At 67.3% G+C, this 55,664-nt stretch carries 57 protein-coding genes (1 of these 57 running past the window's edge); 38 read left to right on the top strand and 19 right to left on the bottom strand.

The window, feature by feature from the left end; translation table 11 throughout:
- The 7 genes from WKW77_RS32125 to WKW77_RS32095 form a co-directional block, all read right to left on the bottom strand.
- Positions 1-5, bottom strand: partial view of an O-antigen ligase family protein gene (locus WKW77_RS32125; RefSeq protein ID WP_340360947.1) — the 5' portion only. The gene continues 1,228 nt to the left of window position 1, outside the view; only the first 5 of its 1,233 coding nucleotides appear in the window; its start codon is at positions 3-5; the stop codon falls past the left edge of the window.
- Positions 6-65: 60 nt separating this feature from the next.
- A complete protein-coding gene (locus tag WKW77_RS32120; protein ID WP_340360946.1) occupies positions 66-1,253 on the bottom strand; it encodes an ATP-binding protein in 1,188 nt (395 codons plus the stop codon).
- 9 nt (positions 1,254-1,262) lie between these two features.
- Positions 1,263-1,976 carry a response regulator gene (locus tag WKW77_RS32115; protein WP_340360945.1) on the bottom strand — a complete coding sequence of 238 codons (714 nt, stop codon included), beginning with the start codon at positions 1,974-1,976 and terminating at the stop codon, positions 1,263-1,265.
- A 103-nt stretch (positions 1,977-2,079) separates the two neighbouring features.
- On the bottom strand, positions 2,080-3,705 hold the full coding sequence (locus WKW77_RS32110) for an NAD(P)/FAD-dependent oxidoreductase (protein ID WP_340360944.1): 1,626 nt from the start codon (positions 3,703-3,705) through the stop codon (positions 2,080-2,082).
- A 7-nt stretch (positions 3,706-3,712) separates the two neighbouring features.
- Positions 3,713-4,582: a beta-ketoacyl synthase chain length factor gene (locus WKW77_RS32105; RefSeq protein WP_340360943.1), complete on the bottom strand. Its 870-nt coding sequence runs from the start codon at positions 4,580-4,582 to the stop codon at positions 3,713-3,715.
- Positions 4,579-5,772, bottom strand: a complete 1,194-nt coding sequence (locus WKW77_RS32100; RefSeq protein ID WP_340360942.1) for a beta-ketoacyl-[acyl-carrier-protein] synthase family protein — start codon at positions 5,770-5,772, stop codon at positions 4,579-4,581. The genes WKW77_RS32105 and WKW77_RS32100 overlap by 4 nt, the downstream gene beginning before the upstream one ends.
- 101 nt (positions 5,773-5,873) lie before the next feature.
- Positions 5,874-7,244, bottom strand: a complete 1,371-nt coding sequence (locus WKW77_RS32095) for an AmpG family muropeptide MFS transporter (RefSeq protein ID WP_340360941.1) — start codon at positions 7,242-7,244, stop codon at positions 5,874-5,876.
- A gap of 123 nt (positions 7,245-7,367) precedes the next feature.
- Here WKW77_RS32095 and atzF point away from each other — a divergent pair, with 123 nt between their 5' ends.
- From atzF to WKW77_RS32025, 14 genes are all read left to right on the top strand, one after another.
- Entirely contained in the window at positions 7,368-9,071 is a 1,704-nt protein-coding gene (gene atzF, locus WKW77_RS32090; protein ID WP_340360940.1) for an allophanate hydrolase, read from the top strand.
- A 38-nt stretch (positions 9,072-9,109) separates the two neighbouring features.
- A complete protein-coding gene (locus WKW77_RS32085) occupies positions 9,110-10,123 on the top strand; it encodes an ABC transporter substrate-binding protein (protein WP_340360939.1) in 1,014 nt (337 codons plus the stop codon).
- A 4-nt stretch (positions 10,124-10,127) separates the two neighbouring features.
- Positions 10,128-10,940: an ABC transporter permease gene (locus tag WKW77_RS32080; RefSeq protein WP_340360938.1), complete on the top strand. Its 813-nt coding sequence runs from the start codon at positions 10,128-10,130 to the stop codon at positions 10,938-10,940.
- Positions 10,937-11,767, top strand: a complete 831-nt coding sequence (locus tag WKW77_RS32075; protein WP_340360937.1) for an ABC transporter ATP-binding protein — start codon at positions 10,937-10,939, stop codon at positions 11,765-11,767. The genes WKW77_RS32080 and WKW77_RS32075 overlap by 4 nt, the downstream gene beginning before the upstream one ends.
- A 120-nt stretch (positions 11,768-11,887) precedes the next feature.
- Entirely contained in the window at positions 11,888-12,094 is a 207-nt protein-coding gene (locus WKW77_RS32070; RefSeq protein ID WP_340360936.1) for a DUF4089 domain-containing protein, read from the top strand.
- Positions 12,091-13,515 carry an AtzE family amidohydrolase gene (locus WKW77_RS32065; protein WP_340360935.1) on the top strand — a complete coding sequence of 475 codons (1,425 nt, stop codon included), beginning with the start codon at positions 12,091-12,093 and terminating at the stop codon, positions 13,513-13,515. The genes WKW77_RS32070 and WKW77_RS32065 overlap by 4 nt, the downstream gene beginning before the upstream one ends.
- A gap of 11 nt (positions 13,516-13,526) precedes the next feature.
- A complete protein-coding gene (gene hpxZ / locus WKW77_RS32060) occupies positions 13,527-13,907 on the top strand; it encodes an oxalurate catabolism protein HpxZ (RefSeq protein WP_340360934.1) in 381 nt (126 codons plus the stop codon).
- A gap of 109 nt (positions 13,908-14,016) precedes the next feature.
- Positions 14,017-15,132, top strand: coding sequence for a BMP family ABC transporter substrate-binding protein (locus tag WKW77_RS32055; RefSeq protein WP_340360933.1), 1,116 nt, complete (start codon positions 14,017-14,019; stop codon positions 15,130-15,132).
- Between the two features lie 31 nt (positions 15,133-15,163).
- On the top strand, positions 15,164-16,249 hold the full coding sequence (locus tag WKW77_RS32050; protein ID WP_340360932.1) for an ABC transporter permease: 1,086 nt from the start codon (positions 15,164-15,166) through the stop codon (positions 16,247-16,249).
- Positions 16,246-17,166 (top strand): ABC transporter permease, encoded by a 921-nt coding sequence (locus tag WKW77_RS32045; RefSeq protein ID WP_340360931.1) that lies wholly within the window; start codon positions 16,246-16,248, stop codon positions 17,164-17,166. The genes WKW77_RS32050 and WKW77_RS32045 overlap by 4 nt, the downstream gene beginning before the upstream one ends.
- A gap of 5 nt (positions 17,167-17,171) precedes the next feature.
- Positions 17,172-17,870, top strand: coding sequence for a biuret amidohydrolase (gene biuH / locus WKW77_RS32040; RefSeq protein WP_340360930.1), 699 nt, complete (start codon positions 17,172-17,174; stop codon positions 17,868-17,870).
- Between the two features lie 40 nt (positions 17,871-17,910).
- A complete protein-coding gene (locus tag WKW77_RS32035; RefSeq protein ID WP_340360929.1) occupies positions 17,911-19,524 on the top strand; it encodes an ABC transporter ATP-binding protein in 1,614 nt (537 codons plus the stop codon).
- 15 nt (positions 19,525-19,539) lie between these two features.
- Positions 19,540-20,205 (top strand): cysteine hydrolase family protein, encoded by a 666-nt coding sequence (locus tag WKW77_RS32030; protein WP_340360928.1) that lies wholly within the window; start codon positions 19,540-19,542, stop codon positions 20,203-20,205.
- Between the two features lie 10 nt (positions 20,206-20,215).
- A complete protein-coding gene (locus WKW77_RS32025; RefSeq protein ID WP_340360927.1) occupies positions 20,216-20,962 on the top strand; it encodes a GntR family transcriptional regulator in 747 nt (248 codons plus the stop codon).
- A gap of 161 nt (positions 20,963-21,123) precedes the next feature.
- Here the strand turns inward: WKW77_RS32025 and WKW77_RS32020 are convergent, their stop codons facing one another.
- Positions 21,124-21,927 carry an exodeoxyribonuclease III gene (locus WKW77_RS32020; RefSeq protein ID WP_340360926.1) on the bottom strand — a complete coding sequence of 268 codons (804 nt, stop codon included), beginning with the start codon at positions 21,925-21,927 and terminating at the stop codon, positions 21,124-21,126.
- Positions 21,928-21,940: 13 nt separating this feature from the next.
- Between WKW77_RS32020 and pyrE the strand changes: the two genes are divergently transcribed.
- The gene (pyrE, locus tag WKW77_RS32015; protein WP_340360925.1) at positions 21,941-22,624 is read left to right on the top strand and encodes an orotate phosphoribosyltransferase; all 684 of its coding nucleotides are present in this window, start codon (positions 21,941-21,943) and stop codon (positions 22,622-22,624) included.
- 23 nt (positions 22,625-22,647) lie between these two features.
- Complete coding sequence (locus WKW77_RS32010) at positions 22,648-23,328, top strand: DUF4124 domain-containing protein (protein ID WP_340360924.1); 681 nt, start codon at positions 22,648-22,650, stop codon at positions 23,326-23,328.
- A 125-nt stretch (positions 23,329-23,453) separates the two neighbouring features.
- Here the strand turns inward: WKW77_RS32010 and gatB are convergent, their stop codons facing one another.
- From gatB to gatC, 3 genes are all read right to left on the bottom strand, one after another.
- Entirely contained in the window at positions 23,454-24,938 is a 1,485-nt protein-coding gene (gene gatB, locus WKW77_RS32005; RefSeq protein ID WP_340360923.1) for an Asp-tRNA(Asn)/Glu-tRNA(Gln) amidotransferase subunit GatB, read from the bottom strand.
- A gap of 15 nt (positions 24,939-24,953) precedes the next feature.
- On the bottom strand, positions 24,954-26,441 hold the full coding sequence (gatA, locus tag WKW77_RS32000; protein WP_340360922.1) for an Asp-tRNA(Asn)/Glu-tRNA(Gln) amidotransferase subunit GatA: 1,488 nt from the start codon (positions 26,439-26,441) through the stop codon (positions 24,954-24,956).
- Between the two features lie 82 nt (positions 26,442-26,523).
- Positions 26,524-26,823: an Asp-tRNA(Asn)/Glu-tRNA(Gln) amidotransferase subunit GatC gene (gene gatC / locus WKW77_RS31995; protein WP_340360921.1), complete on the bottom strand. Its 300-nt coding sequence runs from the start codon at positions 26,821-26,823 to the stop codon at positions 26,524-26,526.
- A 225-nt stretch (positions 26,824-27,048) separates the two neighbouring features.
- Here gatC and WKW77_RS31990 point away from each other — a divergent pair, with 225 nt between their 5' ends.
- The 4 genes from WKW77_RS31990 (at position 27,049) to mrdA (ending at position 31,859) form a co-directional block, all read left to right on the top strand.
- A complete protein-coding gene (locus WKW77_RS31990; RefSeq protein ID WP_028249609.1) occupies positions 27,049-28,092 on the top strand; it encodes a rod shape-determining protein in 1,044 nt (347 codons plus the stop codon).
- Between the two features lie 71 nt (positions 28,093-28,163).
- Positions 28,164-29,183 carry a rod shape-determining protein MreC gene (gene mreC / locus WKW77_RS31985; protein WP_340360920.1) on the top strand — a complete coding sequence of 340 codons (1,020 nt, stop codon included), beginning with the start codon at positions 28,164-28,166 and terminating at the stop codon, positions 29,181-29,183.
- Positions 29,180-29,701, top strand: coding sequence for a rod shape-determining protein MreD (mreD, locus tag WKW77_RS31980; protein WP_340360919.1), 522 nt, complete (start codon positions 29,180-29,182; stop codon positions 29,699-29,701). The genes mreC and mreD overlap by 4 nt, the downstream gene beginning before the upstream one ends.
- A gap of 178 nt (positions 29,702-29,879) precedes the next feature.
- Positions 29,880-31,859, top strand: a complete 1,980-nt coding sequence (mrdA, locus tag WKW77_RS31975) for a penicillin-binding protein 2 (protein WP_340360918.1) — start codon at positions 29,880-29,882, stop codon at positions 31,857-31,859.
- 9 nt (positions 31,860-31,868) lie between these two features.
- Here the strand turns inward: mrdA and WKW77_RS31970 are convergent, their stop codons facing one another.
- From WKW77_RS31970 to WKW77_RS31960, 3 genes are all read right to left on the bottom strand, one after another.
- Entirely contained in the window at positions 31,869-32,627 is a 759-nt protein-coding gene (locus WKW77_RS31970; protein ID WP_340360917.1) for a sulfite exporter TauE/SafE family protein, read from the bottom strand.
- 321 nt (positions 32,628-32,948) lie between these two features.
- On the bottom strand, positions 32,949-34,586 hold the full coding sequence (locus WKW77_RS31965) for a GMC family oxidoreductase (RefSeq protein ID WP_340360916.1): 1,638 nt from the start codon (positions 34,584-34,586) through the stop codon (positions 32,949-32,951).
- 121 nt (positions 34,587-34,707) lie between these two features.
- Entirely contained in the window at positions 34,708-36,219 is a 1,512-nt protein-coding gene (locus tag WKW77_RS31960; protein ID WP_340360970.1) for a CoA-acylating methylmalonate-semialdehyde dehydrogenase, read from the bottom strand.
- Positions 36,220-36,410: 191 nt separating this feature from the next.
- Here WKW77_RS31960 and WKW77_RS31955 point away from each other — a divergent pair, with 191 nt between their 5' ends.
- From WKW77_RS31955 to WKW77_RS31935, 5 genes are read left to right on the top strand one after another with little or no spacing between them, the layout of a single operon-like run.
- Positions 36,411-37,574 carry an MlaE family ABC transporter permease gene (locus WKW77_RS31955; RefSeq protein ID WP_340360915.1) on the top strand — a complete coding sequence of 388 codons (1,164 nt, stop codon included), beginning with the start codon at positions 36,411-36,413 and terminating at the stop codon, positions 37,572-37,574.
- Positions 37,575-37,576: 2 nt separating this feature from the next.
- Positions 37,577-38,431 carry an ABC transporter ATP-binding protein gene (locus WKW77_RS31950; RefSeq protein WP_340360914.1) on the top strand — a complete coding sequence of 285 codons (855 nt, stop codon included), beginning with the start codon at positions 37,577-37,579 and terminating at the stop codon, positions 38,429-38,431.
- 5 nt (positions 38,432-38,436) lie between these two features.
- The gene (locus WKW77_RS31945) at positions 38,437-39,417 is read left to right on the top strand and encodes an MlaD family protein (protein ID WP_340360913.1); all 981 of its coding nucleotides are present in this window, start codon (positions 38,437-38,439) and stop codon (positions 39,415-39,417) included.
- Positions 39,418-39,427: 10 nt separating this feature from the next.
- On the top strand, positions 39,428-40,081 hold the full coding sequence (locus WKW77_RS31940; protein WP_422823306.1) for an ABC-type transport auxiliary lipoprotein family protein: 654 nt from the start codon (positions 39,428-39,430) through the stop codon (positions 40,079-40,081).
- 25 nt (positions 40,082-40,106) lie between these two features.
- Positions 40,107-40,571: a metallophosphoesterase family protein gene (locus tag WKW77_RS31935; protein WP_340360912.1), complete on the top strand. Its 465-nt coding sequence runs from the start codon at positions 40,107-40,109 to the stop codon at positions 40,569-40,571.
- 9 nt (positions 40,572-40,580) lie between these two features.
- Here the strand turns inward: WKW77_RS31935 and WKW77_RS31930 are convergent, their stop codons facing one another.
- Together WKW77_RS31930 and WKW77_RS31925 are read right to left on the bottom strand one after the other, a co-directional pair.
- A complete protein-coding gene (locus tag WKW77_RS31930) occupies positions 40,581-41,222 on the bottom strand; it encodes a MarC family protein (RefSeq protein ID WP_340360968.1) in 642 nt (213 codons plus the stop codon).
- 14 nt (positions 41,223-41,236) lie between these two features.
- The gene (locus tag WKW77_RS31925) at positions 41,237-41,983 is read right to left on the bottom strand and encodes an SDR family oxidoreductase (protein WP_340360911.1); all 747 of its coding nucleotides are present in this window, start codon (positions 41,981-41,983) and stop codon (positions 41,237-41,239) included.
- A 73-nt stretch (positions 41,984-42,056) separates the two neighbouring features.
- Between WKW77_RS31925 and WKW77_RS31920 the strand changes: the two genes are divergently transcribed.
- The gene (locus tag WKW77_RS31920; RefSeq protein WP_340360910.1) at positions 42,057-42,656 is read left to right on the top strand and encodes a 2-hydroxychromene-2-carboxylate isomerase; all 600 of its coding nucleotides are present in this window, start codon (positions 42,057-42,059) and stop codon (positions 42,654-42,656) included.
- Positions 42,657-42,678: 22 nt separating this feature from the next.
- A complete protein-coding gene (locus tag WKW77_RS31915) occupies positions 42,679-43,362 on the top strand; it encodes a dienelactone hydrolase family protein (protein WP_340360909.1) in 684 nt (227 codons plus the stop codon).
- 5 nt (positions 43,363-43,367) lie between these two features.
- Here the strand turns inward: WKW77_RS31915 and WKW77_RS31910 are convergent, their stop codons facing one another.
- A complete protein-coding gene (locus tag WKW77_RS31910) occupies positions 43,368-44,318 on the bottom strand; it encodes a LysR family transcriptional regulator (protein ID WP_340360908.1) in 951 nt (316 codons plus the stop codon).
- A gap of 179 nt (positions 44,319-44,497) precedes the next feature.
- Here WKW77_RS31910 and WKW77_RS31905 point away from each other — a divergent pair, with 179 nt between their 5' ends.
- Both WKW77_RS31905 and WKW77_RS31900 read left to right on the top strand, forming a co-directional pair.
- On the top strand, positions 44,498-44,842 hold the full coding sequence (locus tag WKW77_RS31905) for an alpha/beta hydrolase (RefSeq protein WP_340360907.1): 345 nt from the start codon (positions 44,498-44,500) through the stop codon (positions 44,840-44,842).
- Positions 44,843-45,056: 214 nt separating this feature from the next.
- The gene (locus WKW77_RS31900) at positions 45,057-45,425 is read left to right on the top strand and encodes a DUF4148 domain-containing protein (RefSeq protein WP_340360906.1); all 369 of its coding nucleotides are present in this window, start codon (positions 45,057-45,059) and stop codon (positions 45,423-45,425) included.
- Positions 45,426-45,498: 73 nt separating this feature from the next.
- Here WKW77_RS31900 and WKW77_RS31895 read toward each other — a convergent pair whose 3' ends face one another.
- Both WKW77_RS31895 and hemB read right to left on the bottom strand, forming a co-directional pair.
- Positions 45,499-46,635 carry a magnesium transporter CorA family protein gene (locus WKW77_RS31895; protein WP_340360905.1) on the bottom strand — a complete coding sequence of 379 codons (1,137 nt, stop codon included), beginning with the start codon at positions 46,633-46,635 and terminating at the stop codon, positions 45,499-45,501.
- 64 nt (positions 46,636-46,699) lie between these two features.
- The gene (gene hemB, locus WKW77_RS31890) at positions 46,700-47,704 is read right to left on the bottom strand and encodes a porphobilinogen synthase (RefSeq protein ID WP_340360904.1); all 1,005 of its coding nucleotides are present in this window, start codon (positions 47,702-47,704) and stop codon (positions 46,700-46,702) included.
- Positions 47,705-48,043: 339 nt separating this feature from the next.
- On the opposite strand from hemB, the gene WKW77_RS31885 reads away from it, so the two are divergent.
- The 9 genes from WKW77_RS31885 to WKW77_RS31845 form a co-directional block, all read left to right on the top strand.
- Positions 48,044-48,472, top strand: coding sequence for a CopD family protein (locus tag WKW77_RS31885; protein WP_340360903.1), 429 nt, complete (start codon positions 48,044-48,046; stop codon positions 48,470-48,472).
- Between the two features lie 5 nt (positions 48,473-48,477).
- Positions 48,478-49,590 (top strand): VanZ family protein, encoded by a 1,113-nt coding sequence (locus tag WKW77_RS31880; RefSeq protein ID WP_340360902.1) that lies wholly within the window; start codon positions 48,478-48,480, stop codon positions 49,588-49,590.
- A 52-nt stretch (positions 49,591-49,642) separates the two neighbouring features.
- On the top strand, positions 49,643-49,996 hold the full coding sequence (locus tag WKW77_RS31875) for a (2Fe-2S) ferredoxin domain-containing protein (RefSeq protein ID WP_340360901.1): 354 nt from the start codon (positions 49,643-49,645) through the stop codon (positions 49,994-49,996).
- 13 nt (positions 49,997-50,009) lie between these two features.
- On the top strand, positions 50,010-50,642 hold the full coding sequence (locus tag WKW77_RS31870; RefSeq protein ID WP_340360900.1) for an alpha/beta hydrolase: 633 nt from the start codon (positions 50,010-50,012) through the stop codon (positions 50,640-50,642).
- Between the two features lie 18 nt (positions 50,643-50,660).
- Positions 50,661-51,830 carry a D-alanyl-D-alanine carboxypeptidase family protein gene (locus WKW77_RS31865; protein WP_340360899.1) on the top strand — a complete coding sequence of 390 codons (1,170 nt, stop codon included), beginning with the start codon at positions 50,661-50,663 and terminating at the stop codon, positions 51,828-51,830.
- A gap of 395 nt (positions 51,831-52,225) precedes the next feature.
- The gene (gene rpsL, locus WKW77_RS31860; protein WP_017759704.1) at positions 52,226-52,603 is read left to right on the top strand and encodes a 30S ribosomal protein S12; all 378 of its coding nucleotides are present in this window, start codon (positions 52,226-52,228) and stop codon (positions 52,601-52,603) included.
- Between the two features lie 141 nt (positions 52,604-52,744).
- The gene (gene rpsG, locus WKW77_RS31855; protein WP_088954967.1) at positions 52,745-53,218 is read left to right on the top strand and encodes a 30S ribosomal protein S7; all 474 of its coding nucleotides are present in this window, start codon (positions 52,745-52,747) and stop codon (positions 53,216-53,218) included.
- Between the two features lie 83 nt (positions 53,219-53,301).
- On the top strand, positions 53,302-55,404 hold the full coding sequence (gene fusA / locus WKW77_RS31850; RefSeq protein ID WP_340360898.1) for an elongation factor G: 2,103 nt from the start codon (positions 53,302-53,304) through the stop codon (positions 55,402-55,404).
- Positions 55,405-55,556: 152 nt separating this feature from the next.
- Positions 55,557-55,664 (top strand): GTP-binding protein (locus tag WKW77_RS31845; protein ID WP_295178652.1); only part of this gene is annotated, 108 nt, incomplete at its 3' end.

Raw genomic sequence — 55,664 nt, 5'->3', positions numbered from 1 at the left:
TTCATCAAGGAATTATCTCGCCCCCAGCTTCGCTCACTTGCTGGCAGCTGACTCGCTGCCCTTGGTCAGTGGGGGAGCGTCATCACGAAACTCGCACCGCCGCCGGGGCGATCTTCGCAGCGGACGCTGCCGCCGTGGCGTTCGGTGATGGACTTGACCAGCGCGAGCCCGAGGCCGACACCGCCATTGCGTTCGCTGGCGCCGGGCAGGCGGTAGAAGGGTTCGAAGATGCGTTCGCGCAAGGCAGCGGGCACGCCGGGGCCGCGGTCGTTGACACGGATCTCGGCGGCACCGGCGCGGCTCGCGAGTTCGACGGTGGTGTCGCCGGCACCATAGCGGCGCGCGTTTTCGAGCAGGTTGCGGATCGCGCGGCGCAGCAGGCGCGGCACGCCGCGCACCGTGAGCGCATCGCTGTGGGTGCCTTCGCTCACTGCAAGGTCGGCATCGACTCGCGCGCATTCCTCGGCGGCGAGGCCGGTGAGGTCGACCGTCTCGACCGTGCCCATGTCCGCTTCCTTCGCGTCGAGCCGGCTGGCCAGCAGGATCTCGTCGATCAGTTGGTCGAGCTCGGCGATGTTGCGCGAGATCTCCTCGCGCGCGGCCCCGCTGGGCCGTTCGCCGCCCATCAGTTCGAGCCCCATGCGGATGCGCGCGAGCGGCGAGCGAAGTTCGTGCGAGGCATTGGCGAGCAGCGACTTGTGCGAGCGCACGAGTTCCTCGATGCGGGCCGCGGCCAGGTTGAAGCGCTTCGACAGGTCGGCCACCTCGTCCTGCCCGTCCTGCGCGACGCGCATCGAGAGGTCGCCTTCGCCCCAGCGCTGCACGCCGCGCTGCAGTTCTTCGAGCCGCTTGGTGAGCCGGCGCACGATCGGGTAGACGCCGAGCGCCACCGCCACGCCGATCAGCGCCACCATCCAGCCCAGGCCGAACGGCGAGCGCCAGGGTGCGATGCCGGGCCCCCCCGGGGGGGCGGGGCGCGGGCCGACGCGCAACGTGACATTGCGTCCGTCGCCGAGATCGACGTCGAACTCGAGCCCCTGGCCGGGCACGCGCAAGGCGGTGCCGCCGCCGATGACCTTGTCCTTCTCGTCCAGCACCACGACATGGCGCGGGACGGGGGCGAGGCGCTCACGCTCGTACTCGGCGGCCTCGCGCACGATCCAGTTGGCGGTGAGCGTGAGGATGAACACACCCGCCACGACCGCAAGCCAGATGCGGACGTAGAGATGGCGCCGGTAGAGGTTCAGCAGCATTGCCGCACCCTAGTCTTGCTGTTTTGCGAACACGTAGCCCACGCCGCGCACCGTGAGGATGCGCTTGGGGTTCTTGGCATCGACCTCGATCGCGGCGCGGATGCGGCCCATGTGCACATCGATCGAGCGGTCGAAGGCTTCGAGCTCGCGGCCGCGCACGGCTTCCATGATCTGGTCGCGCGTGAGCACCCGGCCGGCGCGCTCGGCCATCGCGGTGAGCAGGTCGAACTGGTAGGAGGTGAGATCCGCCGGCTCTCCGCCGACGGTGACGGTGCGCGCGTTGCGGTCGATCTCGAGCGAGCCGAAGCGCATCACCGAAGGCGCGGTCGCATCGGCCCGGCTCTCGCTGCGGCGGCGCAGCACCGCGCGGATGCGGGCGAGCAGTTCGCGCGGCTCGAAGGGCTTGGGCAGGTAGTCGTCGGCGCCGATCTCCAGGCCGATGATGCGGTCCATCGGGTCGCCCTTGGCGGTCAGCATCAGCACCGACACCTTGGCGAGCCCATTGGGCAGCGCGCGGATGCGGCGGCAGATCTCCAGGCCGTCGGTGTCCGGCAGCATGAGGTCGAGGATGACGAGGTCGGGCGTGCGCTGCTGCAGCAGTTCGAGGCCGGTGGCGCCGTCCGCGGCGTGGCTGAAGCCGAAACCGGACTGCGTCAGATATTCACCCACCATCTGCGCGAGGCGGGTGTCGTCTTCGATCATCAGGAGTTGGGGCGTGCTCATCGTGTTTCCCTCCGCGGGGGCGGCATGTTGCAAGGTTCGTCGCCCGCCGCCAAGCCGGCTTGAACGCAACGTAAAGTTCGGTAAACGTCTTTGCCCGGATATTTCAGGCCGGCGCGAAAAGCATCGATTCGCGGGGGCCGTCCCCGAGCGTGGCAGCGGGCAGTTCTTGCAGCACCGCGCGCAGCCTGCCTGCCTCCAGTGCGGGATGGTCGTGCGTCGCGCGTTCGAGAATCTCGGTCGCCAGCAGGTCCAGCCGGGTCGCCGAATCCCGCAGGCGTTTCACGAAGGCCCGGTCGTCCAGCCGGTCGGTGAGGCTGCGGTTGAGCTCCGCGAACCACGGCAGCGCGGCATGGTCGAGCAGCACCGGCGGATTGCGCCGGCCGCTCACCGCGGACCACGCGCGCAGGAAGTCCTGCATCGCGAAGTTCAGCTGCTGGCAATGCTGGAGCTCGTTGCGCAACTGGCCGAGCAGCGCGACGTCGGTCAGGCGCTGCTGGAAGAAGATCTGGGAGAGCACGCCCCAGTAGTAGGTGTAGTCCCAGATCACCTTGACCGGCAGTACCTCCGGGTCGCCGAACAGCGCGTACTGGTCGGTGTAGAGGGCCAGCGTGCTCTCGTAGAACGAGTGGTAGATCTGGTCGTAGAGCTGCGCGCGGGCCTCCAGCGCCAGCCCTTCGCGGTCGCGCGCGATCAGGTCGGCGATGTAGGTGTTGCCGATCGCGATGAAGTCGCTGCCCGGCGAATAGAACGGGTCGAGAAAGAGCCCGGCCTCGCCGGTGAGCGCCCAGCGGTCGGCCGAGAACACCTGCTTGCAGCCGTACGAGAAGCGGCGGAAGAAGGCGAAGTCCTGCAGCAGATGGCGCTTGCCGTCGAGCTCGTCGAAAAGGCGCGGCTGCCAGGTGCGGAACCAGTCCATCGCCTTGTCGAAGCTGTCCATCTTCTCGATCGGATGCAGCCGCGGATCGGCCACGATGCCCACCGAGTGCGACCCCGAGGCCAGCGGAATCAGCCACACCCAGTAGCCCGCGCCGACCAGGTGGTTGGTCGACAGCCATCGCGCCTGCGGCTCGCAGCGCGTGCGCCAGGCCGGGTCGTCGGACCATTCGTCGATGGTGATGCGCTCGCCGATGCGGAACCACACCGCGTTGCATTCGTGCGCGTTCGGCTGCGCGAGGCCGAGCTTGCGCTTGAGCAGGCCCGCGCGGCCGCAGGCATCGACCAGCCAGCGGGCATGCAGCGCGTGCGTCTCGCCGCCGCGCGTCCATTCGATGCGATGCGGCGATCGCGGGTCGTCGGCCAGGTCGATGCGGCGCACCGTGGCGCCGTCGATGAAGCGCACGCCCCGGCGCTCGGCTTCCTCGGCGAGGTAGTTCTCGAAGATGCCGCGGTCGATCTGGTAGCTCGGCACCGAGAGATAGCGGCTGGCGCCGATCTCGGTCACTGCATCGATGTCGCGCCGCCCTTCGCTGAAGAAGAAGCGGAAGCCGAACTTGCGAAGTTGCGCGCCCCGCATGTGCAGTCCGAGGCCGAGCACCGTGTCGAAGTAGTGCGCGCCGATCTCCACCGACGACTCGCCCACCTTGTGCGCGGCATGCGGCACGGGATGACTGCGGCGCTCGAGCACCACCACGTCGATGTCCGAAAACTGCTGCTTGAGCTGCAGCGCGAGCGTGAGCCCGGCCAGCCCGCCGCCCGTGATCACGACGTCGTGTTGGGCGGCGGCGGTCATGGCGATCTCAGCAGGGTTGCAGCGCGAGCTGCAGGGAGAGCTTGTCCGACAGCGGCAGGCGCAGCGATTCGGCATCGCCACGCGCCAGCGCTTCGAACACGGGCAGTGCATCGGCCATCGCGTTGTCGGCGAGCGAGCGCGCGGCATCGGTGCGCAGCGGCGCCGCTCGGGCCGGGCCGCTGGCAAGCGACCAGTCGATCGACGCCATCGAGCGGTCCGTGCGCTCGGGCGAGATGACCATGGCGACGGCCAGCAGGCCGCGGCTCGTCGTCACGGAAGCGAGCGCGCCCACGGCGGGCATGTCGTAGCCGACGAGCAGCACCGCACGCTGGTCTGCAGCGCACTGCGCCGCCGCTTCGAGCAGGGCGGACGCGAAGGTGCTTTCATAGGCCGTCAGCGAATTGCTCGCCGCCATGCAGCCGGTGCCGATGGTCCAGTAGCCCACGGCCGCGTTGTGCACCGAGTTGTGGAACTTGATCGGCGACAGCAGCTTCGGGTCGGCCGCGAGCGTGCTGCACATGTAGTCGTTGATGCCGAGGTCGCCGTGCGCCGATGCGAACACGCACGGCAGGTCTGCCGCATTGCGGTGCGCGGCTGCGACTGCGGCGGCCGCGACTTCGAGCGACAGCGCCACGGTGTCGGGCGCACGGCGGCGTTCGGCCGGCGCGAGCACCTGTGGCGACGGGCGCTTGGCTGGCGGGTCGACGGGCTGCCCCTCGCCACGGAAGACCGCGCGTGCGACCTCCCAGCCGGGCAGCGTGGGTGCCCAGAACGCCGGTCCCTCGATGTAGACGGTCGGTGTCTTCGCGCTCACCTGGGGAACCTCCGTGCCTTGCACTGCGGTGCGAGCGCCTTCGGGCGGCCGGGCGGCGCTCATGCCGCCGCTCCCTTGCCGAAGATCAGCGCGCAGTTGTTGCCCCCGAAGCCGAAGGAGTTGCTCAGCGCATGGCGCACTTCGCCGCGGGCCGGCTGCAGCTTGATCTGCGGGCCGCACTCGTCGTCGAGCGTGGTGGTGTTGACGGTGCCGGGCTTGAGGCCCGTCTCGATCGCGAGCAGGCTGATCACCGCCTCGACGATGCCCGCCGCGCCCAGCGTGTGGCCGGTGAAGCCCTTGGTCGAGCTGGCGTGGGTGGTCTGCGGGAAGCGCCGCGCCACCAGCGCGCCTTCCACTTCGTCATTCTTGGTGCTGGCCGTGCCGTGCATGTTGATGTAGTCGATGTCCTTGGGCTGGAGGCCGGCGCGCGCGAGCGCATCGTCGAGCGCACGTTCGGCGCCCAGGCCTTCCGGGTGCGGGGTCGACATGTGGTGCGCGTCGCTGGCTTCGCCGTAGCCCAGCAGTTCGAGCGGGCCCTCGCCGCGTTCGAGCAGCGCGAAGCCCGCGGCCTCGCCCAGGCTGATGCCATTGCGTCCGGCATCGAAGGGCCGGCACGGTTCGGGCGACACCAGTTCGAGGGAATTGAAGCCGAAGAGCACGCTGCCGCACAGCGTGTCGACGCCGCCGACCACGGCCGCGTCGACCAGCCCGAGGCGGATCAGCCGCTCGGCCGAGGCGAACACCTTGCCGCTCGACGAGCAGGCGGTGGAGATGGTCTCCGCCGGTCCTTCGAGGCCGAGCGCCTCCTGCACGAACAGGGTGAGCGAATGCGGCGTGTGCACCTCGGGTCGGCGCTGGTGGGCCGGAAAGGCGCCGTTGTCGAGCTCGGTGTAGGCCGCTTCGGTCTCGCCGATGCTGGAGGTCGAGGTGCCGAGGATCAGCGCGATCCGGTCCGCGCCATAGCGCTGGCGGGCGGCGGCGACCGCTTCGATGAAGCCGTCCGCCTTCAGGCCCAGCCATGCGAGGCGGTTGTTGCGGCAGTCCCAGCTTGCGAGTTCGTCCGGCAGCCTGAGTTCTTCGAGGCCGTCGACGCGGCCGATCCAGGTCGGCAGCGGCGTCGGGCCGAAATCGTTGGCGCGAAGGCCGCTCTTGGATTGTTCGAGCGCCGCCAGCAGCGGGCCCTTGCCGACGCCGACCGCCGAGGTGGCGGTGAAGGCGCTGACGCGCAGGGGAGGAATACGTGTAGGTGACACAGCAAAAGAAGTGTGCAAAAGCGCTTCGGCGCGAAACCTTTAAGCCTAACAGCTACCGGCGGTCTGGATGCAATCGCCCGCTCTGCCGCAGGGCGTCCCGATCAGGTGGCGGCCGGGTCGGGCGCCTTCTTGTTGTCCTTCGCGGCGCCGTTGGTGTAGCCGCGCGACGCCAATGCCACCAGGAACAGCACCGGCACGCCCAGCGCGGCCGTGCCGATGAAGAAGGCGTGGTAGCCGAAGGCATCCACGAAAGCCCCCGAATACCCGGCGATGAACTTGGGCAGCAGGAGCATCAGCGAGCTGAACAAGGCGTACTGGGTGGCCGAGTAGCTCACGTTCGTCAGGCTCGACAAATAGGCGATGAACGCCGCCGAGGCGATGCCGCCGGCAAGGTTGTCGGCCGACACCACCAGCACCAGCGCCGTGAGGTCGTGCCCACGCGTGGCGAGCCCGGCAAAGAGCAGGTTGCTTGCGGCGCTCAGCACCGCCCCCAGCATCAGCACGCGCATCACGCCGAGCCGCATCGACAGGACGCCGCCGACGAATGCGCCGACCAGGGTCATGATCACGCCGTAGATCTTGCTGACCGTGGCGACTTCGTCCTTGGTGAAGCCCATGTCGACATAGAACGGGTTGGCCATGATGCCCATCACCACGTCGCTGATGCGGTAGACCGCGATCAGGGAGAGGATCAGCACCGCCTGCCACCGGTAGCGGCGGATGAAGTCGGCGAAGGGTTCGATCAGCACGCTTTCGAGCCACTCGCCCGCGCTCTTCGGCCTGGGCGGTGCCGCACGCACCGGCTCGGGCGACAGCAGCACCGTGATCACGCCCACCGCCATCGAGCCGGCCATCACGAGATAGGCGAATTTCCATGCGCTGTTCTGGTAGCCGGCGAGGCCCGGCAGTTCGGCCCATGCAGCGATCCACAGCACGCCGGCGCCCGCCCAGATCATGGCGAGGCGGTAGCCCGTCTGGTAGGCCGCGGCCAGCGCCGCCTGCTTGCGTGCGGCGGCGGATTCGATGCGGAAGGCGTCGAGCGCGATGTCCTGCGTCGCCGAGCCGAAGGCCACCAGCACTGCGCACCACACAAGCGGCGGCAGGCCGTCGCGCGGATCGTTGAAGGCCATGCCGCACAGGCCCGCGATCACCGTGAACTGCGCGATCAACAGCCAGCCGCGCCGCCGGCCCAGGAGGGTGGTGAACGGCGGCACCGGCACGCGGTCCACCAGCGGCGCCCAGGCCCACTTGAAGCCGTAGGCCAGGCCGACCCAGCTCAGGAAGCCGATGGTGGTGCGGTCGATGCCCGCTTCGCGCAGCCGGAAGCTCAGCGTGCCCAGCACCAGCAGCAGCGGCAGCCCCGCCGAGAAGCCGAGCGCGAGCATGCGCAGCGTGGCGGGTTCGAGATAGACCTTCAGCGCGTCGCGCCAGGGCAGGGAAGAGGGGGCTTCGGCAGCCGGTGGTGCGGACATGGAAGGGCGTTATTCAGGGTTCTCCCATTATTCCCCCTCGCGCCCGGTCTCCTCGCCGTCGGTGCTCGTCCTGCCGCTGGCATACCGCTTGCAAGGCATCTTGTACACAAGACGGGATGCTTAATGATGGTGCATCAGCAAACGGATGACGCAGCCGGGCCGGCGTGGATCACGCGGCTCGCCTCGCCGCTCACGACGGCCGCGAGCGGCCCGCTGGCCGGGCTGCGCTTCGCGGCCAAGGACAACATCGATGTGGCCGGCGTGCCGACCACGGCGGCATGCCCCACCTTCGCCGAGTTCTCGCGCACACCCTTGGCGCACGCAACCGTGGTGCAGCGTCTGCTCGACGCCGGTGCGCAATTGCTGGGCAAGACCAATCTGGACCAGTTCGCCTGCGGCCTCAACGGCACCCGCTCGCCCTATGGCCCGGTGCCGAACAGCTTCGATGCGCGCTACGTTTCGGGCGGCTCCAGCTCGGGCTCCGCGGTCGTGGTCGCCCGGGGCGAGGCCGACTTCTCGCTGGGCACCGACACCGCGGGTTCGGGCCGCGTGCCCGCCGGGCTCAACAACATCGTCGGCATCAAGCCCTCGCGAGGCCTGGTGAGCGCGCGCGGCGTGGTGCCGGCAGCGCAGAGCGTGGATTGCGTGTCGATCTTCGCCCGCACCGTCGATGTCGCCGCGCGCGTACTGCAGGCCGCGATGGGCTTCGATGCGGGCGATCCGTATTCGCGCAGGCTGGCGCTCGCCACGCAGCCGTTTCCGGCCAGCTTCCGCTTCGGCGTGCCGTCGGTGCTGCGCTTCTTCGGCGACGCGCAGGCGCAGCAGGCCTTCGCGAAGGCGATCGGGCAGATGCGCGCGCTGGGCGGCGCGCCGGTCGAGATCGACTACGCGCCGCTCGCCGAAGCGGCCGCACTGCTCTACGAAAGCGCACTGGTGGCCGAACGCTATGCCGCGGTGCGCGAGTTCTTCGATGCGCACGAGGCCGAAGTGATCGAGCCGGTGCGCGGCATCCTGGCGCAGGGCCGGGGCTACAGCGCTGCCGACTTTGTCGATGCTCGCGTGAAGCTCCAGGCGCTGGCCCAGCGCGCGGCAGCGCTGTGGGACGGCATCGACGTGTTGCTGGTGCCGACCGCGCCGACGCATTACACGATCGAGGCCATGCGGGCCGATCCGGTCGCCCTCAACCGCAATCTCGGCGAGTACACGAACTTCGTGAACCTGCTCGACTACGCGGCGATCTCCGTGCCCGCGAGCCTGCGCGAAGACGGCCTGCCCTTCGGCATCACGATCATCGGCCCCTGCGGCAGCGACTTCCAATTGGCCGAGTTGGGCCAGCGCTTTCACCACGCCACCGGCCTGCCGCTCGGCGCGACGGGTGAGCCGATGCCCGCGATGCAGGCGTTGCCGATCATCGGGCCGGCTCCGACGGTGCGCGTCGCCCTCGTCGGCGCACATCTGTCGGGCATGCCGCTCAACGGCCAGTTGGTCGAACGCGGTGCACGGCTGCTGCAGGCGACGCACACCGCTGCGCAATACCGACTCTTCGCGCTGTCCGGCACGGTGCCGCCCAAGCCCGGGCTGCTGCGCGTGCCTGGGGCCGAAGGCGCGGCGATCGCGGTCGAAGTCTGGGAGATGCCGCTCGCGCACTACGGCAGCTTCGTCGCGCTCATCCCGGCGCCGCTCGGCATCGGAAGCCTGACGCTCGCCGACGGCAGCAGCGTGCAGGGCTTTCTCTGCGAAGCCCTGGCCGTGCAGGGCGCGGAGGACATCACGCACCACGGCGGGTGGCGTGCCTACATCGCATCGCGCACCGCGCAGCCCGCCTGAACCCCTCGTATCCAACCTCGAACTCTCTGGAGTCCTCCATGGCCCGTTCCGACACTCATCCGACTCTTCCAGCGCCGGCCGCGCGCCGACGCGTGCTCCAGGCCGGCGCGGCCGGACTCGCGGTGCTCGCCGCACCGGCGCTGGTGCGCGCGCAGGCATCGCTCAAGATCCGCATCGGCTACTGGCCCATCGCGGCGGGGCTGCCTTTCTATGCGGCGGTGGAGCAGGGCTACTTCAAGAGCGCCGGGCTCGACGTCGAAGTGCAGCGCTTCGCGGGTGCACAGCAGATCATGGAAGCGATGCTCTCCGACCGCTGCGACGGCAGCGCCAACGGCACCGGCTCGGCCAACATCGCGATCGGCGAGATCGCCGCGCCGGGCAGCTTCAAGATCTTCTGCTCCAACCCGAGCAACGCGAAGAACGTGCTCGACCAGATGCTGGTGCCCGCGGCGAGCACCGCCAAGACCATGGCCGACCTCAAGGGCAAGCGCGTCGCTTCCGGGCCCGGCATCCAAAACGTGACGCTCGCCAAAACTGTCCTCGAACGCGGCGGCGCGACCGGCGCGACCGTCGTCGAACTGCCGATCGGCCAGCATGTCGCGTCGCTCGCGGCCGGGCAGGTCGACGGGTGCTACACGCTGGAGCCGACCGGCACCATCGGCCGCCTCAACGGCAGCACCCGCGTGCTCGAATCCGGCGTGATCGCGAAGTACGTGCTGGGCGATCCGATGGCGCCGTGGTTCGGCGGCTCGGCCTCGCTCACCTCCGCGTTCATCAGGAAGAACCCCGGGGCCGCGAAAAAATTCATCGCCGCGTACGGCCAGGGCGTGGCCTTCGTGCGCAGCAAGCCGGCCGAAGCGCGCCAATACCTCAAGGGCTACACCGCGATCGAAGGGCCGCTCACCGCCGAGGTGCCGCTCGCGGCCTACACGATGTACAACGAGTTCACGCCGGCGGACGTCGCGTACTTCCAGAAGTTCTTCGACCTGTTCTCTGAAAAGGGCATCTTCTCGTCGCGCCTGATGGTCGACACGATGCTCTACAAGGGGTGATGCGATGAGTGCCGCGCCCTGGACCGTGTCCGCCCCCTCGCCGACCGCCGCGCCGCCGCGCGGATCGCACTGGGGCAAGGCCCTGCCCTTCATCGGGCCGGTGGTGCTCTTCATCGTGTGGGACCTCGCAGTGCGCCTCGGCTTCATCAAGGCGATCCTGCTGCCGATGCCCTCGGACACCATCGCCACGCTGATCACCGGCCTCGCCGGCGGGGCGCTCCTGACCGACTTCGCGGTCACGGTATGGCGCACGCTGCAGGCCTTCCTGATCGCGGCGGTGGTCGGCGTGCCGCTGGGCGTGCTGCTCGGCAGCAACGAGAAGGCCTATCGCAGCGTCGAGTTCCTGATCGACTTCTTCCGCTCCACGCCGTCGTCGGCGCTCATTCCGCTGTTCCTGATGATCTTCGGCGTCTCCGACGTCAACAAGGTCGCGATCGCCGCCTTCGGCGCCATGCTCATCGTGGTGTTCAACAGCGCCTATGGCGTGATGAACGCCCGCAAGCAGCGCGTGATGGCCGCCAAGGTCATGGGCGCGTCGCGCTGGCAGATCTTCCGCGACGTGCTGGTGTGGGAGAGCCTGCAGCCGAGCTTCGTCGGCCTGCGCTCCGCGGTCTCGATGGCGCTGGTGATCGTGATCGTGGCCGAGATGTTCATCGGCTCCGACAGCGGCCTCGGCCACCGCATCATCAACTCGCAGCAGGTGATGAACGTGAAGGACATGTACGCATCGATCCTCGCGGCCGGCGCGCTGGGCTATGCGCTGAACATCCTCTTCCTTTTGGCCGAGCGCCGCATCGTGCACTGGAGCGGGCGATGAGAACCGAAGGCAACGTCATCAACGGCCCGGTCTATGCCGACGTGCCGGCGCCCGCGTTCCAGCCGGGACCGGCGGGCACGCACATCACGATCCGCGGCCTCACCAAGTACTTCGCGGGCTGGCCGCTGTACGAGAACTTCGACCTCGACATGCCGAAAAACAGGATCGTCTCGGTCTTCGGGCCCAACGGGTGCGGCAAGTCGACGCTCATCAACATGATCGCGGGGCTGATTCCCATCGACTCCGGCGAGATCCTGTTCGACGGCAAGTCGCTCAAGGACACCAAGATCGGCTACGTCTTCCAGAACTACCGCGAGGCGATGTTCCCGTGGATGCGGACCATCGACAACATCGCCTACCCGCTGAAGCTCGAAGGCCGCTCGAAGGCGGAGGTCGACCGCCGCATGCAGGAACTCGTGGCCTCGTTCGACGTGAAGTTCGACCTGAACCGCTATCCCTATGAGCTTTCGGGCGGGCAGCAGCAGACGGCCTCGATCATGCGCGCGCTCGCGCCGAACCCGGAGGTGCTGTTTCTCGACGAGCCCTTCTCCGCGCTCGACTTCGAGATGACGCTCTTCATCCGCGAAAAGCTGCAGGAGGTGTTCATGCAGACCGGCACCACGATGCTGCTGGTGTCGCACGATCTCGAAGAGGCGGTGTACCTCGCGGACCAGGTGCTGCTGCTGACGAAGCGGCCGACGAAGGTGGCGGAGATCCTCGACTACCGCGATGCGCGCCCGCGCACGCTGGAGACGCTCAGTTCGTCCAGCTTCGTCGCGATGAAGAAACTGAGCCTCGAAATCTTCCAGCGCGAAGTGCGCCGATGACAAGCCCACCCCCAGCCTCGCCCACTTCGTGTGGCTCGGGCACCCCCTCAAGGGGGCGACACCAGCGGCCCGGCCGAGCCGGCTCCACGGCGTCCCCCGGCTGAAACGATAGGAGCTTCGATGACGCCTGTTCAGATCGAGACGTACGTCGATGCCGCGGCTGCGGCGCTTGGGCTGCGCTTGCGGCCCGATCACCGACCGGGTGTGCTCCGCTACTTCGCGCTCGCGGCGGACCTTGCCGCCGTGATCGATGCGGTGCCGCTCGCGCCGCATCACGAGCCCGCCGTCGCCTTCTCGCCGGTCGTGCCGAAGGAGAAGGAGCAATGAAGGCCGCCGAGATCGTGCTCAGGGACGCGTCCTCGATGGCCGAGGCGGTGCGTTCAGGCGTGGTGAGTGCCGGCGACCTGGTGCAGGCGAGCCTCGATCGCATTGCCGCGACCGACGTGCGCGTCAACGCTTTCACCGACGTGGTCCGTGAGCGCGCATTGCGGCGTGCGTCGCAGATCGACCAATCGCTCGCTTCGGACCGTGGCGCGCGCACGCGCGAACTGCCGCTGCTCGGCGTGCCTTTCGCGGTGAAGAACCTCTTCGACATCGCCGGGCTGCCGACGCTCGCGGGCTCGAAGATCGAACGCGAGGCGACGCCGGCGCGCAGCGATGCAACGCTCGTTCGCCGGCTGGAAAGCGCCGGCGCGGTGCTGGTCGGCGGGCTCAACATGGACGAGTACGCCTACGGCTTCACGACCGAGAACAGCCACGTGGGCGCGGCGCACAACCCGCACGACCTCTCGCGCGTCGCCGGCGGATCGTCCGGCGGCTCCGGCGCGGCCGTGGCGGCCGGTCAGGTGCCGATCACGCTCGGGTCCGACACCAACGGATCGATCCGCGTGCCCGCATCGCTGTGCGGCGTGTTCGGGCTCAAGCCGACCTTCGGGAGACTGCCTCGCACCGGCAGCTATCCCTTCGTGTCGAGCCTCGATCATCTCGGTCCCTTCGCGCGTTCTGTCCGCGACCTGGCGGCCGCCTACGACGCGATGCAGGGCCCGGAGACACCGGGGCCGCGCGATCCCGGATGTGCGCAGCGCAGCATCGAGCTGGCGTCGCCGGCACTGGGGCATGGCCTGCACGGGCTGCGCATCGGCGTGCTCGGCGGCTGGTTCCGCGAACGGGCGCAACCCGAGGCGATCACCGCCGTCGATGCCGTCGCGCAGGCCCTGGGTGCGAATCACACGGTGGAACTGCCGATGGTCGAGGCGGGGCGCGCGGCGGCCTTCCTCATCACCAATGCCGAAGGCGCGGCGCTGCACCTGCCGGATCTGCGCACGCGGCCGCAAGACTTCGAGCCGCTGTCGCGCGATCGCTTCCTCGCAGGCGCGCTGCTCCCGGCGGCGTGGGTCGCTCGCGCGCAGCGCGTGCGACGGCTCTACGCGGAGCAGGTCGCCAGCCTCCTGGATCGCTTCGACATCCTGCTGGCGCCGGCGACGCCATGCGCCGCCACGCCGATCGGCGCCGAATGGTTCGAGCTCCATGGCCAGCGCCTGCCGGTGCGTCCCAACATGGGCGTGCTGACGCAGCCGATTTCGTGCATCGGCCTGCCGGTGTGCGCGGTGCCGGTGTGGGGCGCGCATCCCAGCCTGCCGATCGGCGTCCAGGTGATCGCTGCGCCTTGGCGCGAAGACCTGGTGCTGCGCGTCGCCGCAGCGCTCGAATCGGCCGGCGTCGCGCAGGCGCCCGTCGCACCTCTGTGAAGGGCGGAACCATGACACCCCTGATCAATCTCTCCGAGGTCGTGGCCGAAGTCACCGCCGCCTTCGACCGCTACGAAGACGCGCTGGTGAACAACAAGGTCGAAGTGCTCGACGAGCTGTTCTGGGCCAGCCCCCACACGTTGCGCTACGGCGCGACCGAAAACCTCTACGGCTACGCCGAGATCCAGGCCTTCCGCGCCGCGCGCCCGGCAGAGGGCCTCGCGCGCGAGATTCTGCGCACCGTGATCACCACCTACGGCCTCGACTTCGCGACCGCCAACATCGAATTCCGCCGCGAAGGAAGCACAAGGACGGGGCGCCAGAGCCAGACATGGATGCGCACTGCCCAAGGCTGGCGCGTGGTGGCGGCGCACGTGAGCCTTCTGGGCTGATTCCGTTCCCCGTTTCGGCGCATTTCCGTTGGTACGGTTTATGCACACCAGCTTGTATCCAAGTTAGGCCTCGACGCCCTTCGATCCTTCACTTCCAGGAGCCTGCACCATGAGCCAGTTCAATCGCCGCGATTCCCTGAAGTCCCTTGCAGCACTTGCGTCGGCGACGACGCTCGGCGGCTGGAGTGCGCTCGCCAGCGCGCAGAAGCCGATGACCGTGGGCGTGATCTACGTCGGCCCGCGCGACGACTACGGCTACAACCAGGCGCATGCGCAGGCGGCCGCCGAGCTCAAGAAGATGCCCGGCATCAAGGTGGTCGAGGAAGAGAACGTGCCCGAGACCGCGGCCGTGCAGAAGACGATGACCGGCATGATCGCGCAGGACGGCGCGACGCTGCTCTTCCCGACCTCCTTCGGCTACTTCGATCCGCACATCCTCGCGGTCGCGCCGAAGAACCCCGAGGTGCGCTTCTCCCACTGCGGCGGCCTCTGGACCGAAGGCAAGCATCCGAAGAACGTCGGCAGCTTCTTCGGCTACATCGACGAGTGCCAGTACCTCAACGGCGTGGTCGCAGGCCACATGACCAAGAGCAACAAGATCGCCTTCGTCGCCGCCAAGCCGATTCCGCAGGTGCTGCGCAACATCAACGCCTTCACGATGGGCGCGCGTTCGGTCAAGCCGAACATCACCTGCAGCGTGATCTTCACCGGCGACTGGTCGATGGCCGTCAAGGAAGCGGAAGCCACCAACAGCCTCGCCGACCAGGGCTGCGACGTCTTCACGATGCACGTCGATGGTCCGAAGGTGGTGGTCGAGACGGCGGCCAAGCGCGGCAAGATGGTCTGCGGCTACCACGCGAGCCAGGCCAAGCTGGCGCCTGCGGCCTACCTGACCGGCGCCGAATGGAACTGGCTCACCGCCTACAAGACCATCATCGATGCGGCGCAGACCGGCAAGCCGCATCCCAACTTCCTGCGCGGCGGCTTGAAAGAGGGCTACGTGAAGATGTCGCCCTATGGTTCGATGGTGACCGATGCGGCGAAGAAGAACGCCGACGACATCAAGGCGAAGATGCTCGCGGGCACCTTCGACATCTTCCAGGGGCCGCTGAAGGACAACAAGGGCAATGTCGTGATCGCCGCCGGCAAGACGCTGAAGCAGACCGATCTCGAACTGGAGAAGATGAACTACCTCGTCGAGGGGGTCGTCGGCTCCGTCGGATAAGGCGCCTCAACTTCAGCACCGCGAGCCGACGATGCCCAGCGCACTGAAAGAGATCGCCCTGCCGGTGTTCGCCATCGCGGCGGCGCTGCTGCTGTTCGGCGTGTTCGTCTGGTTCGCCGGCGTGAGTCCGGTGGATGTGTGGGTCATCCTCTTCAAGGGCGCGTTCGGCGACTGGTTCTCCTGGCAGAACACCTTGCAGCGCGCGGCACCGCTGATGCTCACTGCGCTGTGCGTCGCGATCCCGGCGCGCGCGGGGCTGGTGATCATCGGGGGCGAAGGCGCGCTGGTGCTCGGCGGGTTGGCTTGCGCGGCTGTGCCTTACGTGATGCCGCTGCCGGCGAATATCGCCGGGACATTCGCGCTATGCGTCGCGGGTGCGATCGCCGGTGCCGCATGGATCGCGCTCGCCGGCTGGCTGCGCCAGTACCGCGGCATCAACGAGACCATCAGCAGCCTGCTGCTCGCGTATGTGGCGATCGGATTCTTCAAGCACTTCGTCGAGGGCGCGCTGCGCGATCCGGCGAGCCTCAACAAGCCGGCGACGCGATCGCTTGCGGAGGGCCTCGGGATCGGCGGCATCGGCGGCTCGGATGTGCATTGGGGGCTGGTGATCGGCATCGTCGCGTGCATCGCCTCGGGGCTGTGGCTGCGATTCACCGCATCGGGTTTTTCGGTGCGCGTGGTCGGCGGGAATCCGCGCACGGCGCAACTCGTGGGCTTGCCGGCCAATCGATTGATCCTTGCGGCGTGCGGCCTCGGCGGCGCGTGCGCCGGTGTCGCGGGGGCCGTGGAGGTGGCGGCAGTGCACACCAACGCGAACGCTTCGCTGATCGCGGGCTACGGCTATGCGGGCATCCTCGTGTCGTTCATCGCGCGGCACAACCCGGTGGCGATCATCCCCGTGGCGATCCTGTTCGGCGGGTTCGGCGCGGCCGGCAGCCTGCTGCAGCGGCGGCTCGGATTGCCGGATGCCTCGGTGCTGGTGCTGCAGGGCATCGCCTTTGTGCTGATCCTCGCGAGCGAGGGGCTGCGCATGATCGACTGGAAGGCATTAATGAGGAATCGCGCGCCCGTCGCGCCGCGCGGTCCCGTGATCGCGACGGAGGCCACGCCATGACGGCCGACCAGTGGGTGGCGTTGTTCGCGGCGATCGTCGGCGGGGCGTTGCGCGTGGGCGCGCCCTTTCTCTTCGTGAGCCTGGGCGAGTGCCTCACCGAGAAATCGGGCCGCATCAACCTGGGTCTCGAAGGCGTTCTGGTGCTGTCGGCGATGGCGTCGTTCGGCGGCGCGTGGCTCACCGATTCCGCATGGCTCGGCGCGCTGATCGGCGCGATCGTCGGCGCGATGCTTGCCCTGCTGCATGGCCTGCTGTGTTCGCTCGATCGCGTGAACGACGTCGCGACCGGCATCGCGCTGATGCTGTTCGGCACCGGCCTCGCGTTCTATCTCGGCAAGCCGCTGATCCAGCCGCAAGCGCCGCAACTGCCGTCCATTCCTCTGGGCAACTGGAGCGACAACCCGGTGATCCGTTCGGCGCTGCAGGTCAACGCGCTGGTGCCGGTGGGCATTGCCCTCGCGGTGCTGCTGTGGTGGGGCTTCGCGCGCACGCGCATCGGGCTGCTCGTGCGCATGGCGGGCGATTCGGCGAACGCGACGCGGGCGCTGGGCTACTCGGTCTCCGGGCTGCGCATCGCGGCGACCACGGCGGGTGGCTTCATCGCTGGGCTCGGCGGAGCATCGCTCACGCTCTTCTATCCGGGGAGCTGGAACGAAGGCATCTCCAGCGGACAGGGGCTCATCGCGGTCGCGCTCGTGATCTTCGCCCGCTGGAGCCCGCTGCGCTGCATCGGTGCGGCGCTGCTGTTCGGCGGTGCGGGCGCGATCGGGCCGGCGCTGCAGTCGATCGGCGTGGGCTGGGGCTATCACCTCTTCAACACGGTGCCCTACGTGCTCACGCTGGTGATCCTCGTGCTGACCTGCAAGCCCGGCAAGGTCGCGGTCGGCAGCCCCGGCGAACTTTCCTCGACGCGCTGAATGCCATGAACACCACCCACGTCGCGGCGAACCCCTACCCATGGCCCTACGACGGCGCGCTGCGGCCCGACAACACAGCGCTGATCGTGATCGACATGCAGACCGACTTCTGCGGCAAGGGCGGCTATGTCGACGTGATGGGCTACGACCTCTCGCTGGTGCAGGCGCCGATCGAGCCGATCCGCCGCACGCTCGCACGCATGCGCGAACTGGGCTTCCGCATCATCCACACGCGCGAAGGGCATCGTCCCGATCTCGCCGACCTGCCGGCCAACAAGCGCTGGCGTTCGAGGCAGATCGGCGCGAACGGCGTCGGCATCGGCGACGACGGCCCGTGCGGCCGCATCCTCGTGCGCGGTGAGCCGGGGTGGGAGATCATCCCCGCGCTCGCGCCGGCCGATGGCGAAGTGGTCATCGACAAGCCCGGCAAGGGCTCGTTCTACGCGACCGATCTCGACCTGGTGCTGCGCACGCGGGGCGTCCAGAACCTGATCCTCGCCGGCATCACCACCGACGTGTGCGTGCACACCACGATGCGCGACGCCAACGACCGCGGCTTCGAATGCCTCCTGCTGTCGGACTGCACCGCCGCGACCGACCACGGCAACCATCTGGCGGCGCTGAAGATGATCACGATGCAGGGCGGCGTGTTCGGCGCGCATGCGACCTCGGGCGCGCTGCTCGAAACACTGGCGACGTTCTGACGCACTGACGCACTGACGCACTGAGAAAGGCACCGGCACCATGATTGCGCCCGTCGATCCGCTTCCGCCCGCCACCGGCGCGCTCGCGCTGGACACCTACGAGCTCACCAAGCGCTTCGGCAGCTTCACCGCCATGGACCGCGTGACGATGCGCGTCGAGCCCGGCACGGTGCATGCGCTGCTCGGCGAGAACGGTGCAGGCAAGAGCACACTGGTCAAGTGCGTGGCGGGCTACCAGCGCGCGGAGGAGGGCAGCATCCTCATCGATGGCCGCGAGCAGGACATCGCCAACCCGATCGTCGCGCGGGCGCTCGGCATCGGCATGGTCTACCAGCACTTCACGCTGGCGCCGGGCATGACGGTGGCCGAGAACCTGCTGCTGGCCGGCGGCAAGACACCCGCGCTGATCGACTGGAAGCGCAAGCGCGCCGAGCTGAAGGACTTCCTCGCGACCACGCCGTTCACGCTGGATCTGGACATGCGCCCCGCCGAACTGGCGGCCGGCGAGAAGCAGAAGCTCGAACTGCTCAAGCAGCTCTACCTGAAGCCGCGCCTTCTGATCCTCGACGAGCCCACGTCGGTGCTGACGCCGCAGGAGGCCGACGAGGTCCTCGGCCATGTGCGCGAGTTCGCGCTGAGCGGCCTGTGTACCGTGCTCATCATCACGCACAAGTTCCGCGAGGTGATGGCCTACGCTGACAGCGTCACGGTGCTGCGCCGGGGCAAGGCGGTGCATCACTGCAAGGTGCCGGACACCGACCCCGCGCGGCTTGCCGCGGCCATGATGGGCGAGGGCGAAGCACCGCCGTCCGAGGGCGACACGGCTTCGGCTCCGGCTCGCGCACTGCATGTGGTGACACCGACGCGCGCGGATGCGCCGGTGGCACTCAAGGTGGATCGGCTGCGCGCGCTGGGCGATCGGGGCACGCTCGCCGTGCACGACCTCAGCCTCGAGGTGCGCGGCGGCGAGATCCTGGGCGTGGCGGGCGTCTCGGGCAACGGCCAGCGCGAACTGGTCGAGGCGCTGGTCGGCCAGCGTCCGCGCCTCGGCGGAACGGTGACGGTGATGGGCAAGTCCTACGGCGCGCGCCGCGAGGAGAACCGCCGGCTCAAGGTGCGCAGCCTTCCCGAGGAGCCGCTGCGCAACGCCTGCGTCGGCGATCTGAGCGTGTCGGAGAACATGGCGCTGCGCGACTTCGACCAGCCGCCGCTCGCGTGGCAGGCCATGGGCGCGGAGGTGCTCAACTTCCCGGTCTGGAAGAGCCGTGCGCGCGAGTGGATCGCCGAATACGGCGTGAAGACGCAGGGCGAGGAGGCGCAGATCCGCAGCCTGTCGGGCGGCAACGTGCAGCGCGCGGTGCTGGCGCGCGAGCTCGCGGGCGACATCAACGTGCTGATCGCGGCGAACCCCGTCTTCGGGCTCGACTTCGCGGCGGTCGCCGAGATCCACGGCCGCATCAGGCAGGTGCGTGCACGCGGCGGCGCGGTGCTGCTGATCAGCGAAGACCTCGACGAGCTGCTCGAGATGGCCGACCGCATCGTCGTGATGAGCGAAGGCCGGGTGGTCTTCGAGACGCCGGCCGCCACTGCCGAGCGCCATGTGCTCGGCGCGCACATGGGCGGCGGGGACCACCATCAGGCGGCTGCCGCATAGCCGCAGGACGCCGCCATGCAGATCGACGCCAAACCGTTCGCCTACGAATTCGACCTCGCGAAGACCGCGCTCGTGCTCATCGACATGCAGCGCGACTTCATCGAGCCCGGCGGCTTCGGCGAAACGCTGGGCAACGACGTGTCGCTGCTCGAAGCCATCGTGCCCGCCACGCGGCGCGCGCTCCAGGCGTGGCGCGAGGCCGGCGGCCTGGTCGTGCACACGCGCGAGGCCCACAAGCCCGATCTGTCGGACTGCCCGCCCGCCAAGCGCAATCGCGGCAACCCGACGCTGCGCATCGGCGACGAAGGACCGATGGGCCGCATCCTCGTGATGGGCGAGCCGGGCAACCAGATCATCGACGCGCTCGCGCCGGTCGAAGGCGAAATCGTGGTCGACAAGCCCGGCAAGGGCGCGTTCTACGCCACCGGCCTGCACGAGATGCTCAAGCGGCGCGGCATCACGCACCTCATCTTCGGCGGCGTGACCACCGAGGTCTGCGTGCAGACCAGCATGCGCGAGGCCAACGACCGCGGCTACGAGGGCCTGCTGCTCGAAGACTGCACCGAGAGCTACTTTCCCGCCTTCAAGGCGGCGGCCGTCGAGATGATCCGCGCGCAGGGCGCGATCGTCGGGTGGACCGCCCGCAGCGACGCCCTGCTCGCCGCGCTCGGCAAGCACTAACATCCGATTTGTGTCGACCGTTCGAGCCCCTTCCGACCCCAACGCCGCCGCATCGCAGGACGCGGCCTTTCGCACGCGTGCCGACCAGGTCTATGCGCAACTCAAGCGCGACGTGGCCGAGTTCAGCCTCGTGCCCGGCGACCGCTTCACCGAGAACGAGATCAGCGAACGGCTCGGCGTCTCGCGCACGCCGGTGCGGCAGGCGCTGTTCCGGCTCCAGCAGGAGGGCTACGTCGAGGTGCTCTTCCGCAGCGGCTGGCGGGTGCTGCCTTTCGACTTCGACCAGTTCGAGCAGCTCTACGACCTGCGCATGGTGCTGGAGACCACCGCGGTGCACCGTCTGTGCGAAAGCGACCATCGCGTGGACCGCAGCCTGCTCGACAGCCTGGCCAGCATCTGGCTGGTGCCGGCCGCGCAGCGCAGCGCGGACACGGTGCAGGTCGCCCAGTGGGACGAAGCCTTCCACTGTGCGCTGGTCGAAGCCGCGGGCAATGCCGAGATGGCGCGCGTGCATCGCGACGTGACCGACCGCATCCGCATCATCCGCCGGCTCGACTTCACCAAGCAGCCGCGTATCGACGCGACCTACGACGAGCACGCCAAGATCCTGAAGGCGATCCGCGCGAATCGCGGCGACCAGGCCGCGATGCTGCTGCGTGCGCACATCGAGACCAGCCAGGCCGAGGTCCGCAAGATCACGCTGCACCAGGTGCACATGGCACGCCATGCGGGCCGCACGCGCCGCCCCGGTCGGTGAGTGCTTCTCGTCGCCTGCAGCGCCTCTCCGAGGGTTGCCGCTCGATGACCTGCCACAGCCCTTGCGCAGGGACCCGCGGAACCGGCTTCGCCGGGCCGCCGGGTGCGCCCCCTTGAGGGGGGCGAGCCACACGCAGTGAGCGAGGTTGGGGGTGGGCGCTTTCAGAGCTTGAATTCGTAGTCGACCGTGATCGGCGCGTGGTCGCTGAACTTGATCGTCTTGAAGATCGATTCGCTGCGCGCGAGGCTGGCGATCGCCGGCGTCGCGAGGTGGTAGTCCAGCCGCCACCCCACGTTGTTCGCATAGGCCTGGCCCCGGTTGCTCCACCACGTGTAGGCCTCGCCCGTCGTCTCGGGCTTGAGCAGGCGGTAGACGTCGACCAGCCCGGCGCCTTCCGCGCCCGCATCGAGCAGCCGGGTCATCCAGGCGCGCTCTTCCGGCAGGAAGCCGCTGTTCTTCTGGTTGCCGCGCCAGTTCTTCAGGTCGATTTCCTTGTGCGCGATGTTGATGTCGCCGCACAGGATGAACTCGCGCTCCTTCTTGAGCGCCACCAGATGGGGGAAGAAGCCCTTGAGGAAGCGGAACTTCGCCTCCTGCCGCTCCTCTCCGGAGGAGCCGCTCGGGAAGTAGCAGCTGATGACCGAGAGCTTGCGTTTGGGCGTGTCGAAGCGAAGTTCGAGGTAGCGGCCCTCGGCGTCGAATTCCGTGTCGCCCCAGCCGACAACGATATCGCTCGGCACGTGCTTGCTGTAGACCGCGGTCCCGGAGTAGCCTTTCTTCTCGGCGAAATGGAAGTGGCCCTTCAGACCCGCCATGTCCTCGAAGCGGCCTTCGATGTCGCTGGCCTGGACGCGGGTTTCCTGCATGCAAATACAATCCGGCGCCAGTTCGGCCACCCAGTCGGCAACGCCCTTGGTGGCCGCCGATCGCAGGCCGTTGAGGTTGAGGCTGGTCAGTTTGAACACGAGGACATTCCCTATGGCTGGAGAGATTGGAAAGGGCGGCGCGCTGGCTCAGGAGTTCGTGCAGTTCGCCCTGGATTCGGGGGTGCTGCGCTTCGGCCAGTTCAAGACCAAGGCCGGCCGGATGAGCCCCTATTTCTTCAATGCGGGCCTGTTCGACGACGGCGCCAAGATCGCGCGGCTCGCCGGATTCTATGCAGACCGCCTGATCGAAAGCGGCCTCGAATTCGACATGATCTTCGGCCCCGCCTACAAGGGCATCCCGCTGGGCGCAACCGTGGCGGCCGAACTCGCGCGCCGCGGCCGCAACGTGCCGTTCGCCTACAACCGCAAGGAAGCCAAGGATCACGGCGAAGGCGGAACGCTGGTCGGCGCGCCGCTCAAGGGGCGGGTGCTCATCGTCGATGACGTGATGTCCGCCGGCACCGCGGTGCGCGAATCCATCGCCGCCATCAAGAATGCCGGCGCTACGCCGCATGCCGTCGCGATCGCGCTGGACCGGCAGGAGAAGGCGACCGAGAACGGCGTCGACGTGGACCACAGCGCCGTGCAATATGTACGGAATCAGCTGGGCCTGCAGGTCGTTGCCATCGCGACGCTGGACGACTTGTTACAGTACCTCTCGGGCCGCGCGGACGGAGATCTGGGCGCCCACCGACAGGGAGTGTTGGAGTACCGGGCGCGCTACGGCGCGCGCTGACTCGGCTTGCCCAGAGGATGGACGTGGCGAGAACCCAGGCACTGTTGGCTTTCATGGCGCTCTCGCTGGCTGCAGCCGGCCACGCGCAGGCACAGCAATCCGGTGCGGCTCGCCAATCCAGCGGGGGCGGTCCCGGCATCTACAGCTGTGTGGATTCAAGAGGCCGCACGATCACCGCGGATCGGCCGATCTCGGACTGCAACGACCGCGAGCAGCGCGAGCTGAATCCCAGCGGCACCACACGCCGCAAGATCGAACCCACCTACACCGCGCGCGAGCAGGCCGAGCGCGAAGAGCGTGAGCGCCAGGCCCAGTTGCAGGCGGCGCGCCAGGTCGAGGAGCGCCGCCGCGAGCGCGCGTTGCTGGTCCGCTACCCGAACGCCGCGGCGCACGACAAGGAGCGCGCCGAGGCACTGGTGCAGATCGACGCCGTGATCAGCGCCGCCAGGAAGCGCCTCGGCGAGTTGGCCGAAGACCGCAAGCGCATCGACGACGAGCTGGAGTTCTACAAGAGCGACCCTGGCAAGGCGCCCGGGTCGATCCGCCGCAAGGCCGAAGACAACGCGCGAAGCGTCGACGTGCAGAACCGCTTCATCGCGGAACAGGAAGAAGAAAAGAAGCGCGTCAACGCGCGCTTCGATGAAGAGCAGGCCCGCCTGAAGCCGCTCTGGGCCGCGAACGCGGCCGCGCAGGCCCAGCGCTGATACCAGGCACCTCTGTCAGCGAACCTGCGCGACATGCCGCGGAACCGGCTTCGCCGGGCCGCTGGCATGGCCCCCGGTAGGGGGTTGGCGAAGCGACACGAAGTGCGCGAAGCCTGGGGGCGAGCTTAAAGTTTGGATTTCAACAGCGCATTGACCTGCGCCGGATTGGCCTTGCCCTGGCTGGCCTTCATGACCTGGCCGACCAGCGCGTTGAAGGCCTTGTCCTTGCCGGAGCGGTACTCGTCGATGTTCTTCTGGTTCGTGGCCAGGACGGCATCGATGATCTTTTCGAGCGCGCCGGTGTCGTTCATCTGCTTCAGGCCCTTGGCGTCGATCACGGTGTCGACGTCCTGACCTTCACCGGTCCACAGCGCATCGAACACCTGCCGTGCGGCGTTGTTCGAGATGGTGCCGTCGCTGATGCGCGCGATGAGCTTCGCGAGTTGCGCGGCGCCGACCGGTGCGTCGGCAATGCCGATGTCCTGCAGGTTCAGCCGGCGAGCGATCTCGCCGGTGATCCAGTTGGCCGCCAGCTTGGGCGCCGCCCCGGCGCTCACCGCGTCGTCGAAGTAGCGCGCAAGCGCAGGGCTTTGGGTCAGCTGGGTCGCGTCGTATTCCGACAGGCCGTGCTGCTGCACGTAGCGCTCGGCCATCGCGCGCGGAAGCTCGGGCATCTCGGCGCGCACGCGCTCGATCCATTCGGCCGCGATCGCCAGCGGCGGCAGGTCCGGGTCGGGGAAGTAGCGGTAGTCGGCCGCGTCTTCCTTGGTGCGCATCGCGCGCGTTTCGCCGGTGTCGGGGTCGAACAGCACCGTGGCCTGCTGGATCGCGCGGCCTTCCTCCAGTTCGTCGATCTGCCAGCGGATCTCGAAGTCGATCGCCTGCTGCATGAACTTGAAGCTGTTGAGGTTCTTGATCTCGCGCCGCGTGCCCAGCGGCTCGCCGGGCTTGCGCACCGACACGTTCGCGTCGCAGCGGAAGCTGCCTTCCTGCATGTTGCCGTCGCAGATGCCGATCCAGGTCACGATCTTGTGCAGCTCGCGCGCGTAGGCCACGGCCTCGGCGGTGGAGCGCATGTCGGGCTCGGTCACGATTTCCAGCAGCGGCGTGCCGGCGCGGTTCAGGTCGATGCCCGACTGGCCGATGAAGTCCTCGTGCAGCGACTTGCCGGCGTCTTCCTCGAGATGCGCGCGCACCAGGCGCACGGTCTTCTTCTCTTCGCCGAGGTAGAAGCTCACCGAGCCGCCCTGCACGACCGGGATCTCGTACTGGCTGATCTGGTAGCCCTTCGGCAGGTCGGGATAGAAGTAGTTCTTGCGCGCGAACACGCTGCGCGGCGCGATGTGCGAACCGAGCGCGAGGCCGAGCTTGATCGCGCGTTCGACCGCGCCCTTGTTCATCACCGGCAGCGTGCCGGGCAGCGCGAGATCGACCGCGCTGGCCTGCGTGTTCGGCTCGGCGCCGAAGGCGGTCGAGGCGCGGCTGAAGATCTTCGATGCGGTGGAAAGCTGCGCGTGCGTCTCGAACCCGATGATGACTTCATAGCCGCGGACCAGCGGGCCCGTCGGGCGGCCGCTCTGCGCGGCTTCGAAAGTGTTGGTTTCGCTCATGTCAGTTCTTCGCCATCAATAGCCGGCCGGGGTGCGCTGGTGCCAGTCGGTGGCTTGCTGGAAGCGGTGCGCGGCGTTGAGCAGGCGCGACTCTTCGCAGTAGTTGCCGAGCAATTGCAGGCCGACCGGCATCCCGCCGTCGAAGCCCGCCGGAATGCTCATGCCGGGCAGACCGGCGAGCGAACCCGGCAGCGTGAAGATGTCGGCCAGGTAGTCGGCCACCGGGTCCCCGCCGTGTTCGCCGATCTTCCAGGCGACCGTCGGCGCGGCGGGACCGGCGATCAGGTCGCACTGCCTGAAGGCCTGCTGGAAGTCGTCCGCGATCATGCGGCGCACCTTCTGCGCCTGCAGGTAGTAGGCGTCGTAGTAGCCATGCGAGAGCACGTAGGTGCCGATCATGATGCGGCGCTTGACCTCGTCGCCGAAGCCTTCCTCGCGCGTCTTGGCGTACATGTCGGCGAGGTCGCGATAGTCCTTGGCGCGATGGCCGAACTTGACGCCGTCGAAGCGGCTCAGGTTGCTCGACGCCTCGGCGGCCGCAATGATGTAGTAGACCGGGATCGACAGCTCGGTGCGGGGCAGGGTGATCTCGACGCGGCGGGCGCCGAGCTTTTCGTATTCGGCCAGCGCGGCTTCGACCACGGCCCGCACGCCGGGCGCGACGCCGTCACCGAGGAATTCCTTCGGCACGCCGATGCGCAGGCCTTCGAGCGAATCGCCGAGGCGGCGCGTGAAGTCTTCGGCAGGGCGATCGAGCGACGTCGAATCGCGGTCCGGGTCCGGGCCGCACATGGCGGACAGCAGGAGCGCGCAGTCTTCGGCCGAGCGGGCCATCGGGCCGGCCTGGTCGAGGCTCGATGCGAAGGCGACCATGCCGTAGCGCGAGGCTCGGCCGTAGGTCGGCTTGATGCCGGTCACGCCACAGAACGAGGCGGGCTGGCGGATCGAGCCGCCGGTGTCGGTGCCGGTGGCGGCGGGCGCGAGGCGTGCGGCGACCGCCGCGGCGCTGCCGCCGGACGAGCCGCCGGGGATGCGCTCGCGATCCCACGGATTGCGAACCGGCACGGCCTCGTCGAAACCGACGGCCGGAACCGCGACGTTCTCGTTGGACGAGCCCATCGCGAACTCGTCGCAACTCAGTTTGCCCAGCGTGACGGCGCCGGCTTCGGCCAGCCGGCGAACCACGGTGGCATCGAAGGGCGAGCGATACCCGGCCAGGATTTGGGAACCGGCGCTGGTCGGCAGGCCGGTGGTGACGAAGATGTCCTTGTGGGCGATCGGCACGCCCGTCAATGCGGCGGCGTTGCCGGCCGCGAGCTTGTCGTCGGCGGCGCGGGCCTGGGCCACGGTGAGGTCCTCGTCGATCGCCACGAAGGCGCCGAGCTCCTTGTGCTGGCCGATCCGGTCGAGCTGGTGGCGGGCGGCCTCGACGGCCGAGACCTTGCGCTCCCGCAGCGCCTTGGCGAGCTCGGCCACGCCCATCTGGTGGATTGCCGCGCTCATTTCCACCCCCACGCTCGGCACTTCGTGTCCTCGCTGCCCCCCGAGGGGGCGTGAGCTTGCTTGAAGCGGTTCTGCGCTGCGCTCATTCGATCACCTTCGGAACCAGGAACAGGCCGTTTTCGACGGCGGGCGCGCTGCGCTGGTTGGCTTCGCGGTTGTCGGGTTCGCTGACGACGTCCTCGGCGAGGCGAAGCGTCACGTCCTGGATCGTGGCGACCGGATGGGCGAGCGGCTCGACGCCTGTGGTGTCGACCGCGCGCATGCGCTCGACGAGGTCGAAGAAGCCGTTGATCTGGCCGCGCAGGCGGTCGCTTTCTTCGGGCGCCAGCTGGAGCCGGGCGAGCGACGCGATGCGCGCAATATCGGAAGCAGTGAGGGACATCGGAAAAAGAAGGCTTGGCGACCGTGAAAAACGCGAGGCGTCGCGCCCTGCGAGGTGTGCCGGAACGCTGGAGCTTGAAGGGATTCGGTTATTATCCCGCCTTTGCCGCAACCCCCGCGAACGCGGCGGCATTTGCCGCAAAAACGTTCAATCCATCCCGTCAAACGACCCAGCAAGAGGGCGACGGCCTGCCGACGCGCATGCCGTGCTCCAGAGGATTCCACAATGTTCGGAGCTTTTCGTCGGTACTTCTCGACCGACCTCGCGATCGACCTCGGCACCGCCAATACGCTCATTTTTGCCCGCAACAAGGGCATCGTCCTGGACGAGCCGTCGGTCGTCGCCATCCGGCACGAAGGCGGCCCCCACGGCAAGAAAGTGATCCAGGCCGTCGGCCGCGAAGCGAAGGCCATGCTCGGCAAGGTGCCCGGCAACATCGAAGCCATCCGCCCGATGAAGGACGGCGTGATCGCCGACTTCGTGATCACCGAGCAGATGATCAAGCAGTTCATCAAGATGGTGCACCCGCGTTCGCTGCTCACGCCCAGCCCGCGCATCATCATCTGCGTGCCCTGCGGTTCGACCCAGGTCGAGCGCCGCGCGATCAAGGACGCGGCCGAAGCGGCCGGTGCCACGTCGGTCTATCTCATCGAGGAACCCATGGCCGCAGCGATCGGCGCCGGTTTGCCGGTGTCGGAAGCCAGCGGCTCGATGGTCGTCGACATCGGCGGCGGCACCACCGAAGTGGGCGTGATCTCGCTCGGCGGCATGGTCTACAAGGGCAGCGTGCGCGTCGGCGGCGACCGCTTCGACGAGGCCATCATCAACTACATCCGCCGCAACTACGGCATGCTGATCGGCGAGCCGACGGCGGAAGTCATCAAGAAGAGCATCGGCTCGGCCTTCCCCGGTTCCGAAGTCAAGGAAATGGAAGTCAAGGGCCGCAACCTCAGCGAAGGCGTGCCGCGCAGCTTCACCATCAGCAGCAACGAAGTGCTGGAAGCGCTGACCGATCCGCTGAACAACATCGTCTCCGCCGTGAAGAACGCGCTCGAACAGACGCCGCCCGAACTCGGCGCCGACATCGCCGAGCGCGGCATGATGCTCACCGGCGGCGGCGCGCTGCTGCGCGACCTCGACCGCCTGCTGGCCGAGGAAACCGGCCTGCCGGTGCTGGTTGCCGAAGACCCGCTGACCTGCGTGGTCCGCGGCTGCGGTATCGCTCTCGAGCGGATGGATCGGCTCGGAAGCATCTTCACGAGCGAATAATGCGCTGGATGCGCAAATGGCCGGCCCGCGTTTGCGCAGGGCCGGCCTTTTCAATTTAAAGTCCCTCCGCCATGCCGCTCGGCACGCTCGATCGCACTGCGCCACCCCTGTTCAACCAGGGGCCCTCGGCGCTCAGCAAGCTGATCTTCTTCAGCGCGCTCGCGCTGTTTCTGATGGTGGCCGATGCGCGCTTCAACATCGTGCAGCCGGTCCGCACGGCGGTCGGCGCGGTGCTCTATCCGATCCAGTGGCTGGCGCTGAAGCCGGTTCAGCTCGTGGCGGGCGGCAGTCGCTATCTGGAAGACCTGCAGGTCGCGCAGGCCCGGGAGGCCGAGGCGCGCAAGGCGCTGGCGCTGCAGTCGGAACGCGCCAGCCAGGCCGACCTGCTCGCGCAGGAAAACGCGCGGCTGCGCTCGATGCTCGAACTGCGCCAGGTGACACAGACGCCGGGCCGGGTGGCCGAGGTGCTCTACGACACGTCCGATCCGTACACCCGCAAGGTGGTGATCGACCAGGGGCTGACGCACGGCATCGCGCCGGGGTCGCCGGTGATCGACGAGAACGGGGTGCTCGGGCAGGTCACGCAGGTGCAACCCTTCACGAGCGAAATCACGCTGGTGATCGATCGCGATCTCGCCATCCCGGTGCAGAACACGCGGACCGGTGCGCGCAGCGTGGCTTTCGGCGACGCCAGTGCCCACGGCGGCGGGCTCGAACTTCGCTTCATGGGCGCGAACTCCGATGTGCAGGAAGGCGACATGCTGAGCACCAGCGGGGTCGACGGCGTCTATCCGCCGGGGCTTCCGGTCGCCAAGATCGACCGCATCGAACGCCGGGCCGATTCCGCCTTCGCCCGCATCCACCTGACGCCGATGGGGCGCGTGAACTCTGCGCGGTACGTCCTGGTGCTGGCGCCGACGGGCACCCCGCCGGTGCCGAAGCCCGCGCCGGCCGCGCCGGCGGCGGGCACCTCGGGCAAGAAGAAGGGCGAGAAATCCGACAAGCCTGGGGCCAAGGCCGACAAATCCGACAAGGCCGACAAATCCGACAAGGCGGACAAGGCCGACAAGAAGGAGAAGCGCGCGCCATGATCATGCGTCCCGGCCAGCAGCAGCTCCTGTTGCCCGTCAGCCCCCTGTTCATGTGGGCCAGCCTGATCGTCGCCCTCTTGGTCAACATGGTGCCGATCGGCCGTGCCGCGTGGACGCCGGATCTTCTGGCGCTGGTGATCGTGTTCTGGAGCGTGCACCAGCCTGCGCGCATCGGCATCGGCGCGGCCTTCGTCTTCGGGCTGCTGATGGACGTGCACCAGGCCTCGATGCTGGGACAGCATGCACTGTCCTATACGACGCTCGGCTTCTTCGCGATCATGATCCACCGCCGGCTGCTGTGGTTCCCGGTGGCGTCGCAGGCGCTGCAGGTGCTTCCGCTGTTCGCGGTGTCCCACCTGATCGAGCTGGCGATCCGGATGATCGGCGGAGGGGTGTTCCCGGGCTGGACGCTGCTCATCGCGCCGTTGATCGAGGCCGCGTTGTGGCCGCTGGTCAGTGTGCTGTTGTTGGCGCCCCAGCGTCGCGCACCGGAACCTGACGCCAACAGGCCACTCTAGATGCTGCTCGCCCCCAGGCTGCGCGCACTTCGTGTCGCTTCGCCAACCCTCTACCCGGGGCAGCACCAGCAGCCCGGCAAAGCCGGTTCTGCGGTGCTCCCCGCTTCATTTCGTGCCGTTCTGCGCGGATGGTGAGTATTTGCTTTCGTTGTTCGTCCCGCTAAGCTGATCTGCTGCCATGACCGAGATTCGTAACGTCGCTGCCGACCTGTCGCGCTTCAAGCGCCGGGTGGTCGTGATCGCGCTTGTCGTGCTGGTCGCGTTCGGGTTGCTGGCGTCGCGGCTGGTGTATCTGCAGGTGGTGCGGCACGAAGATCTGGCCGAGCAGGCGGAGAGCAATCGCACGGCGATCGTGCCGGTGGTGCCGAACCGGGGGCTGATCGTCGATCGCAACGGGATCGTGCTGGCCTCCAATTACTCCGCCTACACGCTGGAGATCACGCCGTCCAAGGCCGGCAACCTCGAGGAAACGATCGATGCGCTGTCCGAGGTCCTGGAGATTTCGCCGCGCGACCGCCGGCGCTTCAAGCGGCTGCGCGAGGACTCGCGCAGCTTCGATTCGGTGCCGATCCGCACCCGCCTGAGCGACGAGGAGGTCGCCCGGTTCGCCGCGCAGCGCTATCGCTTCCCGGGTGTCGAGATCAAGGCGCGACTGTTCCGCAACTATCCGAACGGCGAACTCGCGAGCCATGTGCTCGGCTACATCGGGCGCATCAACCAGGCCGAAAAAGCGGCCATGGAAGACTGGGAAGACGAGGACCTCGCCAACTACAAGGGCACGGAGTACATCGGCAAGCTCGGCATCGAGCAGAGCTACGAGAAGACCCTGCACGGCCTGACGGGTGTCGAGCAGATGGAAACGTCCGCCGGCGGCCGCGCGGTGCGCCGGCTCGCGGCGCATCCGGCCACGCCGGGCAACACCGTCATGCTGTCGGTCGACATCAAGCTGCAGAAGCTGGTCGAGGACATGTACGGCGAGCGACGCGGGGCGCTGGTGGCGATCGATCCCAAGACCGGCGAGATCCTGGCCTTCGTGAGCAAGCCGACCTTCGATCCGAACCTGTTCGTGGAAGGCATCGACGTCGAGAACTGGAAGGAACTCAGCGAGTCGATCAACAAGCCGCTGCTGAACCGGGCGCTGCGCGGCACCTACCCGCCGGGCTCGACCTACAAGCCCTTCATGGCGCTGGCCGCACTGCAGACGGGAAAGCGCGGACCGAGCGTGGTGGTCAACGACCCGGGCTACTTCAACTTCGGCGGCCACCGCTTCGGCAGCCCCGAGGGCAACATCGGCGGCGTGGACATGCGGCGCTCGATCCAGCTGTCCAGCAACATCTACTACTACTCGCTGGCCAACGAGATGGGCGTGGACCTGATCCACGACTCGATGAAGCCGCTGGGCTTCGGCCAGATCACCGGCATCGACATCGGCGGCGAGGTGCGCGGCGTGCTGCCGAGCACCGAGTGGAAGCGCAATACCTACAAGCGCCCCGAGCAGAAGAAGTGGTATGCGGGCGAGACCATTTCGCTCGGCATCGGGCAGGGCTACAACGCCTTCACGATGCTGCAGCTGGCGCACGCGACGTCGATCGTGGCCAATGGCGGCATCAAATTCAAACCGCACGTGGCCCTCGCGATCCGCGACACGGTCACCGGCGAGGTGAAGCCGGTCGAGCAGGCGCCCGGACAGAATCTCAATGTCCCGCCAGCCAATATCGGCGTGGTCCGCGACGGCTTGGTGGCGGTGGTCAACGCGGGCACGGCGCGCAGCGTCTTCGCCGGCGCGGGGTATCAGGCGGCCGGCAAGACCGGCACGGCGCAGGCGGTGGGCATGGCGGCGAACACCAAGTACAACGCCAAGGCGCTGGAGGAACACCAGCGCGACCACGCGCTTTTCATGGCGTTCGCGCCGGCCAACGACCCGAAGATCGCCGTGGCGCTCATCGTCGAGAACGCGGGCTGGGGTGCCGGCGCCGCCGCGCCGATCGCGCGCCGCGTATTCGACTACTGGCTGCTGAACCAGTACCCCAGCGAGGCGGACATGGCCGCCATCCAGCAGGGCAAGGCCGCGGCGCCGATCGGCAAGCCGCGCGTCGCGAGCGAAGTGGCCTGGCCGCCGGCGGGCACGCAGGCCGCCGCCGCATCGGCCGCCCCCTGATCCACTTCGTCAGCGCAGGAAGGCGTCGTAGGCGGTCTTCAGGATCAGCGCGCCGACGACGAAGATGAACACCGTCCGCACGAAGCCCGCGCCGTGGCGGATGGCCACCCGGGCGCCGATCACCCCGCCCGCGACGTTCGCCACCGCCATCACCAGCCCGTAGTGCCACAGCACATGGCCCTTGAGGCCGAGCAGCAGCAGGGCGCCGAGGTTGGTCATGACGTTGAGCAGCTTGGCCGACGCCGCGGCGTTGAGGAAGTCGTAGCCCAGCCAGCGGACGAACAGGAACACGAAGAAGCTCCCCGTGCCGGGACCGAAGAAGCCGTCGTAGACGCCGAGCGCGAAGCCGATCGCCGCCGTGGCGGCGAGTTCGGCGCGTCCATGAAAGCGCGGTTCGTGATGCCGCCCCATGTCCTTGCGCGCGAGGGTGTAGAGCAGCAGCACGACCAGGATCACCGGCAGCAGCTTGCGGAGGAACTCGCCCGGCACCACGGTCACGGCCCATGCGCCGATCAACGAGCCGAAGAACGCCAGACCGGCCGCCGGAAGCAGCGTGCGCCAGCGCAGGCCGACGCGATAGTGGAACTGCACGGTGGCCGCCGCCGTGCCCCAGACCGAGGCGCTCTTGTTGGTGCCCAGCAGCGTCGCCGGGGCCACGCCGGGCAGCACGCTGAAGAGCACCGGGACCAGGATCAGTCCGCCTCCCCCGACGATCGAATCAACGAATCCCGCGAACAGCGAGGCCAGGGTCAGCACGACGATTTCCATTGCGGAGATTGTCGCTGCGGGGTGTGCTATCGATTTCGTAGCGCGGGGCTTCGGGCCGGCAAGAATTCCCGACCCGCCGGTCGAAAAAAGAAAAGGCGCCGACCAGCGGCGCCTTGATCAAAAAAACAGCATCTCGTCCGGATGCCTTGTGTTCAGTATTCTGGTTCTTCGAAGGTTTGTCTCCTCGGTCCCCCGCGCAGCGGGCAGGCCCGTTTGCGAGTGGCTGGACTTTATTCGGCGCACCGCCGGAGTGCATCGGGGATTACCCGCCAATTGGCCCGGGTCGGCCCGAATCTGCAACAAGCGGCAACGCAAACGGGCTCAAACCCGCTCAGCGGTGGCTTCGCGGACCCATGCAGCCGCCTTCTCCGCCATCATCAGCGTGGGGCTGTTGGTGTTGCCGCTGGTGATCGTGGGCATGGCACCGGCATCGACCACGCGCAACCCGTCGATGCCGCGCACGCGCATCCGCGCATCGAGCACCGCCATCGGATCGTTGTCCGCGCCCATCTTCGTGGTGCCGACGGGATGGAAGATCGTGGTCGCGATGTCTCCTGCGAGCCGCGCGAGCTCCTCGTCGCTCTGATACTGCGGGCCCGGTTTCCATTCCTCCGGGCTGTACCTCGCGAGCGCCGGCTGCGACGCGATGCGGCGCGTGACGCGCAGCGAATCCGCGGCGACCTTGCGGTCCTCGTCCGTGCTGAGGTAGTTCGGCGCGATCGCGGGCGCGTCCTCGAAGCGCGGGCTCTTGATGCGCACGGTGCCGCGGCTCGTGGGGTTCAGGTTGCACACGCTCGCGGTAAAGGCCGGGAAGCTGTGCAGCGGCTCGCCGAAGGCGTCGAGCGACAGCGGCTGCACGTGGTATTCGAGGTTGGGCCATTCGTAGGCCGGCGAGCTGCGCGTGAATGCGCCGAGCTGCGAGGGCGCCATGCTCATCGGGCCGGTGCGCCGCAGAACGTATTCGAGCCCGATCTTCGCCTTGCCGTAAAGCGACGACGCCAGCACGTTGAGCGTGGGCGCATCCTTGACCTTGTAGACCGCGCGGATCTGCAGGTGGTCCTGCAGGTTTGCGCCGACACCCGGCGCGTCGCGCACCACGTCGATGCCGTGCTGCCGCAGCAGATCCGCCGGCCCGACGCCCGAGAGCTGCAGGATCTGCGGCGAACCGATGCTGCCGGCGCAGAGGATCGTCTCGCGCGTCGCGTGTGCGATGACCATCTCGTGCCCGTCCCACACCTGCACGCCCGTGCAGCGATGGCTGCCGTCGGCATGCGAATCGAAGATCAGGCGAGACACCTGCGCGCCGGTCCAGAGCTCGAAGTTCGGACGGCCGTAGCAGGTCGGCCGCAGGAAGGCCTTGGCGGTGTTCCAGCGCCAGCCGTCCTTCTGGTTGACCTGGAAGTAGCCCACGCCCTCGTTGCTGCCGCGATTGAAGTCGGTACTGCGCGGCACGCCGGCCTGCACCGCGGCTTCGGCGAAGGCATCGAGGATGTCCCAGCGCAGGCGCTGCTTCTCGACGCGCCATTCGCCGCCCGCGCCGTGGAGTTCGTCCGCGCCGAGGTAATAGTCCTCGTGCTTCTTGAACGCGGGGAGCACGTTCGACCAGCGCCACGCGTCGTCCCCGGTGAGGTCGGCCCACTGGTCGTAGTCGCGCGACTGGCCGCGCATGTAGATCATCCCGTTGATGCTCGACGAGCCGCCGAGCGTCTTGCCGCGCGGGTAGCGCAGCGTGCGGCCGTTGAGGCCCGCGTCCGGCTCGGTGCTGTAGAGCCAGTCGGTGCGCGGGTTGCCGATGCAGTAGAGATAGCCGACCGGGATGTGGATCCAGTGGTAGTCGTCCTTGCGGCCCGCCTCGATGAGCAGCACGCGCATCCGCTTGTCCGCGCTCAGCCGGTTGGCCATGAGCGACCCGGCGGTGCCGGCGCCAATGACGATGTAATCGAAAGTCGTGTCGCTCATGACGCTCTCCCCCACCCTCGCCCACTTCGTGTGGCTCGGACACCCCCTCTCCGGGGGCAACCCCAGCGGCCCGGCGAAGCCGGTTCCGCGGGGTTCCTGGCCTTCAAGAGCCGGGGCGCTTTCATTTCGCGGTGGGCATCGTGAACTCGGCGCCCTTGCCGATGCTCTCGGGCCAGCGCTGCATGATCGACTTCTGCTTGGTGTAGAAGCGCACGCCTTCCTCGCCGTAGGCGTGCATGTCCCCGAAGAGCGATTTCTTCCAGCCGCCGAAGCCGTGCCAGGCCATCGGCACCGGAATCGGCACGTTGATGCCCACCATGCCGATCTGCACGCGGCGTGAGAACTCCCGCGCCACGTTGCCGTCGCGGGTGAAGCACGAGACGCCGTTGCCGAACTCGTGCGCGTTGATCAGGTCCACCGCTTCCTTGAGGTCGTGCACCCGGACGCACGACAGCACCGGGCCGAAGATCTCTTCCTTGTAGATGCGCATGTCCGGCGTGACGTGGTCGAACAGCGTGCCGCCCATCCAGAAGCCGTTCTCGCAATCCTGCCCTGCGGCCTTCGCGTCGAAGCCGCGGCCGTCGACCACCAGCTTGGCGCCTTCCTTCTCGCCCTCGGCGATGTAGCCGGTGATGCGGTTGTGCGCCGCGCGGGTGACGATCGGGCCCATCTCCGCGTCGAGCTCGGTGCCGTTCTTCACCTTCAGCGTCTTTGCGCGCTCGGCCAGGAGCGGCATGACCTTGTCGGCCACGTCGCCCACCATCACCGCGACGCTGATCGCCATGCACCGTTCGCCGGCCGAGCCGTAGCCGGAGCCGATCAGCGCATCGACGGTCTGCTCGATGTCCGCATCGGGCATCACCACCATGTGGTTCTTCGCGCCGCCGAGTGCCTGCACCCGCTTGCCGTGGCGCGCGCCGGTCTCGTAGATATGGTTGGCGATCGGCGTCGAGCCGACGAAGCTGATCGCCTGCACGTCCGGATGCACGAGCAGCGCATCGACCGCTTCCTTGTCGCCCTGGATCACGTTGAACACGCCGTCCGGCAGGCCCGCTTCCTTGAGCAGCTCGGCGATGCGCAGCGACGGGCTCGGATCGAGCGGGCTCGGCTTCAGCACGAAGGTGTTGCCCGCCGCGATGGCGACCGGGAACATCCACATCGGCACCATCACCGGGAAGTTGAACGGCGTGATGCCCGCGACCACGCCCAGCGGCTGGCGCATCGTCCAGTTGTCGATGCCGGTGGAAACCTGGTCGGTGTAGTCGCCCTTGAGCAGTTGCGGAATCCCGCAGGCGAATTCCACGATGTCGATGCCGCGCGTGACCTCGCCCTGCGCGTCGGTGAAGACCTTGCCATGCTCGGCGGTGATCAGGTGCGCGAGCTCGTCGCGATGCCTGCCCAGCAGTTCGAGGAACTTGAACATCACGCGCGCGCGGCGGATCGGCGGCGTGTCGGCCCAGGCGGGAAACGCGGCCCGGGCGGCGGCCACGGCCGCGTCGACGTCGGTGCGGTCGGCCAGCGCGACAGTGCCGGTCGCCGCGCCGGTCGCGGGGTTGAACACATCCTGGCTGCGGGAGGAATTCGGGGCGGCCACGCGGCCGCCGATGAAGTGATGGATCGGTGTCTTACTCATCTGCATGGCGTTCTCCTGCCGACGGCACGGCCGGCTGATGGCGGAATGGATCGGAATCGGGTCGCCGATTGTGGCAAACGCACGGGCGATGCGCGACCGCCCCGCGCGTCGTGCGCGTTCGCCCCGAGGGTTTGCACGGACGCGCCCGGTTACGATGCTGCGTTCGTTTGCTGACACCCTCATCCGCCTGCATGTCTGCCAACCCCCCCGCCACCACCACGCCCGAAGGCGAGAGCGATCGCCCTCGCATCGAGGAGCGCGAGCAGGAGGGCGGCAACTGGGCCATCGCGACCGGGCGCTGGACGGCGCTCTCGATGTCCTCGCGGCGCGCATGGGAAGCGCTGTCGAGCAACCTGGCCGGCGTGCCGCCGCGAGACGATCGCGCATGGGACCTGCGCCCCATCGAGCAGCTCGATCACATCGGCGCGCAGCTGCTGTGGAACCACTGGCGCCATGCCTGGCCCGCCCGCATCGAAATGGATTCGCAGCACAAGGCGGTGCTCGACCAGGTGGCGCTCTACACCTGCGTGGCGCCTGCCGAAACCGGTCCGACGCTCGCGGACCGGTTCAAGTCTTTCGCGCACAACGGGCCGCGCATGATGTTCGTCGCGCGCGATTTCCTGAGGCTCATCGGCCAGCTCACGCTGGACGTCGGCAAGCTGCTGAGCGCACCGCACCGCGCGCCGTGGCGCGACTTCTCGGGACAGATCTACCACTTCGGCACCACCGCACTGCCGATCACGGCACTCGTCGGGCTGCTGATCGGCGTGGTGCTGGCCTATCTGACCTCGCAGCAGTTGCGGCAGTACGGAGCGGAAACATTCATCGTCAACATCCTGGGGTTGTCGCTCATTCGGGAGCTCGGTCCGGTGCTCGCGGCGGTGTTGATCGCGGGGCGGTCCGGCTCGGCGATCACCGCGCAGATCGGCGTGATGCGCGTGACCGAGGAGCTCGACGCCATGCGGGTGATGGGCATCCCGCATGGCTTCCGGCTCGTGATGCCGCGCGTGCTGGCGCTCGCGATCGCGATGCCGCTGATCAGCATGTGGACCTCGATGGCGGCGCTCTTCGGCGGGATGATCGCGGCCGACCTGGCGCTCGACATCTCGCCGGCGTACTTCATGTCGGCGCTGCCGCGGGCGGTGCCGATGGCGAACCTCTGGCTCGCGATGTCGAAGTCGGCGGTGTTCGGCGTGCTGATCGCGCTCATCGCCTGCTACTTCGGCCTCAAGGTCAAACCCAACACCGAGAGCCTCGGGCGTGGCACCACGTCGTCCGTGGTGACCTCGATCACGGTCGTGATCCTGGTCGATGCGCTCTTCGCCGTGCTGTTCAAAGGCGTGGGATTCCGTTAGGTATGACATTCACCCCCGGCGCGGCTGGCGCACCTCTCGTCGAGATCCGCAACCTCTGGACGGTCTTCCAGACGCCGGACGGCGACCAGGTCGTGCATCGCGATCTCGACCTCACGATCCGTCGCGGCGAGGTGCTGTCGCTCGTCGGCGGGTCTGGCACGGGCAAGACGGTGCTGCTGCGCCAGATCCTCGGGCTGGAGCACCCGTCGAAGGGCACGGTCTCGGTGCTCGGCCGGGCACCGGGGCAGTTCAGCGCGAAAGCCGCGGCCAACGTCGGCATGCTGTTCCAGCACGGCGCGCTGTTCTCGGCCTTCAACGTGCTCGACAACATCGCCTTTCCGCTGCGCGAGCTGAAGGTGCTGCCGGACGAACTCATCCGCGACGCCGCGCTGGTCAAGCTGCAGATGGTCGGGCTCGACCCCAAGCACGCGACCAAGAGCCCCGCCGACCTCTCGGGCGGGATGATCAAGCGCGTCGCGCTCGCCCGCGCGCTCATCATGGACCCGCCGCTGCTGCTGCTCGACGAGCCCACCGCCGGCCTCGATCCCGAAGGCGCCGACGGCTTCTGCGACCTGCTGCGCGGACTGCATCGCGAACTCGGGCTCACCGTGGTGATGGTCACGCACGACCTCGACACGCTGTTCGACCTGAGCACGCGCATCGCGGTGCTGGCCGATCACAAGGTGATCGTCGCAGGCACGGCGCGCGACGTCATCGCCTACCCGCATCCCTTCATCCACGAATACTTTCTCGGCGGCCGCGGCAAGCGTGCCATGGAGGCGCTTCATGACGGTTCCGTTCCCGCGTCCCTCGCCGGACCGGCTGGCGATGCGCCGGCCTCCCACAACGAAAGGTAGCTGCCATGGAAAACAAAGCCCATGCTATGGCCGCCGGTGTCTTCGTCCTCGGCCTGGTCGCCGTGCTCGTCGCACTGGTCGTCTGGCTCACGCGCGACGACACGGTGCGCAACATCTATGAGCTGTCCACACGCGACCCGGTGAGCGGCCTGCAGCCGCAGGCGATGGTGCGTTATCGCGGCATCGCCGTCGGCAAGGTCGCGTCGATCGACTTCGACCCCAAGATCAAGGGCAACGTGCGCGTGCGCATCACGGTCGACGAGCGCGTGCCGCTCACCACCTCGACCTTCGCGACCCTGAGCTACCAGGGCGTGACCGGGCTGGCGTTCATCGCGCTCGACGACAAGGGTGAATCGCAGGTAGCGCTCACGCCGGACAACCAGAACCCGCCGCGCATTCCGCTCAAGCCCTCGCTGCTCTCGCAACTGCAGGATCGCGGCGAGGCGATCATCGGCCGCGTCGAGGAGGCGACGAAGCGCATCAACACGCTGCTGAGCGAGGACAACCAGAAGCGCATCGCCGACTCGCTGGAAAACATCGCCCAGGCCGCGGCCAGTGCCAACCAGCTCACCAAGTCGCTGGACAACACCATCCAGACCGGGCTCAACCCGACGCTCAAGGCACTGCCGCCGCTGGTGGAACGCACGAAAGACACCATGGTGTCGGTCAAGGGCGCGGCCGGCGACGTGTCGCGCGTGGCGAAGAATCTCAACACCACCGTGGTGCGGCTCAATGCGCAGGACGGGCCGATCGATCGGCTCGGCGACGGCACCAAGTCGCTGTCGCAGGCGGTGGAGTCATTCAACAACGCCACGCTGCCGCGCCTGAATCGCGTGGCCGACGACACTTCGCGCGCGGTGCGCCGCCTCGGGCGCGCCGCGGACGGCATCAACGACAACCCGCAATCGCTGCTGTTCGGCAGCGGCGGCGTGGTCGCGGGGCCGGGCGAACCGGGCTTCGCGTCGCCTTCCCCTGCGCGTCCTTGAGATCATGATCATGAAGATGCACGAACCGCTGAAGAAGCCCGCCGTCCTCGGCACTTTGCTCGCGACGCTCCTGGTGGCCGGCTGCGGCGCGCTGCCCGACAAGCCCATGCGCGCGACGCTCTATGACTTCGGGCCGGGGCCGACAACGGCTCCCGCTCGTGCCGGCACGCCCGCGTTGCAGCCCCTGGCGCTGGCCGACATCGACGCGAACGCCCGGCTCGACGGCACGCAGATGCTCTACCGCCTCGGCTATGCGGACGCGAACGAGGTGCGGCCCTATGGCCAGTCGCGCTGGAGTCAGGCGCCGGCCCAGCTGTTCCGGCAGCGCCTGCGCGAGGCGCTGGCCGCCACGCGGACGGTGCTGGGGCCGGAGGAAAGCGCCACCGTCGCCCGCATGGAAGGCCGGGTGCCGGACACGCTGCGCGTCACGCTGGAGGAGTTCAGCCACTTCTTCGAATCGCCTTCGAGCAGCGTGGGCCTCGTCCGTGTGAACGCGACCTTGATCCGCACGGCGCCGGGCGGCGATCGCGTGCTCGCGCAGCGAAGCTTCACGGCCCAGCGGCCGGCGCCGGGCAACGATGCGCCCGGTGGCGTGAAGGCACTGGCGGCCGCGAGCGACGCGGTGGTCGCCGACATCGTGACCTGGGTGAGCCAGCCGCGCTGAGGGCTGCGATACCGGCAGCTGGGGCATGCGACGCATCGGTCTCATCTCGGACACGCATGGACTGCTGCGGCCGGAAGCGTCGGCGTTCCTGCACGGGTGCGACCACATCATCCATGGCGGCGACATCTGCGAGCAGCGCATCCTCGACGAACTCGCAGCGATCGCGACGTTGACCGTCGTTCGCGGCAACAACGACATGGGTGCGTGGGCAAAGGACATTCCGGAAACGGCGTCGTTCGAGATCGATGGGGTGCGCTTCTACGCGATCCACAACCTCGCGGAACTGCCTATCGATCCGGTCGCCTCCGGCATCCGCGTGGTGGTGTCCGGGCATTCGCACCGGCCGCAGGCGAAGGAGCGCGACGGCGTGCTCTACATCAATCCCGGGAGTGCCGTGCCGAGGCGATTCAAGCTGCCGATCTCCGCCGGCGAACTGCTGCTCGACGACGGCACGATGACGCCGCGGATCGTCGAACTGGTGACCCGCTAGCGTCCTGCGTCACGACGCGCGGTGAAGCACCGGGAACAGCGTGCCGAGCCCGGCCGCCATCACTTCCACCGCGAGCGCGGCGAGGATCAGGCCCATCAGCCGCGTCATCACGTTGATGCCGGTCTTGCCGAGCACGCGGGAGATCGGCTCGGCGAGCGAGAAGGTCACGCCGGTGGCCAGTCCGATCACCACGCCGTAGCCGACCAGCACCGCCAGCTCCCAGTAGTGCTGCGCGCGCTCGGCGAAGATGACCACCGTCGACATCGTGGCCGGCCCGGTCAGGAGCGGGATGGTCAGCGGCACCACCGCGATCGAGGCGCCGAGCGACGCCTTCACCTCGGTCGCGCGGATCTCCTCGGTGGTGGTCTTGGATTCGGCCGGCTGCGCATTGAGCATGGAGAGCGAACTCATCAGCAGCAGCATGCCGCCGCCGACCTGGAAGCTCGCGATCGAGATGCCGAAGAACGACAGCAGCTGCAGCCCGAGCAGCGCGCTCACCGCGATGACGACGAACGCGCTGAAGGCCGACACCCACGCGGTGCGCTTGCGCTGCAGATCCGTGCAGCCCTGCGTGTAGTGGATGAAGAACGGAACGATCGCCAGCGGATTCACGATGGCAAGCAGCGTGATCAGCGGCTTGATCAGGTCCATCGTCGGCGTGGCCATCAGCGCCCGCCCGTCACGTCGAGCGAGGTTCCCGTCACATAGCTGGCGTCGTCCGACAGCAGCCAGACGATCGCCTGTGCCACTTCCTCGGCGCTGCCGGTGCGCTTCATGGGCACGGTCGGCGCGAGTTGGAAGGCGCGGTCCGGCATGCCGCCCGAGGCGTGGATCTCGGTGTCGATCAGGCCCGGCCGCACCGCATTGACCCGGATGCCTTCCTCGGCGACTTCCTTCGCCAGCCCGATGGTGAAGCTCTCGATCGCGCCCTTGCTGGCGGCGTAGTCCACGTATTGCCCCGGGGAGCCGAGCCGGGCGGCGGCGCTGGAGAGATTGACGATCACGCCGCCTTCGCCGCCGTGCTTGGTGCTCATGCGCCGCACGGCCTCACGGGCGCAGACGAAGCTGCCGATCACGTTGATGCGCAGCATGCGTTCGAGGCGCAGGACGCTCATGTCCTCGACGCGCGCCTGCACGTCGACGATGCCCGCGTTGTTCACCAGCGCGGTCAGGCGGCCGAGCTTGGCATCGACCTTATCGAACATCGCCAGCACCTGCGCTTCGTCGCCCACGTCGGCCTGTACGGTGATCGCGGTGCCGCCGTCCGCGCGGATCGCGCGCACCACTTCGTCCGCAGCGAGCGAGTTGCTCGCGTAGTTGACCGCGACCGCGTAGCCGCGCTTGGCTGCCAGCAATGCGGTGGCCGCGCCGATGCCGCGACTGCCGCCCGTGACCAATAGCACCTTGTCCAAATCCCACCTCCTGCACAGAAGCCGTGCCTCAGTTAAAAACCCTGGGTCGGATTACATCATCGAGGAGCCTCCCGTGAGCCGCACCATCGACTACTACTTCACGCCCCAAAGTCCCTGGACCTATCTCGGACACGCGCGTTTTGCACGCCTCGCGAAGTCCCACGGGGCCGCCGTGCGCGTGCGGCCGATCGACTTCGGTGCGGTGTTTCCGGTGTCCGGCGGGCTTCCGCTGGGCAAACGCGCGCCGCAGCGGCAGGCCTATCGGCTGGTCGATCTGGCGCGCTTTTCGCACCATCTCGACATTCCGTTGAATCCGAAGCCCAAGTTCTTTCCGGTCGCCAGCGATGACGCGGCCAAGCTCATCATCGCGGTCGATCTGTACGACGGCACCGACATCGCGATGAAACTGTGCGGTGCGATCTTCGCGGCGGTGTGGATGCAGGAACGTAATATCGCGGACCCCAAGGTCCTGGAAGCGCTCGTCGCCGAATGCGGGCTGTCGGCGCGCCGCGTCGAACAGTCGCTCAGCCAGGCCGTGCAGGAACGCTACGAGGAATACACCCAGGAAGCCATCGACGCGAAGGTGTTCGGTGCGCCGAGCTACGTGATCGACGGCGAGATCTTCTGGGGGCAGGACCGGCTCGAATTCGTCGAGCGCGCGCTCAAGCAATAACCATCAGCAAAGGACTATGACCATGGGTCAATTCATCGATCTCACCGCCAAGGACGGCTTCACCTTTCCCGCGTACGTGGCGCAGCCCGCGGGCAAGCCCAGGGGGGCGGTGGTCGTCGTGCAGGAGATCTTCGGCGTGAATTCGCACATCCGCTCCGTGGCCGACGGCTACGCGGCGGACGGTTATCTCGCGGTGGCGCCGGCGACGTTCCACCGCGTGAAGCAGGGCGTCGATCTGGGCTACGCCGAGGACGACATGAAGGCCGGCTTCGCGCTCAAGATGGCCGTCGAAGGCTTGCCCGCACCTGGCGTGCTGCAGGATCTTCAGGCCGCGGTCGACTATGCGTCGAAGGCCGGCAAGGTGGGCATCGTCGGTTATTGCTGGGGCGGCCTGCTGACGTGGCGCGCAGCCGCGGAAGTCCCGGGCCTGTCGGCTGCGGTGCCCTATTACGGCGGCGGGTCGACCACGCCCGAGGAAATCGCCCGCAAGCCCAAAGTGCCGGTGCTCGCGCATTTCGGCAAGGAAGACCACTGGATTCCGCTCGACACCGTCGAAGCGCTCAAGAAGGCGCATCCCGAGGTCGAAGTCCATGTCTATGACTGCGGCCACGGGTTCAATTGCGACCAGCGCGGCGCATACAACGCGCAAGCGGCCAAGCTCGCGAAGGAACGCACGCTCGCGTTCTTCGCCAAGCACCTGGCCTGAGCGGCTCAGGCCGGGGCCGTCGCTGGGGCGCGAGCCCCGCCGGCATTGCGCTTCGCAGGCCGGGTGGCCGCCTCCTTGCTGACCTTGGCCGCCAGAAAGTCGAGCATCGCCCGAAGAGCGGCGCTGTTGTGGCGGCGCTGCGTGTAGGCGGCGTACAGCCACAGGTCGGTCGGCATGAACTCCTTGAGCACCGGCACGAGTGCGCCGCGCTCGATGTCCGGCTGGGCCATCATCGTCGGCACGCAGATCGCGCCGAGCCCGGCCAGGGCGACGCCGATGAGCGGTGCTGCGTCGTTGGCGTCCATGCGGCTGTGGACCGGCACGCTGTAGGGCTTGCCGTCCACTTCGAAAGGAAGGCTGGGCGTGTTGCCCGCCAGCGAATAGGTCAGCACGTCGTGCCGCCGCATGTCGTCCGGTTTCCTGGGCATGCCGCGCTTGGCCCAGTAGCCCGGCGTCGCGCACAGCGCGAGTTCCACTTGCTGCAGGCGCCGCACGATCAGGCTCTCGTCGCGGATGCGGCCGAGCCGCAGAGCGATGTCCACGCCTTCTTCGACGAGGTCGATCACGCGATTGCTCAGATGCAGGCTCACGTGCACCTCCGGATAGATCGACATGAATTCGCCGATCAATCCCGGGAGCTTCCCCTGGCTCAGTCCGTGGGGCGCAGTGATCCGCAGGCGACCGCGCGGATTTCCGGCGTGGTCCTGCAACTCGCTCTGCGTGAGCTCGATCATCTCCATGAGCGGGGTGCTGCGCTCGAGCAACAGATGCCCGGCATCGGTCAGGCTCACCGAGCGTGTCGAGCGGTTCAGCAGGCGCACGCCGAAGCGTTCCTCGAGCTGCGCCACGTATTTGCTGACGTTGGCCTTCGACATCCCGAGCGCAATCGCTGCCCGCGAAAAGCTGCCCCGTGCGGCGACTTCCCGAAAGGCTTTCAGCAAGTCAAGACCGTCCATTGGAATTCCATTGTTTCTGTTTGATGAACACCGTTGTTCAGTTTTATAGGGTTTCTACCTAGAAAATGGGCGCAAACTCGCCGGTACCGACAGCCAACGCTGATCTGGTTCAGACCGGCGCCGAACTTCCATGAGTGACCGGTCGATTTACCAAAAGCAATCCTAGGAAGGACACCAGAATGAAGACCTCGAAGTTCATCGCCGCCGCAGCCCTCTCGATTCTCGCCGCCGCCGGCGCTCACGCCGAAACCTACGAAGGCGTGCACGCCCCCGTGTCGGCCAACAGCCGTGGTGAAGTCCAGGCGCAGGGCGTGGCCGCCGCGCGCAGCGACAACCTGTACGGCGATGCCGCATCGTCGCGCGTCGCACCGGCGCTGACCGCGTCCGCCGACCGTTCGGCCGTTCGCTCCACCGCCGTCGCGACCGCGCACTCGGCCAACCAGAACCTGAAGCGCGAAGCGTTCGTGAACAGCATCGTGCCGTCGCAGTTCAAGCTCGACGCGACGAAGCAGGCCGGCCTGTAATTACCGGCCAGACCGGACGAGAGGCGGGACGCGCGTGCAGGCGCGGCTCGCCTTTGTCTTTTTCTGCGGTGTCTGCGATTGTTTCGATCGCGGAAACGCCGTGTCTCATTTCTCGGTGTTTTCCCTGAGGTGTTCCGCCGGACACTCAGCCGCACAGGCCAGCGACAGCGAGCCTGGGTTGAAAACGATCTCCGACGAACCAAAAGGAACTGAAATGAAGACCTCGCACCTCCTCGCCGCTGCCGCTCTCTCGATCCTCGCTGCCGCTGGCGCACAAGCCGAAAGCTATGACGGCGTGCAATCCGCCGTCACGGCCAAGAGCCGCGACGAAGTGAACGCAGAAGCCGTTCGCGCCGCTGCCGCTGCCGACCAGAACATTCCGCGCGGCTCGCGTGGCGCCGAGCAGTTCAAGTCGGTCGCCGATCCGGCGGCCGTGCGCGCTCAAGCCGTCGCCACGGCTAACGCGCCCGACCAGAACGTGGTCGGCGGCTCGAAGTACAACAGCCGCGTGATCTCGACCATGAACAAGTCGGTCGAGCCGCGTGTCCAGGCCCAGAAGGAAGGCGCCGCCGCAGCCAAGTAATCCCGCTGTGCCTGCCAGGGCCGGACGGTGCGAAAGCGCCGTCCGGCTTTTTCTTTATGAGCGCTCCTTCCGGCTAGCGCGTGCGCGCGAGGTAGCGCTTGCGCCAGAAGATCACCACGAGCGCCACCGCGATCGCGCCCATGGAGCCCATGGCGATCCAGAACCCGTCGGCCTTGTGGATGAGCGGGATGAATTCGAAGTTCATCCCGAAGATGCCCGCGATCAGGTTCAGCGGCAGGAACACCGCAGTGAGCACGGTGAGCACGCGCATGATGTCGTTGGCCCGGTGGCTCTGCACGCTGAAGTGCATCTGCACCGCGGTTTCGGCGTTCTGTTCGAGGCGCCGCACGTGATGGACCACGCGCTCGATGTGCTCGAGCACGTCCCGGCTTCGGATCATGACGAGTTCGTGCTCGCGCTGCGCCGTCCCGCTGGTCGGGGCCGGCAGGGTTTCGAGCGCGTCGATCCAGTCCTGGACGCAGGCGCGCTGGTCCTCGCAGATCTCGTCGAGATGATGGAGCGACTGACGTGCATCCATCAACGCGCCCCAGTTGGTGAAGCGGCTCTTCGGGTCGATCAGTTCGGATTGCCAATGATCGAGCTGCCGCGTCAATTCGCGCCGCAGGTCGAGGTAGGCATCCACGATGTGGTTGACGACGCGCAGCATCAGGTCGGCCGGACTTGCGGGAATGCGCGCCGAAACCGCCCGCGCGTCCAGCGCAGGCGCGGCGACGCCGCCGCGTTCGCCGGGCGCCGCGGCGGCCAGGAGCTTGGAGGCGAACGCATCGCGAACCGCGCCGTCCTCCGGATGGACCGACAGCAGCACCCGGTCGAACAGCGCAAAGCCGACGGGGCGCGTGTCGACTCGCCGGAGCACGGTCGGCCCGGTCTTCGGAGCGACGGCTTCGTTCTGGTCGGGCGGATGGCCGCTGGCGGACCCGAGCCGGCGAAACACCAGCAGGTCGTATTGCGACGTGTAGTCGTAGCGCGAAGGAAGCTGGTCGTTGAGCAGATCGCTCACATGCAGGTCGACCAGGTGTGTGCTGCACAGCGACTGGAGCACGTCCTGCACCTGTGCAAGCGAAGTGCGGAACTCGTCCCGCGTCAGCGACAGCCAGAGGTAGCCCTGTTCGCAGGCGCCCGGCGCGGCCATGGGCGCGAGCGCTTCGTGCTCCGTGACCTGCGCGCCATTGATCTTGAAGATACGCATGAGGACTCTTGTCGTTGGTCCATGGCGCCGGAGCCGTGCCCGAGGCGCCGGCGATGGCGTTCGCTCAGCGCTGCTTCAGCAGCCGTGCTGCATCGCGCGCGAAATAGGTCAGCACGCCGTCGGCGCCGGCGCGCTTGAACGCGAGCAGGCTTTCGAGGATGACCGCGTCGCGGTCGAGCCAGCCGTTCTGGGCCGCGGCCATGAGCATCGCGTACTCCCCGCTGACCTGGTAGGCGAAGGTCGGGACGCGGAACTCGTCCTTGACCCGGCGGACGATGTCCAGATACGGCATGCCCGGCTTGACCATCACCATGTCGGCGCCTTCGGCGATGTCGATCGCGACCTCGCGCAGGGCTTCGTTGCTGTTGCCCGGGTCCATCTGGTAGACCTTCTTGTTGCTCTTGCCGAGATTGGCGGCCGAGCCGACGGCGTCGCGGAAGGGGCCGTAGAAGGCGCTGGCGTACTTGGCACTGTAGGCCATGATCCGCGTGTGGATGTCGCCGCGCGCTTCGAGCGCCTGGCGGATCGCGCCGATGCGGCCATCCATCATGTCGCTGGGCGCCACGATGTCGACGCCGGCCTGGGATTGGGTGAGCGCCTGCTTGACCAGGACTTCCACGGTCGGGTCGTTGAGGATGTAGCCGGTCTCGTCGAGCAGACCATCCTGCCCATGGCTGGTGTAGGGGTCCAGCGCGACGTCGGTCATCACGCCGAGCTCCGGGAATCGGGACTTGAGCGCCGCGACCACGCGCGGAATCAGGCCGTCGGGGTTGCAGGCTTCGTCGCCTGCGGGGGTCTTGAGTCCGGGGTCGATCACCGGAAACAGTGCCATCACCGGAATGCCAAGTTCGACACATTCCTCCGCGACGGGCAGAAGGGCGTCCAGGCTCAAGCGCTCCACACCCGGCATCGAGGGAACGGGGTCGCGGCGTTTTTCCCCCTCCTGGACGAAGACCGGGTAGATCAGGTCTTTCGTTGTAAGCATGTGCTCGCGTACGAGATCGCGCGTGAAGGCATCGCGGCGAAGCCGGCGCGGCCGTCCGGCGGGAAAGGGGGCATGGAGGGTCATGCGGAAAATTGTGCCCCAAGAGCCGTTGCCACTTGCCGGGGCGGATGATCTACGACGATTTGTCAGAAAAAAGCTATCGGACGGGGCCTACGGAGTGCAAATGTGTAGATCGAAAGCACAAAAAAAGTCACCGTTAGCTTGATCGGTTGTTTTGCCTTTGTTAAATTCTGTCTTGGGCGGCTTGCCGCTCCCCGCTTTTCCTCCCTGAGCGGGTGCCTTGATGTGTGACAGCAAAAGGGCTTCCCGCCCGGCGTTTTGACGCCGGGCTTTTTTTTGCCCTTTATTTGCCTGTCTGAATGGCCGATCCCCGTCCCGGAGCCGGCCACTAAACTGCCCGCCATGCTTTGGGTCAAGTCGCTGCACATCGTGTTCATCGCCAGCTGGTTCGCTGGCTTGTTCTATCTGCCGCGGATCTTCGTGAACCTGGCCATGGTGGCGCCCGAGTCGGTCGCCGAGCGTGCGCGGCTCCTGCTGATGGCGCGCAAGCTGTTCCGGTTCACGACGTTCCTGGCTGTGCCCGCGGTGGCTTTCGGTCTCTGGCTGTGGCTCGGATACGGCATCGGCAGAGGCCCCGGCAACGGCTGGATGCACGCAAAGCTCGCGCTGGTGCTCGTCGTGATCGGCTATCACCACGGCTGCGGCGTGCTTCTGCGCCGCCTGGCTTCGGGGGAAGACAGACACAGCCATCGCTGGTATCGATGGTTCAATGAACTCCCGGTGCTTCTGCTGCTCGCAATCGTGGTGTTGGTCGTCGTCAAACCCTTCTGAGCGCTGTGGCAACGCAGCACAAGTCCATCGCCTTGCCGCTGGCCTTGGCGTACGCGGTTCTCATCGTGTATGCGAGCCTCTATCCCTTCGCGGACTGGCGCGATCAGGGGATCGCACCCTGGGCCTATCTCGCGGCGCCTTGGCCGCGGTGGTGGACCGGATTCGATTTCGGGATCAACGTGGTCGGGTACATGCCGCTCGGCTTCCTGGGCGCCGTAGCGCTCCTGCGCTCGCGGCCGGAGGCGTCCGCGACGGGGGCTGTGCTGCGCGCCACGGTGGCGGGCGGGGCGATCTCCTTCGCGATGGAAACCCTCCAGAGCTACCTGCCGTCGCGCATCCCATCCAACGTCGACCTCGGACTGAACACCCTCGGCACCTTCGCCGGCGCATTGCTGGCCGCCGCCTTCGAGCGCTTCGGGCTGGTGGCGCACTGGCAGCGCGTCCGCGCCAACTGGTTCGTGGAAGATGCGCGGGGCGGGCTGGTGCTGCTTGCCCTCTGGCCGCCGGCCCTGCTGTTTCCCGCGGCGGTCACTTTCGGGCTCGGCCAGGTGTTCGAACGCGTGGAAGGCGCGATTTCGGAATGGCTCCTCGACACGCCTTTCATCGATTGGCTGCCCGTGCGCCAATTCGAACTCGAGCCGCTGGTGCCGGCCGTGGAGTTGCTCTGCGTGATGCTGGGCGCGCTGGTTCCTTGTCTGCTGGGCTTCCTGATCACGCGCTCGGTGGTCCGGCGGGCCATCCTGCTGCCGGCCACGCTGATGGCCGGTGTCGCAGCGAGCGCGTTGTCGGCGGCGCTGAGCTACGGACCGGACCACGCCTGGGCATGGCTGGGCCTTCCGGTTCAGATCGGCATCGCCGCGGCGCTGTTCGTGGGCATCCTGCTGGTTCCGGCATCGAGGCGGCTTTGCGCCGCGCTGCTGCTGATCGCCCTGATCGTCCACCTGAGCCTGCTGAACCAGGCGCCTGAGAGTGCCTATTTCGCCCAGACGCTCGCGACCTGGGAGCAGGGACGTTTCATCCGGTTCCACGGCGTGGCGCAATGGCTGGGGTGGATCTGGCCGTTCGCGACGCTCGGCTACGTCCTGATGGTGCTTTCCGCCCGCCCGCGCAACGGCTGAACGCACGACCCTGCTGGAGCATCCGGCGGGGCGGGCTCCCTAAAATGACCCGATGTCCAGTTCCAATACAACGGCGCCGCAGGGCTACTACGGCCGACACATCTTTTTCTGCCTGAACGAGCGCAAGGGCGACGAAGATTCCTGCTCGAAGCACAACGCGCAGGAGGGGTTCGATCGGTGCAAGTCGCGCGTCAAGGCCGAAGGTCTCGCGGGTCCCGGCAAGGTTCGCGTCAACAAGGCCGGCTGTCTGGATCGCTGCGCCGGCGGCCCCGTGGCGGTCGTGTATCCGGAAGCGGTCTGGTACACCTTCGTCGACACCAGCGACATCGACGAGATCGTCGACTCCCATCTGAAGAACGGCCAAGTCGTGGAGCGTCTGCTGCTCCCGCCCAACGTCGGGCGCTGAAATCAGATCCGCCATGAACTCCCGTACTGAAAGACTCCAGCTCAAGGGGGCTGCCGGCGCCATCGAAGCGCTTCGAGACGCGGCAGCGGACGGCACGCCGGCGCTCGGCGTTGCAGTCATTTCTCATCCGCACCCGCTGTTCGGCGGCACCATGGACAACAAGGTGGTCCAGACCCTGGCGCGGGCGTTCGTCGCCTGCGGGTGGACCGCGGTGCGCTTCAACTTCCGCGGCGTCGGTGCCAGCGACGGCGTGCACGACGAAGGGCGCGGCGAGTACGAAGACCTGCTTTCGGTGGTCGATCAGGTTGCGCACGACGGGCCGCTGGCCATTGCCGGCTTTTCGTTCGGCGCCTTCGTTGCCAGCCGCGCCATCGAAAAGCTGCATGCGTCCCGCGACATCCGCCACATCGTTCTGGTCGGCACCGCGGCCGCGCGCTTCTCGGTCGCGGCTGTACCGTCGGACTGGCATGAGCGCACGCTCGTCGTGCATGGCGAGCAGGACGACACGGTCCCGCTGGCGGCCGTGATGGACTGGGCGCGTCCGCAGACACTTCCTGTGACAGTCGTCCCCGGGGGCGGCCATTTCTTTCACGGACAATTGCCGCTTCTGAAGAACCTCGTCGTGCGCCATTTGCGCGCGGGCTAGCGCTCGTCTCGGCACCCCATGAATCGTTGGATCAAAGCGCTGCGTGCGTTCGCGGTGGCGGCTGTCACTTCCTTTTGCATCGTCGCCGCAGCGCAGGTGCCGGCGCCACCGGAAATCGCGGCGCGGAGCTATCTGCTTGTCGACGTGACGGCCAACCAGGTGCTGGCGCAGAAGGACATCGACAGCCCGGTGGAGCCGGCCTCGTTGACCAAGCTGATGACCGCCTATCTGGTCTTCGACGCGCTGAAGTCCCAGAAGATTACGCTTCAGCAGACCCTGCCCGTGAGTACGCGCGCCTGGAAGATGCCGGGCGCGCGGATGTTCATTGATCCGAAGATGAAGGTTCCGGTCGAGGATCTGCTCAAGGGGCTCATCGTTCAGTCGGGCAATGACGCCACCATCGCGCTCGCCGAGGGCGTCGGCGGCACGGTCGAGCACTTTGTCGACTTGATGAACGAGCAGGCCAAGGCCCTCGGGCTCGCCAACACCACCTACAAGAATCCTGAAGGCCTGGCGACGCCCGGCCATACGACGACTGCGCGCGACCTCAGCGTTCTCGCGACGCGGTTGATGCGCGACTTCCCTCAGTACATGTATTTCTATGCGATCAAGAAGTACCGCTTGCCTGGCACGCCGTCGACCAACGACACCAACCGCAACGTGCTCCTCTTTCGCGATCCGACGGTCGACGGATTGAAGACCGGGCATACGGATGCCGCGGGCTATTGCATGATCGTGACGGCCAAGCGCGACTTCCCGAACCTAAGCAGCGGCCGGCGCCTGTTGTCGATCGTGCTGGGTGCTGCCAGCGAGAACGCACGCGCCAACGAATCGCAGAAGCTGCTGAACTGGGGCTACACCGCCTTCGACGCGGTTCGCCTGTTCGACGCCAATCAGCCCGTCGCGACGCCGCCGGTATGGAAGGGCACGGGAAGCACCATCAAGCTGGGTCGGCCGGAGCCGATCGTCGTGGCCGTTCCCGCGGGCTCCGCGAGCAAGATCAAGACAGAAGTGGCGCGGCCCGATCCGTTGGTGGCGCCTTTCACCAAGCTGCAGCCGGTCGGCTCGCTCAAGGTCACGCTTGCCGACCAGCCGGTCGCCGAAGTGCCGCTGCTCGCGCTCGAACCCGTGGAGCAGGCCAGCGTGCTCGGCCGCGCGTGGGATGCCATCCGCCTCTGGATCAAGTGACTGTTGCTCGCCCCCAGGCTTGCTCACTGCGTGTAGCCGCCCACCCCCAACCGGGGGCGCAGTCAGCGGCCCGGCAAAGCCGGTTCCGCGACTGCCCGCGAACGGGCGGGCGCTGCGCGCCGCCGAAGACAGGCCATGAAGATGTCGGTATTCGCGGGCCGGCGACGCCCGGCGGTTGGTGGAACACCCCGGAACCGGCTCCGCCGGGTCGCTGGTGTTGCCCCCTGTAAGGGGGTGTCCGAGCCATATGTAGTGGGCGAGGCTGGGGGTGTGCTATGATCGAGAGCTTTTCGGAAAAATCCGAAGGGATTCACGTTTTCGTTCATCTCCTGGTCCCCTCTCGTGTCACGTCGCGACGAGGAATCTGGCTGGGGTGTTTTGGGACTTATTCATTCATGCCAACCATCAATCAACTGGTGCGTCAGGGTCGCGAGGTCGAAAAGACCAAGTCGAAGAGCCCTGCTATGCAGAACTCGCCGCAGCGTCGCGGTGTCTGCACCCGGGTCTACACCACGACCCCCAAGAAGCCGAACTCGGCGCTGCGTAAGGTTGCCAAGGTGCGCCTGACCAACGGCTTCGAAGTCATTTCCTACATCGGCGGCGAAGGCCACAATCTCCAGGAACACAGCGTCGTGCTGGTTCGCGGCGGTCGTGTCAAGGATCTGCCGGGTGTTCGCTATCACATCGTCCGCGGTTCGCTGGACCTGCAAGGTGTCAAGGATCGCAAGCAGTCGCGTTCCAAGTACGGCGCGAAGCGTCCCAAGAAGGCCTGATCGGTCGAGTTTCAACGGTGTTCGATCGCCTGGCTGGCGCATCGGACGGAGTGACCCGCCATTGGGTCGAGTAAGTGAGGGCTCTTGTCGGCTCTCGCGGCGCCCGGAAACGGCGCCAACTGAAGCAAAGAGGTTAAGAAAATGCCACGTCGTCGCGAAGTCCCCAAACGTGAAATCCTGCCGGATCCGAAATACGGCAATGTCGAGCTGTCGAAGTTCATGAACGTGATCATGGAAGGCGGCAAGAAGGCGGTTGCAGAGCGCATCATCTATGGCGCCCTCGACCAGATCGAAAAGAAGAACCCGGGCAAGGACCCGGTGGAAGCCTTCACGATCGCCATCAACAACGTCAAGCCGATGGTCGAAGTGAAGTCGCGCCGCGTCGGCGGTGCGAACTACCAGGTGCCGGTCGAAGTGCGCCCGGTTCGTCGCCTGGCGCTGTCGATGCGCTGGATCAAGGAAGCCGCCCGCAAGCGCGGCGAGAAGTCGATGGCCCTTCGCCTGGCCAACGAAATCATGGAAGCCACGGAAGGCCGTGGCGGTGCCATGAAGAAGCGTGACGAAGTGCACCGCATGGCCGAGGCCAACAAGGCGTTCAGTCACTTCCGCTTCTAAGAATCGTCACATAAGTCAGACAGGCTGGAAGCCCGACCCACTGACTTGGTGGGCGGGCTTTCATCCGTTAACGGAGTAATTTCATGTCACGCAAGACCCCCATCGAGCGCTACCGCAATATCGGTATTTCGGCGCATATCGACGCCGGCAAGACCACCACGACCGAGCGCATCCTTTTCTACACCGGCGTCACCCACAAGCTGGGCGAAGTGCACGATGGTGCGGCGACCACCGACTGGATGGAGCAGGAGCAAGAGCGTGGCATCACGATCACGTCCGCGGCCGTGACCTGCTTCTGGAAGGGCATGGACCGTTCCTTCCCCGAGCACCGCATCAACATCATCGACACCCCCGGGCACGTGGACTTCACCATCGAGGTGGAGCGCTCCATGCGCGTGCTCGACGGCGCCGTGATGGTCTATGACTCGGTCGGCGGCGTTCAGCCCCAGTCCGAAACCGTCTGGCGTCAGGCCAACAAGTACAAGGTTCCGCGCCTTGCGTTCGTGAACAAGATGGACCGTATCGGTGCCAACTTCTTCCGCGTGCGCCAGATGATGGTCGACCGCCTGCGTGCGAACCCCGTTCCGGTCGTGATCCCGATCGGTGCCGAGGACAAGTTCCAGGGCGTCGTGGACCTGCGCAAGATGAAGGCCATCATCTGGGATGAAGCCTCGCAAGGCATGAAGTTCGAGTTCCGCGAGATCCCCGCCGAGCTGCTGGAGTCGGCCAAGGAGTGGCGCGAGAAGATGGTCGAGAGTGCGGCCGAGGCTTCCGAAGAGCTCATGAACAAGTACCTCGAAGAGGGTGACCTCAGCGAGGAGGACATCACGCTGGGCCTGCGTACCCGCACCATCGCCGGCGAGATCCAGCCGATGCTTTGCGGCAGCGCCTTCAAGAACAAGGGCGTGCAGCGCATGCTCGACGCCGTGATCGAACTCATGCCGTCGCCGCTGGACATTCCGCCCGTCGGCGGCACGGACGAGGACGAAAAGGAAGTCAACCGCAAGCCGGACGACAACGAGAAGTTCTCGGCCCTGGCGTTCAAGTTGATGACCGACCCCTATGTCGGCCAGCTGACTTTCGTGCGCGTCTATTCGGGCGTTCTGGCCAAGGGCGACACCGTCTACAACCCGGTGAAGGGCAAGAAGGAGCGCATCGGCCGGATCGTGCAGATGCACGCCAACGAGCGCCTCGAGATCGAAGAAATTCGCGCTGGCGACATCGCCGCTTGCGTGGGCCTGAAGGACGTGACCACGGGTGAGACCCTGTGCGATCCGGACTCCGTCATCACCCTCGAGCGCATGGAGTTCCCCGAGCCCGTGATCTCGCAAGCCGTGGAGCCGAAGACCAAGGCCGACCAGGAAAAGATGGGCATCGCCCTTCAGCGCCTGGCGTCGGAAGATCCGTCGTTCCGCGTGCGTACCGATGAAGAATCCGGCCAGACCATCATTTCGGGCATGGGCGAACTGCACCTCGAAATCATCGTGGACCGCATGAAGCGCGAGTTCGGCGTGGAAGCCAACGTCGGCAAGCCGCAAGTCGCCTACCGCGAAACCATCCGCAAGACGGTCGAAGAAGCCGAAGGCAAGTTCGTGCGGCAGTCGGGCGGCAAGGGCCAGTACGGTCACGTCGTGCTCAAGCTCGAGCCGAATGAAGCCGGCAAGGGCTTCGAGTTCGTCGACGCGATCAAGGGTGGCGTGGTGCCGCGCGAGTACATCCCTGCGGTCGAGAAGGGCGTCATCGAGGCACTGGGTCAGGGCGTGCTCGCCAACTACCCGGTCGTCGACGTCAAGGTCACGCTGCACTTCGGTTCGTACCATGACGTGGACTCGAACGAAATGGCGTTCAAGATGGCCGCGATCTTCGGCTTCAAGGAAGGCGCCCGCAAGGCCAACCCGGTGATTCTCGAGCCGATGATGGCCGTGGAAGTCGAGACGCCCGAAGACTACGCTGGCAACGTGATGGGCGATCTGTCCTCGCGTCGCGGCATGGTCCAGGGCATGGACGACATGATCGGCGGCGGCAAGGTCATCAAGGCCGAGGTTCCGTTGTCGGAAATGTTCGGTTACTCGACCACGCTGCGTTCGGCCACCCAGGGACGTGCCACGTACACGATGGAGTTCAAGCACTACGCCGAAGCTCCTCGCAACGTCTCCGAAGCGATCGTCGCGGCGCGCGCGAAGTAACGCGCCATGCAGGGACAAGGCAGCCAGGCTGCCTTGTTTTCTTCCAGTTGCATTCTGCGACCGTGTGCCCCTCGTTGTCCGTGGCGAGGGATCGTGCAATACGGTGCAGACGTTAAACCCCACACGGACTCTGCTCTTTCAAGGATTGAAAAATGGCAAAAGGAAAATTCACCCGCACGAAGCCGCACGTGAACGTGGGCACGATTGGTCACGTTGACCACGGCAAGACGACTCTGACGGCGGCGATCGCGACCGTGCTG

The organism is Variovorax ureilyticus (genome assembly GCF_037889935.1).
Taxonomy (GTDB): domain Bacteria; phylum Pseudomonadota; class Gammaproteobacteria; order Burkholderiales; family Burkholderiaceae_C; genus Variovorax; species Variovorax ureilyticus.
The sequence above is the reverse complement of the archived record's forward strand: the minus strand, read 5'-3'. Positions and strand labels throughout refer to the sequence as shown.

Bases quoted from the DNA above. Each gene is read 5' to 3' on its own strand.
- pyrE (WP_340360925.1), top strand. From the start codon at position 21,941: ATGGCTGGAGAGATTGGAAAGGGCGGCGCGCTGGCTCAGGAGTTCGTG.
- WKW77_RS31990 (WP_028249609.1), top strand. From the start codon at position 27,049: ATGTTCGGAGCTTTTCGTCGGTACTTCTCGACCGACCTCGCGATCGAC.
- WKW77_RS32085 (WP_340360939.1), top strand. From the start codon at position 9,110: ATGGCCCGTTCCGACACTCATCCGACTCTTCCAGCGCCGGCCGCGCGC.
- WKW77_RS31885 (WP_340360903.1), top strand. From the start codon at position 48,044: ATGCTTTGGGTCAAGTCGCTGCACATCGTGTTCATCGCCAGCTGGTTC.
- WKW77_RS32050 (WP_340360932.1), top strand. From the start codon at position 15,164: ATGCCCAGCGCACTGAAAGAGATCGCCCTGCCGGTGTTCGCCATCGCG.
- WKW77_RS32095 (WP_340360941.1), bottom strand. From the start codon at position 7,244: ATGTCCGCACCACCGGCTGCCGAAGCCCCCTCTTCCCTGCCCTGGCGC.
- WKW77_RS32110 (WP_340360944.1), bottom strand. From the start codon at position 3,705: ATGACCGCCGCCGCCCAACACGACGTCGTGATCACGGGCGGCGGGCTG.
- WKW77_RS32030 (WP_340360928.1), top strand. From the start codon at position 19,540: ATGCAGATCGACGCCAAACCGTTCGCCTACGAATTCGACCTCGCGAAG.
- WKW77_RS32115 (WP_340360945.1), bottom strand. From the start codon at position 1,976: ATGAGCACGCCCCAACTCCTGATGATCGAAGACGACACCCGCCTCGCG.
- WKW77_RS32035 (WP_340360929.1), top strand. From the start codon at position 17,911: ATGATTGCGCCCGTCGATCCGCTTCCGCCCGCCACCGGCGCGCTCGCG.
- rpsL (WP_017759704.1), top strand. From the start codon at position 52,226: ATGCCAACCATCAATCAACTGGTGCGTCAGGGTCGCGAGGTCGAAAAG.
- WKW77_RS31865 (WP_340360899.1), top strand. From the start codon at position 50,661: ATGAATCGTTGGATCAAAGCGCTGCGTGCGTTCGCGGTGGCGGCTGTC.
- WKW77_RS32070 (WP_340360936.1), top strand. From the start codon at position 11,888: ATGACGCCTGTTCAGATCGAGACGTACGTCGATGCCGCGGCTGCGGCG.
- WKW77_RS31955 (WP_340360915.1), top strand. From the start codon at position 36,411: ATGTCTGCCAACCCCCCCGCCACCACCACGCCCGAAGGCGAGAGCGAT.
- WKW77_RS31965 (WP_340360916.1), bottom strand. From the start codon at position 34,586: ATGAGCGACACGACTTTCGATTACATCGTCATTGGCGCCGGCACCGCC.
- mrdA (WP_340360918.1), top strand. From the start codon at position 29,880: ATGACCGAGATTCGTAACGTCGCTGCCGACCTGTCGCGCTTCAAGCGC.
- WKW77_RS32080 (WP_340360938.1), top strand. From the start codon at position 10,128: ATGAGTGCCGCGCCCTGGACCGTGTCCGCCCCCTCGCCGACCGCCGCG.
- WKW77_RS31950 (WP_340360914.1), top strand. From the start codon at position 37,577: ATGACATTCACCCCCGGCGCGGCTGGCGCACCTCTCGTCGAGATCCGC.
- mreC (WP_340360920.1), top strand. From the start codon at position 28,164: ATGCCGCTCGGCACGCTCGATCGCACTGCGCCACCCCTGTTCAACCAG.
- gatB (WP_340360923.1), bottom strand. From the start codon at position 24,938: ATGAGCGAAACCAACACTTTCGAAGCCGCGCAGAGCGGCCGCCCGACG.
- WKW77_RS31905 (WP_340360907.1), top strand. From the start codon at position 44,498: ATGAAGACCTCGAAGTTCATCGCCGCCGCAGCCCTCTCGATTCTCGCC.
- WKW77_RS32065 (WP_340360935.1), top strand. From the start codon at position 12,091: ATGAAGGCCGCCGAGATCGTGCTCAGGGACGCGTCCTCGATGGCCGAG.
- WKW77_RS31930 (WP_340360968.1), bottom strand. From the start codon at position 41,222: ATGGACCTGATCAAGCCGCTGATCACGCTGCTTGCCATCGTGAATCCG.
- WKW77_RS31915 (WP_340360909.1), top strand. From the start codon at position 42,679: ATGGGTCAATTCATCGATCTCACCGCCAAGGACGGCTTCACCTTTCCC.
- WKW77_RS32075 (WP_340360937.1), top strand. From the start codon at position 10,937: ATGAGAACCGAAGGCAACGTCATCAACGGCCCGGTCTATGCCGACGTG.
- WKW77_RS32045 (WP_340360931.1), top strand. From the start codon at position 16,246: ATGACGGCCGACCAGTGGGTGGCGTTGTTCGCGGCGATCGTCGGCGGG.
- gatA (WP_340360922.1), bottom strand. From the start codon at position 26,441: ATGAGCGCGGCAATCCACCAGATGGGCGTGGCCGAGCTCGCCAAGGCG.
- hemB (WP_340360904.1), bottom strand. From the start codon at position 47,704: ATGACCCTCCATGCCCCCTTTCCCGCCGGACGGCCGCGCCGGCTTCGC.
- WKW77_RS31940 (WP_422823306.1), top strand. From the start codon at position 39,428: ATGAAGATGCACGAACCGCTGAAGAAGCCCGCCGTCCTCGGCACTTTG.
- WKW77_RS31910 (WP_340360908.1), bottom strand. From the start codon at position 44,318: ATGGACGGTCTTGACTTGCTGAAAGCCTTTCGGGAAGTCGCCGCACGG.
- gatC (WP_340360921.1), bottom strand. From the start codon at position 26,823: ATGTCCCTCACTGCTTCCGATATTGCGCGCATCGCGTCGCTCGCCCGG.
- WKW77_RS32105 (WP_340360943.1), bottom strand. From the start codon at position 4,582: ATGAGCGCCGCCCGGCCGCCCGAAGGCGCTCGCACCGCAGTGCAAGGC.
- WKW77_RS31970 (WP_340360917.1), bottom strand. From the start codon at position 32,627: ATGGAAATCGTCGTGCTGACCCTGGCCTCGCTGTTCGCGGGATTCGTT.
- rpsG (WP_088954967.1), top strand. From the start codon at position 52,745: ATGCCACGTCGTCGCGAAGTCCCCAAACGTGAAATCCTGCCGGATCCG.
- WKW77_RS31870 (WP_340360900.1), top strand. From the start codon at position 50,010: ATGAACTCCCGTACTGAAAGACTCCAGCTCAAGGGGGCTGCCGGCGCC.
- WKW77_RS31895 (WP_340360905.1), bottom strand. From the start codon at position 46,635: ATGCGTATCTTCAAGATCAATGGCGCGCAGGTCACGGAGCACGAAGCG.
- WKW77_RS31900 (WP_340360906.1), top strand. From the start codon at position 45,057: ATGAAGACCTCGCACCTCCTCGCCGCTGCCGCTCTCTCGATCCTCGCT.
- hpxZ (WP_340360934.1), top strand. From the start codon at position 13,527: ATGACACCCCTGATCAATCTCTCCGAGGTCGTGGCCGAAGTCACCGCC.
- WKW77_RS32120 (WP_340360946.1), bottom strand. From the start codon at position 1,253: ATGCTGCTGAACCTCTACCGGCGCCATCTCTACGTCCGCATCTGGCTT.
- WKW77_RS31945 (WP_340360913.1), top strand. From the start codon at position 38,437: ATGGAAAACAAAGCCCATGCTATGGCCGCCGGTGTCTTCGTCCTCGGC.
- WKW77_RS31875 (WP_340360901.1), top strand. From the start codon at position 49,643: ATGTCCAGTTCCAATACAACGGCGCCGCAGGGCTACTACGGCCGACAC.
- WKW77_RS31960 (WP_340360970.1), bottom strand. From the start codon at position 36,219: ATGAGTAAGACACCGATCCATCACTTCATCGGCGGCCGCGTGGCCGCC.
- biuH (WP_340360930.1), top strand. From the start codon at position 17,172: ATGAACACCACCCACGTCGCGGCGAACCCCTACCCATGGCCCTACGAC.
- WKW77_RS31935 (WP_340360912.1), top strand. From the start codon at position 40,107: ATGCGACGCATCGGTCTCATCTCGGACACGCATGGACTGCTGCGGCCG.
- fusA (WP_340360898.1), top strand. From the start codon at position 53,302: ATGTCACGCAAGACCCCCATCGAGCGCTACCGCAATATCGGTATTTCG.
- mreD (WP_340360919.1), top strand. From the start codon at position 29,180: ATGATCATGCGTCCCGGCCAGCAGCAGCTCCTGTTGCCCGTCAGCCCC.
- WKW77_RS32055 (WP_340360933.1), top strand. From the start codon at position 14,017: ATGAGCCAGTTCAATCGCCGCGATTCCCTGAAGTCCCTTGCAGCACTT.
- atzF (WP_340360940.1), top strand. From the start codon at position 7,368: ATGATGGTGCATCAGCAAACGGATGACGCAGCCGGGCCGGCGTGGATC.